Below are 57,671 nucleotides of genomic sequence, written 5' to 3'. Positions count from 1 at the left end.
TGGTAGCAAATCTTGTGTCATGGGGAATTGCTTCGATCAATGGTATGGCAGTTGCAGCGGTCTGCTATGTGGCTGGACAGGTGGTTTGCAAAAATCGTGAAGAAGCGGCAGAAAATGCATAAATGAATAGCGTAAATGAACGGGCAGATTCGGGGGACAGAGTCTGCCCGTTGTTATATTATGGAGCAGGATTACGCATAAGGTTATCAGTCTAAACAATATTATTAAAAAAACTGACCATAAGTCAATAAACAAATTGACTTATGGTCAGTTTTGTTGTATATTGGTTTTGTAAAATAAATGACCGGCAGTCATTAAGAGAGAAAGAATAAAAAGAAAAGAGGAATAAAGTATGGTAAAGGTTGGCAAAAAGATTGTTAAATTCAGAGTACCGATACTGATACTCAGTATTATCCTTTTGATTCCGGCTGTGTGGGGGTATGTGAACACCAGGATCAACTATGATGTGCTGACTTATCTTCCGGAAGACATTGAGACAATGCAGGGACAAGAGATCATGACGAATGATTTTGGGATCGGGGCATTTTCGATGCTGATGGTAGACGGCATGGAAGATAAAGAGATTGTGAAGCTGAAAGAAAAGGTAGAGAAGGTAGACGGAGTAGAGAATGTACTCTGGTATGATTCACTGGCTGATATTTCGGTTCCACAGAGCGTGCTTCCGTCAAAGCTGTATGATGAGTACAACACAGAAGACGGAACAATGATGGCGGTATTTTTCAAAGACGGAACTTCATCCGATGAAACCATGAAGGCAATTACCGAGATCCGTAAGATCACCGGAGAGCAGTGCTTTTTAAGTGGAATGTCTGCGATTGTAGAGGACACCAAAGAGCTTGCCGAAAAGGAAACACCACTTTATGTACTGATCGCAGTCGCACTTTCTGCACTGGTTCTGGCAATTACGATGGAATCGATTTTTGTTCCGGTATTGTTCCTTTTGAGTATCGGAATCGCAATCGTATATAATCTTGGAACGAATGTGTTTTTTGGAGAGATTTCTTATATCACGAAGGCACTGGCAGCGGTACTTCAGCTCGGTGTCACTATGGACTATTCTATTTTCCTGATGCACAGTTATCAGGAGCAGCAGGTGCGCTATAACGGAGATAAAGAGCGGGCGATGGCACACGCGATTTCCCAGACCTTTTCATCCGTAATCGGAAGTTCAGTTACGACAGTTGCCGGATTTATCGCACTTTGCTTTATGAGCTTTACTCTTGGAAAAGATATCGGTATCGTTATGGCAAAAGGTGTTATCTTCGGAGTTCTGGTCTGTGTAACTGTTCTTCCGTCCATGATCCTGTGCTGTGACAAGCTGATCGAGAAGACAAAACACAAACCGCTGCTTCCGGATATTGGAAGGATTTCGGATAAGGTGACAAAGCGTTACGTGATTTATGTAGTAGCATTTGTGATCCTTCTGTTTCCGGCGATTTACGGAAACAATCACACAGGTGTTTACTACAATCTGGATGAATCGCTGCCAAAGGATCTTCCGAGTGTCATTGCGAACACGAAATTAAAAGAAGATTACAATATGAATACCACACATATGATCCTGGTGGACAGCTCGGTTGCAGGTTCTGATGTCAAGAAGATGTCACAGGAGATTGAAAAAGTAGATGGTGTTAAATGGGTACTTGGACTGGATAACCTGATCGGCTCCGGTGTTCCGGCAGATATGCTCCCGGAATCTGTCACCGGTATGCTGAAAAATGACAAGTACCAGCTGCTGATGGTAAATTCTACTTACAAAGTAGCAACGGATAAAGTAAACAAACAGATTGAGCAGATTGATAAGATCATGGATAAATATGATAAGGGTGCAATGCTGGTAGGAGAAGGACCTCTTACAAAAGACCTGATTAACATTACAGACACGGACTTTAAGCGCGTAAGCGCAGTGTCTATTGGAATCGTATTTGTGATTATTCTGCTTCTGTTCAAATCAGTTACTATTCCGGTGATCCTGGTCGGTGTGATCGAATTTGCGATCTTTGTGAATATGGGTATTCCGTTTTACACTGGAACAAAGTTGCCGTTTGTGGCATCAATCGTAATCGGTACGATCCAGCTTGGCGCGACTGTGGATTATGCGATCCTGATGACCACCAGATATCAGAGAGAGAGAAGCCGCGGCGCAGGCAAATTTGACGCGATCACAACAGCACATAAGTTCTCTGCGCAGTCGATCATCGTCAGTGCGCTCAGCTTCTTTGCTGCAACGATCGGTGTCGGACTTTATTCCAATATCGATATGATCAGTTCGCTGTGTATTCTGATGGCGAGAGGTGCACTGATCAGTATGGTGGTTGTTGTGCTGATCCTTCCGTCCTTATTCATGGTATTTGACAAGATTATTGTAAAGACGAGCAAAGGTTTCCGACCGTCAGGCTTGAAATCATAACCACATCATAGTATAATTCTCTTGGATTATTATATGATACAAGGAACGGAGAAAAAGATCCGTGCGTATCAAAAGGGCTGATACAATCCTGCTATCATAAAAGGAATAAGGAGGAATCCACTATGATTAATTGGAACAATTTGGATACACTTACATCATTTAAAGAACTTTCGGAAGTAGAACGTGTCAATCTTGCAGAAGTGATGTCCGGTGAGAACGGAGCAGAACGTGTTAAGGATTACAGCGTTCCGATGACAGAGGATCTTACTTACAATTACGCTGCAAAAGCAGTAGATGATAAAGTACTTGCAGCACTTGCAAAGCTTGCAAAAGAAGCGCAGCTGACAGAAAAGTACGCAGCACTCTACAATGGAGAAGTGATCAACACAGGAGAAAAGAGACTGGTTCTTCATCAGCTCACCCGTGGACAGCTTGGAGATAAAGTAGAAGCTGACGGAGTAGACAAGCGAGAATTTTATGTTAAGCAGCAGCAGAGGATCGCAGATTTTGCCAATAAAGTACATGCCGGCGAGATTACAAATGCAGCAGGTGAGAAATTCACAACAGTCGTACAGATCGGTATCGGTGGAAGTGACCTTGGTCCTCGCGCAATGTATCTTGCACTTGAGAACTGGGCTAAGAAGAACGGCACATTCAAGATGGAAGCCAAATTCATCAGCAATGTTGACCCGGATGATGCAGCAGCAGTACTGAATTCAATTGATGTAGCACATTCTATTTTTGTTCTGGTATCAAAGTCAGGAACAACTCTTGAGACTCTTACCAATGAGTCATTTGTAAAAGATGCCCTGAAGAATGCAGGTCTGGATGCTTCCAAGCATATGATCGCTGTTACAAGCGAGACATCACCACTTGCAAAGAGCGATGATTATCTTGCAGCATTCTTCATGGATGATTATATCGGAGGACGTTACTCATCTACTTCAGCAGTCGGTGGTGCCGTACTTTCGCTGGCATTCGGACCGGAAGTATTTGCACAGTTCCTTGCAGGAGCAGCAAAGGTAGATGAAGTTTCCAAGAATGAAGATTTATTGAAGAATCCGGCAATGCTGGATGCGATGATCGGTGTATACGAGCGTAATGTACTCGGATATCCGGCAACAGCCGTTCTCCCATATTCACAGGCACTGAGCCGTTTCCCGGCACATCTGCAGCAGCTGGATATGGAATCCAATGGTAAATCAGTTAACCGCTTTGGCGAACCGGTAGATTACCCGACAGGTCCGGTGATCTTCGGAGAACCAGGAACAAACGGACAGCATTCCTTCTATCAGCTTCTCCACCAGGGAACCAACATCATACCGCTCCAGTTCATCGGCTTCAAGAACAGCCAGATCGGAACCGATGTTGTGATCCAGGACAGCACAAGCCAGCAGAAGCTCTGCGCAAACGTAGCTGCACAGATCGTAGCATTTGCATGCGGTAAATCAGACGAGAACCGCAACAAGAATTTTGAAGGTGGACGTCCGTCAAGTATTATCATCGGTAAAGAACTGACACCAGAGACACTCGGTGCACTTCTTGCACATTTTGAGAATAAGGTTATGTTCCAGGGATTTGTATGGAATGTGAACAGCTTTGACCAGGAAGGTGTTCAGCTTGGGAAAGTACTTGCCAAACGTGTACTTGCCCATGAGACAGACGGAGCACTGAAAGTATACAGTGATCTTTTAGATATCTAATCAGAATTAATGAAAGAGACCAGAGTCGGTGCGGATTTTAGGATTCGGACCGGCTTTTTGGATACGAAAATATGCAAGAGAAGCTACCAGGATATTCTGTCAGGATTTCCGGCTGAATGATTGTTTTTTAGGAAAAAGACATAAAACCAGGAAAAGAGAAAGACTATGAAATTAGAAAATTACGAGGTGCATCTCCCGAATTATTCCATCGGAGATGCAATTTACGATAAAATCGGACCGGTCTGTGAATCTTATGGGAAAACGGTACTTGTGATCGGCGGAAAAAGGGCACTTGATGCGGCTTTTGATAAGATCAAAGCGGCGGTCGACCAGACGAATCTGGAGATTATTGGAAAAGAACTTTATGGGAAAGACTGTACCTATCAGACGGTAGAAAAGCTTCGCCGGATGTCGGTTTATCAGAAAGCAGATATGGTATTTGGAGTAGGAGGGGGCAAAGCACTGGATACGGTAAAATGTCTGTGTATCACAGATGATAAGCCGGTGTTCAGCTTCCCGACAATCGCATCCAACTGTTCGGCATGTACATCGGTGTCAATCATGTATAACGAGGATGGTACCTTTCTGAAACCGAATTTCTTCGTGCGTCCGGTCATGCATGCATTTATCGATACAGAAATCATAGCAAAAGCACCGAGTCAGTATATGTGGGCAGGAATTGGTGATACCTATGCAAAATACTATGAAGCAACAATCTCATCAAGGGATGAAAGACTGGAACATTTTACCTCACTTGGTGTAGCAGTCAGTCTGATGTGCAGGAATCCGCTTCTGGAATATGGACCGAAGGCATTTGCAGACCATAAAAAGGGACTGTGTACATACGATGTAGAGCAGGTGGTTCTGGCGATCGTTGTGACAACCGGAATTGCATCCATTTTCCTTACAAAAGATTTCACACCGGATTATAACAGTGGACTTGCACATGCAATTTTTTATGCTCTGACGAAGTATCCGGTGATCGAGCAGCGGCATCTGCACGGGGAAGTAGTTGGATTTGGTGTGCTTCTGGCACTTCTTGTAGATGGACAGGAAGAAGAATTTGAGAAAATATATCAGCTGAATCGCGAGATAGGGCTTCCGGTGTCCTTGAAAGAAATTGAGATTACAGAGGATGAATGGAAAGAAAGTATGGGACATATTCCGAAAATGTCGGATGTAGCACATTACCCATATAAGGTAACCCGGGAAATGCTGGAAGATGCAATGCAGAAACTGAAAGAAAGAGTCAGAAAGGATCAGAGCCATGAAGAATAAGAAATCCGCAGCTTCCTCTATGATTCTTGGGGTAGCGTTTGTCTGGTTTACAACACATTTCGGAGGTGGATTTGCCTCGGGTGCGCAGATCTACAGTTATTATGTGCGTTATGGAATCTGGTGTCTTCTGATGCCGGTTCTGGCAATGGGATATAATGCTGTATTTTTCGCGTACTGCCTCCGGTTTGCGAGAAAGCATGAGGTATATGATTACCGGTCTTATAACAATGCGTTTTACGGGAAGTTTGCGCCGGTATTTTCCAATTTGTTTGAAGTACTGTATATTTGTGTGATGTGCGTGGCTCCCGCAGTTGCATTTGCGACAGGCGGAGCGACCTTAAGTACCCTGACCGGACTTCCGTATCTGCTGTGTACGTTGATTATCGGCATATTTATCTTCGTTGTGGCAGTATTTGGAACAGACCTGGTGCGTAAGGTGGCTTCTGTCCTGTCTGTCTGCATTATCGCAGGTCTTCTGATCGTGTATATTCCGAATATCATCGCAGGTGCAGGGCAGATTGCAGATACAGCTTCACGGATGACTGTAAATGGCGGATCCTTTGGGAAAGCACTCTATTCAGCATTTATTTACGGAACATTCCAGCTGGCAAATGTGGCTGTTTTTGTGCAGCATGCCAAGAGCTTTGAAAAGCCGGATGATGCGGTGCAAAGTATGGGAATCGGATGGATCATCAATGCACTTATGATGATCATGGTTGTGCTTGGGATTATGACTGTTTGTACCAAGCCGGAGATGAGCGAGGCGAGCGTCCCGACACTTTTTATGGTGCAGTGCGGTGTTGGAAAAGGATTTATGATGCCGCTGATTTCTGTTTTGATCATTCTTGGAGCGGTATCTACGGCGGTTAATATGGTGGCTGCAATGGTCAAGAGAATCTGTAGTGGTCTTGATAAGATGAAAAAAGAGACAGGAACGGATGAGAAAAGAAAAATCGGTACAAAGGAAATTGTGGCAGCATTTATCTGCTGTGTTGTAGATTTTGGAATCGCACAGTTCGGGCTTCTGACACTGATCCAGAAGGCGTATAGTGTGCTGGCGTATCTGGCGATTCCAGTAATCCTTATTCCATATCTGATCCACATGGCAGTGACCAGATTTGATACGAAGTAATGAGAGAATAAAGGGAAAAGAGGAAAAAAGATGCCAATCGGTGTTATAGTAAATGTAAGTATGGTGATGCCGGTTAGTTATCTTTGGAGTACTTATATTTTACCATTAGTGAGGTGATGGAATGGCAAAGATTACAGTGTGGTCAAAGCAGCATGAAAATGTCTGGAAAGTTCTTCAGGAGACCGGACGATATACGGTAAAGCGAGAGTATATCATAAAGGATCTCAAAGAACATTCGGAGCTGGTTCTGGATACTTATGAATGGCTGGTCAAGAACGGACCGGACTACGGGAATAAACCGGCGGATGTGGAATTTCCGGTATGGGTATCCTTCAGGCAGGATGCAACGATGCTTCCGGAAAAAGGAAGAGTGATCTTGGAACTGGAGATCGAAGAATCCCTGATTACCAGAGTGAATTTCACAAAATGGGGAATGATCCTCAACTATTCCTATATTCCGGCAGACAAGGCGGATGAAAAGCGGCACAAAGAGCTTCTGGAAGCCTATGGAGTCAGCGACACGCAGGCGTATATGTCGCAGTTCTATCCGGAGATCAAACGGGAGATCCGGGAGAGCTGGAAGAGGCTTTTTGATGATGACATCCAGATCGGAAGTGATGGATGTTATGGAAACATCTGGGAGGTGCGAAGAGAATGGGTGAAAAATGTAATACAATAACCTTATATGCATCACAGGCAGACCCGGTAATCGAAGCAATTGAGCGGAATGGCGTGTGCTATTCCAAAGAGGCGTATGTGCGGAAAAAATATCAGGAGAGTGCAAAGATTTTCACAACAGCCTATTCCTGGTTTGTGCGTGAGATGGAGAAATATGTGAAGAAGCCGGATGGTGCGGAGTATCCGTACTGGGCATTCCGTGAAGCCTATAATGTGGATCAGTCGATGGGCGGCAACTTCCTGACACTGGAAGTACCATTGGATGAAGTTCTGCTTTTTGATATGTATGACTGGAATAAGATTCTCTGTCTCAAATATATTGGGGAAGATGAAAAAGATGAGGAGCAGTTCCAGGAGCAGCTGGAGATGTATGGGATCAAAGAGATGGATGCGGTGTTGAGTAATTTTTATCCGTTACAGAAGCAGCAGATCCTGAAAAGCTGGCAACGTCTGACACGGTATCATGAAGAATTGGTACATGGAAATACAGAGCTTGTAAGGGATGTACAAGCAGGACTCTGGAGAATAAAAAAGGAGTGGATCAGATAGATGAAAGTATTGGTATACAGAAAATGCAGCACCTGTCAGAAGGCGCTGAAATGGCTGGAGGCGCATGAGATTGCATTTGAGGAACGGGCAATCGTGGAGGAAAATCCAACCTATGAAGAGCTGAAGGAATGGCATGCGATGAGTGGGGTCCCGCTGAAAAAGTTTTTTAATACAAGTGGGATGCTTTATAAGCAGATGCAGCTGAAAGACAAGCTCCCGACGATGACGGAAGATGAGCAGATAAAGCTGCTGGCGACAGATGGTATGTTGGTGAAAAGACCGTTTGTAGTTGGGGACGGATTTGTACTGACCGGGTTTAAAGAAAAAGAATGGGAAGAAAAATTGTTGAAGTAGTGGGGAAGATGAGTGCTGTAAAAGGTGCTCATCTTTTTATTCTGCCTGTAAAGAATGTGTAAAAAGAATTGAAAGAAGACGGAACACTTACGAAACTGAGTAAGAAATGGTTTGGACAGGATACGGCTCCGGAAGAGGACCGATTTGAAAAAACAATAAACTAAAAAGAAAAATAACGGGTAACTCAATGAAAAGAGGAACCCGTTATTTTTTATTCAGATTTTTTTGATTTTATTAGACCAAGGAGCAGGACGGCCGGAAAAGTAATGGCTGCGAAAATCCCGCTTTTCAGACTGCCGCCGGCGTAGGAAGATACTAGACCTGCAAGCGTCGGACCACCGGAACATCCCAGATCTCCGGCAAGTGCAAGGAGGGCAAACATTGTTGTGCCGCCACGTGGAATAGAGACGGATGCGGTGCTGAAAAGTCCCGGCCACATAATTCCAACGGAGAATCCGCAAAGCGCACATCCCAAAAGGTTCAGCGCAGGAAATGGAAGGATGGAAATACATAAATAGGAAAGGATGCAAAGAATGCAGCTTCCTCTCATGAACAGATCCAGCCGGATCCTGTCTCCGTATTTCCCGTAAAGCAGCCGGGACCCCCCCATACAGGCTGCAAAGGTAAGAGGACCGGCAAGATCGCCGAGTGTTTTGGAAATGTGCAGGCTTGTCTCAGCAAAAGTGGATGCCCATTGGCTGACTGCCTGTTCGCTGGCACCGGCACAGGTCATCATAAGCATTAACATCCAGAAGATTTTAGATGTGCACAATTCTCTGAGAGAAAGTCCCTGTTCACCTTCTTCGTGAAGGGAGTAGATTGGTGCACTTCTGAAGAGGAAAGTGTTAAATATTGGGATGACAGCCCACATAAGTGCGAGGATTTTCCAGTGCGATATTCCGAAAAACCAGAAAAATGCGGTTGATAACAGAACAACGCCCACATGCCCCCAACAGTAAAAGGAATGCAGGAGACTCATTGCTTTTTCTTTGTTATCAGTAGGGCAGGCTTCAATGATCGGGCTTACCAGTACTTCGAGAAGTCCACCGCCGATCGCATAAATGATAACTGCGATTACAAGTCCGGTATAAGGGGAGGAAAAAACTTCCGGAAGAACGGTGAGTAATATCAGTCCTGCCGCAGAAAGAATATGCGCAATTAAAATCGAAATGCGGTATCCGATCCTGTCGATGAAGAATGCGGATAGAAGATCGACAAACAGCTGAATGATAAAGTTGAGTGTGATCAAAAAGGTAATTCGTTCTAGTGAAATATAGTAATTATTTTGGAAAGTGACAAAAAGAAGAGGAACAAAATTATTTACGATAGCCTGAACGATGTAACCAATAAAACAAGCGTAGATGGTCTGCATACAATTTGTGTTTTTTTTCATTTCTTAAAAGCTCCTTTCAAAATAGCACTATATCATATTGGAGGGGTGGATGTCTTGACGAATATCGCATAAATATAGTACAATATCTTCAAAACACAAAAGGTATAATGAAAATGCAAATAACAGAGATAATAACAGATGAAACACTGAGGGAAATACGTGAACACGGAACGCCGGAGTTTCCTTTTGAATATTATCTGGATGATATCGATGAAATTGGTCAGGGTTATGTTGAATGGCACTGGCATAATGAGATTGAATGGGCATGGGTTGAATCTGGAAAAGTAATCTGCAGGATTGGAAATGAAAAGATTATCCTTGAAGCGGGGGAGGGGATTTTTATAAACAGCAGAGTGATCCACCGCTTTGAAACACCGGGTGGTGCGCTTATGCCAAATATCCTGCACGCTCCAGAGCTGCTTGCTGCGCGGGAAAGTGCAATTTATCAAAAATATGTTAGTCCTGTAATTACATATGGTAAAGAATATGTGATTTTGGAAAAAGAAAAAAATAGTGGTATATTAAGTCTGCTGGATGAGATATACAAAGATGCCGGAAAGGAAATGCTTAGAAAAGAACTGATTATACAGAACAAGATCAGCAGATTATGGGATGAATTGTTTGAAGAAGTTCCGAATATTGTACAGAGAGAGTCCCGGAATAAGAATCTCCTTTTACAGTCGCGGCTCAGAGAGATGATGCAGTTTATAGAAAACCATTATAAAGAACGAATTTCTTTGGAAAGGCTGGCAGCGGAAGCGAACATTAGTAAAAGTGAAGCCCTTCGATGCTTTAAGCGTGGAATAGGGACGACTCCGGTGAAATATTTGATCGATTACAGGCTGGAGAGGGCAAAAGAATTATTGTGTAAGACGAATGATACGGTTATTCGGGTTGCCGCAGATGTGGGAATAGATAATACAAGTTATTTTGTAAGAATATTTAAGAAAATGTATGGGATGACACCAGGAGCATTCCGGGAAGAAGAAGGACTGAAAAAGGCTGGAGAAAAATAACATATTAGAAGAAATTCTCCGAATTTAGTTGACTTTTTGATACATCATGATATCATTACTTCGTATGGCTGAAGTGTTCGGGAGGGCGGAACAACTGGCTTTGTAAGAAGAACAAAAGAGAGAGGTTTTGGGAAAAGGAAAATGAATGTGAAATACGATTACGAGAGAATTGTACAGGGGATCCTGGACATTGGGGAAGCTATGATTAGATGTGGAGCGGAGAACTTTCGTCTGCAGGACAGTCTGTACCGTATTTGCAGAAGTTATGGATTTGTAAAGTATGATATTTTTGTTATACCAAGCAATATCCAGATTACGGCAGAGACACCGGAAGGGCAGATTATTACACAGATCCGACTGGTAGAAATAGGGGAATGTGACTTTGACAAACTGGATTATCTGAATAATCTGTGCCGTAAAGTCTGTAAAGAAAAGCCGGATGCAAAAGAAATGAGTAGACAGTTTGAAGAGGTGATGGGAAGACCGGAACAGAAGTGGTACACCCATTATGCGGCCGGTATTTTAGGTGGTACCGGATTCGCGGTATTCTTTGGATGTGATATAAGGGATGCGATCATTGCGGTGATCGTATCAATTGTGATCGTTGCAGCAGGGAACTGGCTGGCCGAACGTGAGAAGAACCTGCTGGCATATAACCTGATCTTATCGTTTATTGCAGAGATGATCATTCTGTTATCTGTTAAATTTGGATTTGCGGATCATGGGGAGCGGATCATGATCGGAATTGTCATGCTCCTGATCAGTGGACTGAGTACGACGAACGGAATCCGTGATCTGCTTCAGAAAGACTTTATCTCCGGAACGATCAATATCATGAATTCCATGCTTGGTGCTTCCGGAATCGCATTTGGTACGGCGATACCGATGATTCTTTTTGGCGGTGTAGAGGCGGAAGGATTTATCCTTACCCCGAATCTGATCGTACAGCTGATTTCCTGTACCGCAGCCTGCGTGGGATTTGCACTGTGGTTTAAGATCCGGGGCATGCAGGTGGTTTACTGTGGAATCGGAGCATTTTTTACATGGCTGATTTATGCACTTGTTTATGAGGCGCGTCCAAGTAACTTCCTTGCAACTACAATTGCGGCGACATTCGTTGCATTCTATGCATTTATTATGTCGCGGATAAATAAAGCACCATCAACAATTTTCCTGACAGCGTCTGTATTCCCTCTGATTCCTGGACCGAATCTGTACTATGTAATGTACGCATGCGTAAGCGGGAATATGCATATGCTCCTGGAACAAACGATCACACTTTTTGCAACCTGCGTTGCAATTGCATTTGGATTTAACTTTGTAGATATTGCATCAAGAACTATCATGCGTGGTATGAAGGTAGAATATCACATTGGAAAAAGTGACAGATAAATAAAAAGTTTCAGCCGCGGATTTCATTCTGCGGCTGAAATTTTAGCCTGTGTGCCGGGAATATGCCTGGATGAGAGCAGATTCCGGATGCACCTGGACAGTCCGAAGGCTTTCGTAAAAAATTATTTAATTTCTTGACTTTATACTTTCGGTATGGTACACTAACCTAGCGAATGGAAGTATAGGTCTTTTTTTTATGCCTATTTTTAACAAAGAAAGTTTCAGGCGTGAAGCTTTCACGACAGCCTCGCAAGCTGTCATGCAACTAAAAATTAGAACATAAAAAGCGAGGTGGAAGTTGTGCGTACAAGAATTACACTGGAATGTACAGAATGCAAGCATCGTAACTACAACATGACAAAGGATAAGAAGTCTCATCCGGAACGCATGGAAACAAAGAAATACTGTAGATTCTGCAAATCACACACATTACACAAAGAGACGAAATAGTCGTTGAAGGGAAGTGAATGTTATGGGCGAATCTAAAGACAAAGCGAAGACAAAAGAGAAGAAAACTCCTTTCTTCAAAGGTCTGAAAGCTGAGTTTAATAAGATTATCTGGCCAGACAAAACCACACTTACCAAACAGACAGCTGCGGTCGTAGTTGTTTCCGTTATCTTAGGAGCGATTATCACGATCTGTGATATCCTGGTAAAATTCGGGGTAGATTTATTAGTTAGATAAGATACTGATAAATGGTAATGCAGGAAAGGTGAGTTTATGGCAGAAGCAAAATGGTATGTTGTGCATACCTATTCAGGGTATGAGAACAAGGTAAAAGCCAACATTGACAAAACGATCGAGAACCGTCATCTGGAAGATGAGATCCTTGAGGTCCGTGTTCCGATGCAGGAAGTTGTCGAATTGAAGAACGGCGTACAGAAAGCGTCTCAGAAAAAGATGTTTCCGGGATATGTTCTGATCCACATGATCATGAACGATGATACCTGGTATGTGGTACGAAACACAAGAGGTGTTACAGGATTTGTAGGTCCTGGATCCAAACCGGTTCCGCTTACAGATGAAGAGATGGCACCACTTGGTATCCAGAAAGAAGACATCGTGGTAGATTTTGAAGAAGGAGATACTGTGACAGTAACAGGCGGAGCCTGGGAAGGAACAGTCGGCATGATTCAGACTATCAATATGGCTAAACAGAGCCTGACGATCAATGTTGATTTATTCGGCCGCGAAACGCCGGTAGAAATCAGTTTCGCAGAAGTCAAAAAAATGTAACTTTATGCGCAGTGCATAATGAACACGTGGGAGGGAAATCCCCGCAAATACCACAAGGAGGTACTTTAAAATGGCAAAAAAAGTTTCAGGTTATATCAAATTACAGATTCCAGCTGGAAAGGCTACTCCGGCTCCACCGGTTGGTCCTGCTCTTGGACAGCACGGTGTAAATATCGTTGAATTTACAAAACAGTTCAACGCAAAGACAGCTGATCAGGGAGATCTGATCATTCCTGTAGTAATTACAGTTTACAGTGACAGAAGTTTCAGCTTCGTTACAAAGACTCCTCCGGCAGCAGTTCTTATTAAGAAAGCCTGCAACCTTAAATCTGGTTCAGGTGTTCCGAACAAGACAAAAGTTGCTAAGATTACAAAAGCTCAGGTAAAGGAAATCGCAGAACTCAAGATGCCAGACCTGAACGCTGCATCCGTAGAATCAGCTATGAGCATGATCGAAGGAACATGCCGCAGCATGGGTGTAACTGTAGTAGAGGACTAATTCAGACTGCATAAGCAGAATGTAAGGAAACTGAAAAAATACGTGGGAGGGAATTCCCGTAATCACCACTAGGAGGTATTTAGAATGAAAAGAGGAAAGAAATACGTAGAAGCTGCAAAGTTAATCGACAGAGCAACTCTCTATGATAGAGATGAAGCAATCGCACTTGTTAAGAAGAGCGCGACAGCTAAATTTGACGAAACAATCGAAGCTCATATCAGAACAGGATGTGACGGACGTCATGCAGATCAGCAGATCCGTGGCGCTGTAGTTCTTCCACACGGAACTGGTAAAAAGGTTCGTATCCTTGTATTTGCTAAGGACGCTAAAGCTGAAGAAGCTAAAGCTGCCGGAGCAGATTACGTAGGTGGAGATGAACTCATTCCGAAGATCCAGAATGAAAACTGGTTCGAATTCGATGTAGTTGTAGCTACACCGGATATGATGGGTGTTGTTGGACGTCTCGGACGTGTACTTGGACCAAAAGGTTTAATGCCAAACCCGAAGGCTGGTACAGTAACAATGGACGTTACAAAAGCTATCAACGAAATCAAAGCTGGTAAGATTGAGTACAGATTGGACAAGACAAATATCATCCATGTACCGGTAGGAAAAGCTTCTTTCACTGAAGAACAGCTTGCTGACAACTTCCAGACGCTTATCGATGCGATTAACAAAGCTAAACCGGCAGCAGTAAAGGGTCAGTATCTTAAGAGTGTGACACTTACTTCTACAATGGGACCTGGTGTAAAAATCAACCCAATGAAGCTTGCTTAATCAGTATTGAATAAATGTAAATAATAGAGACACCGTATGCGGAGTGATCCGTTACGGTGTCTTTTTGTGCAACATGAAATCTAACAAACAGTATTCTGTATACATTGTGCATTTTTTGACGAACAATGCATGAAAACATTGAAAATCGGGGAAAATAATGATAACCTATGCCTGTGAAAAAAATATCAAGCAATTAAAAGGAGGCACTTTGTCATGGTTAATATTCAAAAGGCAGCAATTATCGGATGTGGGTTTGTAGGAGCGTCCTCTGCGTTCAGCTTACTTCAGAAAGGGATCTTTTCCGAACTGGTACTGATCGATGCGAATAAAGAAAAAGCAGAAGGGGAGGCAATGGACATAAGCCACGGTAGACCATATGCGCACCCGATGAAAATATATGCGGGATCTTATGATGATATCAGTGATTGTTCACTAATCATCATTACAGCTGGGGCAAATCAAAAACCGGGAGAGACAAGACTGGATCTGGTACACAAAAATGTAGCAATTTTCAAATCGATTATTCCGGAAATCACAAAACGCGGATTTGAAGGAATCCTGCTTGTTGTAGCAAATCCAGTGGATATTCTGACTTATGCGGCACTTAAGATTTCCGGATATCCGAAGGAAAGAGTATTCGGAAGCGGAACCGTTCTGGATACTGCAAGATTCCGCTATCTGTTAAGTGAACATCTTCAGGTTGCGAGCCGGAGCGTACATGCCAATATCATCGGAGAGCATGGAGACAGTGAGCTTGCTGTATGGAGCGGGGCAAATGTAGCGGGAATTCCAATCAATGATTTCTGTGAACTTCGCGGACATTATCAGCATCAGGAATCTATGGAAAGAATTTATAAGACCGTGCGGGACAGTGCTTATGATATTATCCAGAAAAAGGGTGCAACCTATTATGGTGTGGCAATGGCGGTTGCGAGAATTGCAGAAAGCATTGTTATGAATGAAAATGCGGTTCTTCCTGTCACGAGTCTGATGGAGGGAGAATACGGACTGGAAGGACTCTGTATCAGTGTTCCGACCATAGTTTCGCAGAAAGGTGCAGAAAAAGTTCTTGAGATTCCACTGAGCGATGAAGAAAAAGAAAAATTGCTTTCATCTGCAAAAGAATTGAAGGAAGTTCTGGATGGTTTGGACTTATAATAGAAGAAACTGGATGAAATTGAAAAAATTGAAAAAATACACTTGACTTTCTGGTAAACGTATGCTATATTTACGAAGTAACTGCCGAAGACAGTAGGTGCCGTAAGGCATAAGGGTCAAAACGCCTACCGAGGAAGACAAGATTCATTAGATTTGAATTTGTAAACCTCTGTGCTTTGGCGCGGAGGTTTTTTAGCGCATGATTGCGTGATATGAAAGTCCCCGCTGGGACCGAGACTTTCTGGCAGTTGAAAATACTACAAGGAGGTGCACCATTCGTGGCAAAAGTTGAATTAAAACAACCTATCGTACAGGCAATCGTTGAAGATCTCACAGATGCTCAGTCAGCAGTTATCGTTAACTACTGTGGACTTACAGTAGCTCAGGATACTGAACTTCGTAAACAGCTGAGAGAAGCAGGTGTTATCTACAAAGTTTGCAAGAACACAATGATGAAGAGAGCTTTTGAAGGAACAGATTTCGCACAGCTTGACGAATATCTGGAAGGACCGAACGCTATTGCAATTTCTAAAGAAGATGCAACAGCACCGGCAAGAATCATCTGCAATTTCGCTAAGAAAGCAGAAGCTCTTGAAGTAAAAGCAGGTGTAGTTGAAGGCTCAGTATATGACGCAGCTGGTATTCAGGAACTTTCTAAGATTCCGTCAAGAGAAGTACTGCTGTCCAAATTACTTGGAAGCTTACAGTCACCTATTACAAACCTTGCTCGTGTTCTTAATCAGATCGCAGAACAGGGTGATGCTCCGGCAGAAGCTGAAGCAGAAGCACCGGCAGCAGAGTAAGCTGTACCGGAATCCCATCCGAGTGTGGGAACAGTAAGAGGCGAAAGAGCCAATCATTAAAATCAAATGGAGGAAAATAAAATGGCAAAATTAACAACAGCAGAATTTATTGAAGCTATCAAAGAATTATCTGTACTTGAATTAAATGACTTAGTTAAAGCATGTGAAGAAGAATTTGGTGTATCCGCAGCAGCAGGTGTTGTAGTAGCAGCAGCTGCAGAAGGTGGAGCAGCAGCAGAAGAAAAAGATGAGTTCGACGTAGAACTTGTTTCTGCTGGAGCATCTAAAGTTAAAGTTATCAAAGTTGTTCGTGAAATCACAGGACTTGGACTTAAAGAAGCTAAAGAATTAGTTGACGGAGCACCGAAGGTAGTTAAAGAAGGCGTTTCTAAAGCTGAAGCTGAAGAAATCAAAACAAAACTTGAAGCTGAAGGAGCAGAAGTTAACCTTAAGTAATTTTGGTTATCACACTGTGAATGACAAGAGCGTATCGCGCAGGATTTCCTGCAGTGATACGCTCTTTTGATTTTTTATACTTTTCTGCGGTATGCATACAATGATGATGAGGATTGCGAGAGTGCAAAGCACGTAGCAATCTGGTATCAAAGGGACCGAAAGTAAATTTTGCCACTTACATTATAAAATACAATAAAAATACAATTCTTTGAAAAGTTAGACTTGACAATCGGGAAAAACCTGTGGTAAAGTAAAAAATGCGCTATTGTGGAAACGTATGCCATAAGTGCGCCCTGAATAAGGCGGAAATAACCCGAAAATTTATCATATAAGGAGTGAAACGTCAAATGGAGAAAAACAGAATTCGTCCCATCACAAACGGAAAAAGTATGCGCATGAGCTATTCCCGGCAAAAAGAAGTACTCCAAATGCCTAATTTGATCGAAGTTCAGACCGACTCTTACAAATGGTTCCTGGATGAAGGATTAAAAGAAGTATTTGATGATATTTCTCCGATTACCGATTACAGCGGACATCTGAGCCTGGAATTTGTCGACTTTACATTGTGCACAGATGAAACCAAGTACACAATCGAGGAATGTAAAGAACGCGATGCTACTTATGCTGCACCGCTTAAAGTGAAGGTAAGACTTCACAACAAAGAGACAGATGAGATCAATGAACATGAGATCTTTATGGGTGATTTACCGATTATGACAAGAACCGGTACCTTTGTAATCAATGGTGCGGAACGTGTTATTGTCAGCCAGCTGGTGCGTTCACCTGGTATTTATTATGGAATTGCGCATGATAAACTTGGTAAAGAATTATACTCTTGCACCGTTATCCCGAACAGGGGTGCATGGCTTGAATATGAGACGGACTCCAATGACGTTTTCTATGTCCGTGTGGACAGAACCCGTAAGGTGCCGATCACAGTCCTGATCCGTGCACTTGGTATTGGAACGAATGCTGAGATTATCGATCTTTTTGGTGAAGAGCCAAAGATTCTCGCAAGTTTCACAAAGGATACTTCAGAGAACTATCAGGAAGGTCTTCTCGAATTATATAAGAAGATCCGTCCGGGTGAACCACTTGCTGTAGACAGTGCAGAAAGTCTGATCACCAGCATGTTCTTTGACCCGAGACGTTATGACCTTGCAAAGGTTGGACGTTATAAATTTAATAAGAAGCTTATGCTCAAGAACCGTATCACAGGACATACGCTGGCTGAAGACGTAGTAAGCCCGATGACAGGTGAAGTAATTGCAGAAGCAGGAGCTGTCGTTGACAGAGAACTTGCAGATGCCATCCAGAATGCAGCTGTTCCATATGTGTGGATCGCAAGAGAAGAAAGTGACCGTAATATCAAAGTACTTTCTAATATGATGGTAGATCTCAAAGCTGTATGTGGAATCGATCCGGAAGAAGTTGGCGTAACTGAACTGGTATACTATCCGGTACTTGCTGAACTCCTGGAAGAGACGGCCGGAGATATCGATGAGCTGAAAGAAGCAATTCATAAGAATATTCATGAACTGATTCCGAAGCATATTACAAAAGAAGACATTATGGCGTCTATCAATTACAATATGCATCTTGAATATGGAATCGGTAAAGATGATGATATTGACCACTTGGGTAACAGACGTATCCGTGCGGTTGGAGAACTTCTCCAGAATCAGTACAGAATCGGTCTTTCAAGACTGGAAAGAGTTGTTCGTGAAAGAATGACAACACAGGATCTGGAGGGCATTTCTCCACAGTCACTGATCAATATCAAGCCTGTAACTGCTGCTGTTAAAGAGTTCTTCGGATCATCACAGCTGTCACAGTTCATGGATCAGAATAACCCGCTTGGTGAGCTGACTCACAAGAGACGTCTTTCCGCACTTGGTCCTGGTGGACTTTCCCGTGACCGTGCCGGATTCGAGGTTCGTGACGTTCACTACTCACATTACGGAAGAATGTGTCCGATCGAGACACCTGAAGGACCGAACATCGGTCTGATCAACTCTCTCGCATGTTATGCAAGAATCAATGAGTACGGATTTATAGAAGCACCGTACCGTAAGATTGACAAAACAGATCCGCAGAATCCGGTCGTAACCGAAGAGGTAGTATATATGACTGCGGATGAAGAAGATAATTATCATGTAGCACAGGCGAATGAGCCTCTGGATGAGGAAGGACATTTCATTCATAAGAATGTATCTGGTCGTTTCCGTGATGAGACTCAGGAATACGAGAAAAGAATGTTTGATTACATGGACGTATCTCCGAAGATGGTATTCTCTGTTGCTACAGCACTGATTCCGTTCCTGCAGAACGATGATGCGAACCGTGCGCTGATGGGGTCCAACATGCAGCGTCAGGCCGTACCGCTTCTTACTACAGAAGCACCGGTAGTCGGAACAGGTATGGAAGTAAAATCTGCTGTCGACTCAGGTGTATGTGTCGTTGCAGAAGAAGGTGGTATTGTTGAAAGATCAACATCTACCGAAATCACAATCAAACAGGATGACAAGACAAAAAAGACTTATAAGCTGACCAAATTCCTGCGAAGCAACCAGAGCAACTGCTATAACCAGAGACCGATCGTTGTTAAAGGTGAAAGAGTTGAAAAGGGACAGGTAATCGCAGACGGACCTTCTACCTCCAATGGTGAGATGGCGCTTGGTAAGAACCCGTTGATCGGATTTATGACCTGGGAAGGTTACAACTACGAGGATGCTGTACTTCTTAGTGAACGTCTTGTACAGAATGATGTTTATACATCTGTTCATATCGAAGAATATGAAGCAGAAGCCCGTGATACAAAGCTCGGACCAGAAGAAATCACACGCGATATTCCTGGCGTAGGAGATGATGCACTGAAAGATCTGGATGAGAGAGGTATTATCCGTATCGGTGCTGAGGTTCGTGCAGGAGATATTCTTGTCGGCAAAGTTACTCCGAAGGGAGAGACAGAACTGACAGCAGAGGAAAGACTTCTTCGTGCAATTTTTGGAGAAAAAGCTCGTGAAGTAAGAGATACTTCTCTGAAAGTACCTCATGGTGAATACGGTATCGTTGTAGATGCAAAAGTATTTACAAGAGAAAATGGGGATGAACTTTCACCGGGAGTTAATCAGGCAGTCCGTATCTACATCGCACAGAAGAGAAAGATCTCTGTAGGTGATAAGATGGCCGGACGTCATGGTAACAAGGGTGTTGTTTCCCGTGTACTTCCTGTAGAAGATATGCCGTTCCTTCCGAACGGACGTCCGCTTGACATCGTGCTGAACCCACTGGGTGTACCGTCACGTATGAATATCGGACAGGTACTGGAGATCCACCTTTCTCTGGCTGCCAAAGCACTTGGATTCAACATTGCAACACCAGTATTCGATGGTGCAAACGAGGTTGATATTATGGATACCCTGGATCTGGCGAACGATTATGTTAACCTGTCCTGGGAAGAATTTGAAGCAAGACATAAAGAAGAACTTCTTCCGGAAGTTATGGATTATCTGTATGAGAACAGAGACCACAGAGCACTGTGGAAAGGCGTTCCGCTTTCAAGAGACGGTAAAGTAAGACTGAGAGACGGTCGTACCGGAGAATATTTCGACAGCCCGGTAACAATCGGACACATGCATTATCTGAAACTGCATCACCTGGTTGATGATAAGATCCATGCACGTTCAACCGGTCCTTACTCACTGGTAACACAGCAGCCACTTGGTGGTAAAGCACAGTTCGGTGGACAGCGTTTCGGAGAGATGGAGGTTTGGGCACTAGAAGCTTACGGTGCATCTTATACTCTGCAGGAAATCCTGACAGTTAAATCCGATGATGTGGTTGGCCGTGTGAAGACATACGAAGCAATCATCAAAGGTGAAAATATTCCTGAACCGGGAATTCCGGAATCCTTCAAGGTACTTCTTAAAGAACTTCAGTCACTCGGTCTGGATGTACGTGTCTTGGATGAGAACAATGAAGAAGTTCAGATCATGGAAAGTGTAGATTACGGTGATACAAACCTGAATCACATTATTGAAGGAGACAGACGCTACAATAACGATGAAGATTATGGTAAACACGGATACAGCAAGCAGGAATTCTCAGAAGGAGAACTGGTTGATGTAAATGATGAGCCGGAGGAAGATGACAGCTTCGACGATTTTGATGGCGATATGAACGATGATTTTGATGACGACATGGATTTAGAATAGGAGGATGCCGAGAATGACAGAAACAAAAAAAGAACCAACGTATCAACCGATTTCATTTGATGCGATTAAAATAGGTCTGGCATCTCCGGAAAAGATTCTGGAATGGTCAAGAGGTGAAGTTACAAAACCGGAGACAATCAACTACAGAACACTGAAGCCGGAAAGAGACGGTCTGTTCTGTGAGAAAATCTTTGGACCTAGCAAAGACTGGGAATGCCACTGTGGTAAATACAAAAAGATCCGTTATAAAGGTGTTGTATGCGATCGCTGTGGTGTAGAAGTAACAAAGGCAACTGTGCGACGTGAACGTATGGGTCACATCGCACTTGCGGCACCGGTTTCTCATATCTGGTATTTCAAAGGTATTCCGAGCCGTATGGGACTGATCCTGGATCTTTCACCGAGAACTTTGGAAAAAGTACTGTATTTCGCTTCTTATATCGTACTTGATAAGGGAGAGACAGATCTCTCTTACAAGCAGGTTCTTTCAGAAGCTGAATACCAGGAAGCAAGAGAAAACTGGGGCAATGGCTTCCGCGTAGGAATGGGAGCAGAAGCGATCAAAGAACTTCTTGAAGCGATTGATCTTGAAAAAGATTATGCTGAACTGCAGGCAGGACTTGAGGGTGCTACCGGACAGAAGAGAGCAAGAATCGTTAAGAGACTTGAAGTAGTAGAAGCTTTCCGCGAATCAGGAAATAAACCGGAATGGATGATCATGACTGCAATCCCGGTAATTCCGCCGGATCTGCGTCCGATGGTACAGCTGGATGGTGGACGTTTTGCAACATCTGACCTGAATGATCTGTACAGAAGAATTATCAACAGAAATAACCGTCTGAGAAGACTCCTTGAACTGGGAGCTCCGGACATTATCGTTAGAAACGAAAAGAGAATGCTGCAGGAAGCTGTAGATGCTCTGATCGACAATGGACGTCGTGGACGTCCGGTAACAGGTCCTGGAAACAGAGCACTGAAATCCCTTTCTGATATGCTGAAAGGTAAATCAGGACGTTTCCGTCAGAACCTGCTCGGAAAACGTGTTGACTACTCAGGACGTTCCGTTATCGTTGTAGGACCGGAACTGAAAATCTATCAGTGCGGTCTTCCGAAAGAAATGGCAATCGAGCTGTTCAAGCCGTTTGTTATGAAAGAACTTGTTGAGAGCGGAGCTGCTCACAATATTAAGAATGCTAAGAAAATGGTAGAGCGTCTTCAGCCGGAAGTATGGGATGTGCTTGAAGATGTAATCAAAGAGCATCCGGTTATGCTGAACCGTGCTCCTACACTTCACCGTCTTGGTATCCAGGCATTTGAACCGATTCTGGTAGAAGGTAAAGCAATTAAGCTTCATCCACTGGTATGTACCGCATTCAATGCCGATTTCGATGGTGACCAGATGGCGGTTCATCTTCCGCTTTCTGTAGAAGCTCAGGCTGAGTGCCGTTTCCTTCTGCTTTCACCAAACAACCTTCTGAAACCGTCTGATGGTGGTCCGGTAGCTGTTCCTTCACAGGATATGGTTCTTGGTATCTACTATCTGACACAGGAAAGACCGGGAGCCAAGGGAGAAGGAAAAGTATTCAAGAGTGTGAATGAAGCAATTCTTGCTTATGAAAACGGAGTTGTAACTCTTCACTCAAGAATCAAAGTACGTGTGACAAAGACGATGCCGGATGGAACAAAGAAGACCGGTACAGTAGAGTCTACACTTGGACGTTTCATTTTCAACGAAATCATTCCGCAGGATCTTGGTTTTGTTGATCGTGAAAAAGAAGGAAATGAACTGGTTCTTGAAGTGGATTTCCATGTAGGAAAGAAACAGCTGAAACAGATTCTTGAAAAAGTTATTAACACACATGGTGCGTCAGCTACAGCTGAAGTACTTGACCATGTAAAATCAATGGGATACAAGCTCTCTACAAGAGCAGCTATGACTGTATCTATTTCAGATATGACTGTACCGCCACAGAAACCGGAATTGATCGCAAGAGCACAGGCAACGGTTGATAAGATCACACGTAACTTCAAGCGTGGTCTTATTACAGAAGAAGAACGTTACAAAGAAGTTGTAGAGACCTGGAAAGAAACAGATGATGAGCTTACAGAAGCCCTTCTTACAGGACTTGATAAATACAACAACATCTTCATGATGGCGGATTCCGGAGCCCGTGGATCTGATAAACAGATCAAACAGCTTGCAGGTATGCGTGGACTTATGGCTGATACAACCGGTCATACGATCGAGCTGCCTATCAAGTCAAACTTCCGTGAAGGTCTGGACGTACTGGAATACTTCATGTCTGCGCATGGAGCTCGAAAAGGTATGTCAGATACTGCCCTTCGTACAGCCGATTCAGGATACCTGACAAGACGTCTTGTTGACGTATCACAGGATCTGATCATCCGTGAGGTTGACTGTGTAAGCAAAGATGCTGAAATTCCGGGAATGTATCTGCATGCATTCATGGATGGAAATGAAGAAATCGAAAGTCTTCAGGAACGTATTACAGGAAGATATTCATGCTATACAATTTGTGACAAAGATGGCAATGTGCTTGTAAAAGCAAACCACATGATCACACCAAAACGTGCAGAAAAGATCATGAAATACGGTGTGGATGAAAATGGAAATTCACCACTTAAGAAAGTGAAAGTCCGTACAATCCTGACCTGTAAATCACACATTGGTATCTGTGCGAAATGTTATGGTGCCAATATGGCAACAGGTGAACCTGTACAGGTTGGTGAAGCTGTCGGTATTATTGCAGCTCAGTCAATCGGTGAACCTGGTACACAGCTGACCATGCGTACTTTCCATAGTGGTGGTGTAGCCGGTGGAGATATCACACAGGGTCTTCCTCGTGTCGAAGAACTTTTTGAAGCAAGAAAGCCGAAAGGTCTTGCTATCATCACAGAAATCGCAGGTGTTGCAAACCTGAACGATACAAAGAAGAAGCGTGAAATCATTGTTACCAATCAGCAGACAGGTGAGACAAAGACTTATCTGATTCCTTATGGATCACGTATTAAAGTACAGGATGGAGCTGTTCTGGAAGCCGGTGACGAGCTTACAGAAGGTAGCGTGAACCCGCATGACCTTCTTAAGATCAAAGGTCTTCGTGCTGCACAGGACTACATGCTTCAGGAAGTACAGAGAGTATACCGTCTGCAGGGTGTAGAAATCAACGATAAGCATATCGAAGTTATCGTTCGTCAGATGCTGAAGAAGATTCGCATCGAAGAAAGAGGAGATACTGAATTCCTTCCGGGAACAATGGTAGATGTCCTTGAGTTCAACGATGTAAATGAACAGATGGTAGCAGAAGGTAAAGAGCCTGCAACAGGAGAACAGATCATGCTTGGTATTACTAAGGCATCCCTGGCAACAGATTCCTTCCTGTCAGCTGCATCCTTCCAGGAGACAACCAAGGTTCTGACTGAGGCTGCTATCAAAGGCAAGGTTGACCACCTGATCGGTCTGAAAGAGAACGTCATTATCGGTAAACTGATTCCGGCAGGAACAGGTATGAGAAAATACCGTGATGTTAAGCTTGATACAGGCCTTGGTATGGATATGGACGACGAAATCAGTTTTGATGATTTTGATATGGATGATGATACTGAGTCTGAAGCACCGGCAGAGACAGCAGAAACTGTTGAAAGCGAAGAAAATGCTGACGAAACAGTTACAGTTGAAGAATAGGCTTTATATGCTAAGAGAGGCAGATACGTTGAATGGCGTGTCTGCTTTTCTTGCTTTAAAGACATGAAAAACAAAAATATTTAAAAATTATTTCCAATTCTTTAACACTTTACAAAAATAAAGGGTTGCAAAATATGAAAAAATACAGTAGCATATAAATAATCAGTCGAAAATCAGGGGGTGTGATATGCTGGATTTAGCTCATATTGGTGAACGGATCAGAGAATGCAGAAAAAAGAAAATGATGACAATCCGGGTTTTGGGAGAATATACAGGGCTTTCAGCGGGCTATCTGAGTATGCTGGAACAGAATAAGACATCTCCGAATGTGGACAGCCTTGCGCGAATTTGTGAAGCACTGGATATTGATATCCAGTATGCACTGGAAGGGGAAATGCCGGGAAAGACGATTATACACAGAGAAGAAATGAGTAAGCATCTTTATCCGGAAGAAAATATGACAGTTGAGGTTGCAGACTTTGGTCAGGGAGAATCGATTTTTGAATATATTACGATTGAACCGGGAGAATCTGCGAAAAAAGAAGAATATCGTCATGTCTTTTCGGAAATGTGTATGGTGATAAAAGGAACTCTGAATGTAGAGATGGAAGGAAAAATTTGCAGTTTACATCCGGGAGACAGTATATATATAAAGAGCAGAGAGCGTCATAGTATTTCCAATCCTGGAAAAGAACCTTGTGTGAGTATATGGGTATATCACCGGGATGTACCAAGACTGTTTGGAAGAAATGAAAATAAAAGGTGAAAATTAAATTGTGAAATAAATGAAATAAATAGCATTCCTCTTGACAATCTTAGAGTATGGTTCTATAATAAGAAAAAAAGTTACACATATGAATAAATATTCATTTAAGTGAATTTACAAAATTGAACTGTTAAAACAGGGTTTCTTCGAAATTCACGCAGCTCTGAAGACAGTGTTATTTACTAAAGTGTATAAAGATTAGATTTTTATACATACAATACGGACAATCTAATAATTAAACATAGACGTCATAGCGTGAAACTATGACCTTTGAAAGAAGACAAGGACGTCATGATGCAAATCATGGCGTTCTTTTGTTTACACCACTAGACTGCGGTCTAGTAAAGTATTACATTGTCGCAGAGGGACGGACTCACAAAAGAAAAGTCCTTGACACAAAAACAATAGTTCATGAGAGGAGAAAAAATGGAGCGATTAACAAAACTAAGAGAGTACATGGAAAAGGAAAATCTGGATGGATTTTATGTTGCAAAGCCGGCGAACGTACGCTGCATCAGTGGATATACCGGAGAGGATTCATTCCTTTTCATTACAAAGGCTAATCAATATTTTATTACAGATGCCAGATATACAGAGCAGGCATCCTATGAATGCCCGGAGTATGAAATTGTAAACTGGAGAATCGGGTTCGGCGGAAATATGGGGAAAGCTGTTGCCGGATACGCAGAAAAAGACGGAGTAAAGGCAATCGGATTTGAACAGGATTATCTGACCTTTGAAAAATGGAATGCAATGCAGGCTGAGATTAGTGCAGAGATGGTGCCAACCCTGAATGCGATTGAAGGATTACGCGCCATCAAAACACCAGAGGAAATTAAAAATCTTACGATTTCCTGTGATATTGCATGCAGAGCTTTTGAAAAAATTCTGAAGGATATCCGAGTTGGTATCACAGAAAAGGAAATTGCATCCAGACTTTCCCATTACATGGTAATGGAAGGCGCAGATACAAAGCCTTATGGCGGAATTGTTATTTCAGGAGCAAAGACTTCACTGCTCCATGGTATTCCGGACCAAAACCCGATAGAATATGGTGATTTTGTTTTAATGGATTTTGGATGTCAGTACAAAGGTTATCTTTCCGATATGACAAGAACAGTTGTTGTCGGCAAAGCAGATGCAAAACAGAAAGAAGTTTATGATCTGTGCCGTCGCATGACAGAAGATACAGAAGCATCCGTAAAACCAGGAGTAACAGGAACCTCCTGTTATGAAGCTTCCATGGAAGCAATCAAAGATACTGAATATCTGAAGTATAATTATACAGGTATTGGTCATGGAGTGGGGCTGTTCGTCCATGAACTCCCGTTTATCGGGCTGAACTGTGAGAATATCTTACAGGAGAACAGTGTAATGACAGTAGAACCAGGAATTTATATTCCGGGCTGGGGTGGTGTCCGAATCGAAGATCAGGGCATCATCACAAAAGACGGATATGAGAACCTGATCAGTGCTACACATGAGCTAATAGAATTATAAATGAAAAAGGAGGACAACATTTATGAAAAAGAAATTATTAGCAGCTTTACTTGCTACAGCAATGACAGTAACAATGTTTGCTGGCTGTGGTACACCGGGATCCAAAGATTCCAAGAAAGATGACAGCAGTGCTTCATCAGGAAAGAAGAGAATTACTTACACACTTCGTGAAGACCTTCCTTCTATGGATCCACAGAACAGTAACTCTATCTCATGTGCAACAGCAGAAATCTGCACCTATGCGATGCTGACACGTAACGTGGAAGGCGAAATCAAACCAGATGCAGCTGAAAGCTGGGATATTTCAGATGACGGACTTACTTACACATTCCACCTTCGTGATGGACTGAAATGGTCTGACGGAGAAGATGTAAAAGCAGGCGATTATGTTTATGGTATCCAGAGACTTATGGATCCAGAAATGGCAAGCGATTACGCATTCATCGGATATATCCTCAAAAACGGTGCAGAAGTAAATAGCGGTTCTGTGCCTGTCGATGAACTTGGCGTATCTGCACCAGATGACAAGACAGTTGTTATCGAACTTGCACATCCGGCTACATACTTCCTTAGTATGGCTGCTATGGCAACATTCGGTCCTACAAGAAAAGATTATGTAGAAAAATACGGAAAAGAATATGCAGCTGATCCGGAAAAATCTGTTTATAACGGACCGTTCAAGATGACAGAGTGGAAACATGGCGATGAAATGATCCTTTCTAAGAATGAAAATTACTGGGATGCAGACAGCATCAAGCTTGATGAAATCTGCGTAAAGACAGTTGCAGATGCTAAGACAGCGGTTGCTATGTGGGAACAGGGCGAAGTTGATATCACAGTTGTACCTACTGAAATGACAGATCAGTATACAGAAAATACTGAATTCTACTATACAGGTGCAGATGATTACATCATGCTCAACATGTCAGAAGACAGACCGCTTGCTAACAAGAACCTGAGATTTGCTTTGAACTATGCAATCAACAGAACAGAATACAACAAGCTGGTTAACAATGATGTATATGACGTTGCACAGAGACTTGTACTTCCAAACGTGCAGGCGGCAGATGACCAGACATACGGAGAAGCTTATCCATATACACCATTCCCGGCAGAAAATGATAATGATAAAGCAAAAGAATATCTGGATGCAGCAATGAAAGAAATGGGCGTTTCTAATCCGGCAGACATCAAGATTACTCTTCTTACAACTGATACAGATGGTGCTAAGAAGCAGGCTGAAGTTCTTCAGGAACAGTATCAGAAGAACCTTGGTATTACAGTAGAAATCAACCAGGTAACTTACAAACAGAGACTTCAGATGGAAACTGAAAAAGATTACGATATGGTAGTAACAGGATGGGTTCCGGACTACTCTGACGCATACTCTTATCTGGAACTGTGGATCAGTGATGGTCAGTATAACCACTCTGGATATGCGAACGCTGAATACGACAAGCTTCTTAAAGATTCTCAGACAGAGACAGATGCTAAGACAAGACAGGATATGCTGTTCCAGGCAGAAAAGATCTTCCTTGAAGAAGATTCCGCTCTTGTACCGCTTCAGTTACGTAGAGACCAGTATCTGATCAATCCGAAGATTTCTAACTTCAATGTATACTTTGTCGGATATGACTTCGATCTGGTATATGCAGACATCAGCGAATAATACAGTTGGATGGTAACATACCTTGCGGTCGGCGCGGACTTACTGGTCCGCACCGGCTGCTTATTTGAGGGTTTTGATTATTTTGAGGGGTAGATTTGGTATGTATCAGCCAATAGGAAGTATGTGAAATAATCAAAGCTATCAAATAAAGAAAAATGAAGGGAGACAAAAGAATGGCAAAATATATAGCTAAACGAGTTGCATTAGCCATCGTAACACTTTTGGTACTTACAAGTGTTGTATTCGTCCTGGTTCGTCTGATGCCGGGAGATCCGTTCTCAAGTGACAAGATGACACCGGAGATCAAAGCGAATCTGGAAGCTTACTATGGTTTGGATAAACCGCTTGCAGAGCAGTATATAACTTATATGAAGAATGTGCTTCATGGTGATCTGGGGTATTCTATGAAGTATGAAAGTCAGACAGTTAACCGTATTATTGCTGACTCATTCCCATACTCAGCAGACCTGGGAATCCGTTCACTGTGCTTTGCACTGTTCTTCGGACTGATCCTTGGAATTGTAGCAGCACTGAATCGAGGAAAGAAACTGGACTTCGTCTGTATTTTGATTGCGATCATTGGTACATCGATTCCTGACTTCATCATGGGATCTGTACTTCAGTATTTCTTCGGAATCAAATGGCAGATTCTTCCGGTTGCGCAGTACACAAGCTTTAAGCACACAATTTTACCGTCAATCGCGGTTGGATTCTATACACTGGCATCCATTTCCCGTCTGATGCGTTCCAGTATGCTGGAAGTTGTATCTTCAGATTATACAAAGACAGCACGTGCGAAAGGTTTATCGGATTTCCGAATTACAGTTAAACATCAGATCCGTAATGCGATCACACCGATCATTACCATTATGGGACCGACAGTTGCATCTGTATTAACAGGAACATTCGTAATCGAAGCCCTTTTCGCAATCCCTGGAATGGGAAAACATTATGTAGACAGTATTAACATGGCAGATTATACACTGGTTCTTGGTATGACGATCTTCTACGGAGCATTCCTGATCGTGTCAATCCTGATTGTAGATATCTTATACGGTATTGTAGATCCGAGAATCCGTCTGAGTGGTAAAAAAAGGTAGGTGACGAGAAATGGCAGAAATTACAAAAGAACAGTTTAAAGTTGTAGGAAAAAATACAAAGACAATGGAGTCTATTTCCCGTCCGAATATTGGTTACTGGCAGGATGCATGGAGACGAATCCGCAAGAATAAGATTGCATTCTTCTCATTGTGCCTGATTGGACTTTATGTACTTATGGCGATCTTTGTTCCAATGTTCAGCAAATATGACATTGCAACACAGAGTGTGGCAGAGATGAACCAGAGTTTTTCAAAAGCACATTGGTTTGGAACAGACTCTCTTGGACGTGATCTCTGGGTTCGTGCATGGTCTGGTGCGAGAGTATCTTTGACAATTGGTTTTGCAGCCAGCATCATCAATGCAATCGTTGGATCTATCATGGGTGGTATCTCAGGATTCTACGGTGGCAAGATCGATATGGTTATCCAGCGTGTCGTTGACGTATTATACGGAATCCCAAGTCTGATCGTTACCATTCTTCTTATGGTAGTTGTTGGTAACGGTGTACACTGTTTGATTCTTGCTATGTGTTGCGTCGGATGGATCGGTGGATGTCGTTTCGTTCGTGGTGAAGTATTAAAACTGAGAGAATCTGATTTCGTATCTGCAGCCAAGATCCTTGGTGTGCCGGATATCGTAATCATTGTAAAACATATTTTACCGAATATCATGGGACTTATCATTACAAACCTGACAATGGCTATTCCGGGAGCTATTTTCCAGGAGGCATTCCTGAGCTATATCGGTCTGGGTATCAAACCACCGAACTGCAGCTGGGGTGTACTTGCAAAAGACGGAATCGCACAGCTGAGAATTCATCCGTACCAGGTATTTGTACCGGCATTCCTGATTTGTACAACAATGCTTGCGCTGAATCTTCTTGGTGATGGGCTTCGTGATGCATTTGACCCGAAACTTAGAGGAACCGAGTAGGAAGGAGTATAGAAGATGGAAAATTTATTGGAAGTAAAAAATCTGCAATTCTCTTTCCGTACATACGGTGGAGTTGTAAAAGCTGTTCGTGATGTCAGCTTTGAAGTCCGTCCGGGAGAAATTCTTGGTATAGTTGGAGAATCCGGATGTGGAAAGAGTGTTACCTCTCAGTGTCTGATGAGACTGAATCCAGAACCGCCTGGATTCTTTGAAGGCGGAGAGATTCTTTATAAAGGAAAAGATGTTCTGAAAATGAACAAAAAAGAACTTCGTCAGTTCCGTGGAAAAGAGATCAGTTATATTTTTCAGGATCCTATGACCTCATTGAACCCGACAATGCGTATCGGAAAACAGATTGAAGAAGTATTCGTCGGAAGAAAAGGTATGAGTGCAGCTGAGAAAAAAGCAAAAGCACTTGAAATCCTTAAAATGGTAGGTATCTCTGATGGAGAACGCCGTTACAAACAGTATCCACATGAACTTTCAGGTGGTATGAAACAGCGTGTTATGATCGCGATCGCTCTGGTGGGAAGCCCGAGCATCGTTATTGCCGATGAGCCGACTACTTCTTTGGATGTTACAATTGAAGCGCAGATTCTTGATGTACTGAAAAATCTTCAGAAAACACTTGGGACATCTATTATCCTGATCACACATGACCTTGGTGTTATCGCAAAGCTTTGCGACCGTGTACTGGTTATGTATGGAGGAAAGATCGTAGAACGTGGATCTGTAGATGAGATTTTCTATGATACAGCACATCCTTATACAAAAGGACTTATGCATTCAATTGCCAAACTGGATACAGCAAAAGGCCACAAATTGCAGCCAATCGAAGGAACACCTCCGGATCTGTTTGCACCTCCGAAAGGATGTCCGTTCGCAGCAAGATGTGAATACTGCATGGAAATCTGTAAAGATATGCCGCCACAGACTTATGAGCTTTCAAAAGAACATGAAACCTGTTGCTGGCTGCAGCATGAATATGCACCGGATACAGACATGAGAAGAAAAGTAACTGAGAAAGGAGAGGTGTAAAATGGAAAATACAGAAAAAAAACAGCCTCTCGTACAGGTGAAAAACTTATGTAAATATTTTGAAATCAGCCGTAAAGAAACCTTAAAAGCGGTTGATGATCTTACATTTGATATTTATAAAGGTGAGACAGTCAGCCTGGTAGGTGAGTCCGGCTGTGGTAAATCTACAACAGGACGTACCATGATCAAGTTATACAATCCGACTTCGGGAAATGTATATTATGATGGAAAAGATATTTTCAAATACAATCATGCAGAGCAGAAAGAATTCTGTAAGAAGGTACAGATGATTTTTCAGAACCCGTATTCATCACTGAATCCACGTATGACTGTTAAGGATATCGTTGGAGAAGGTCTGAAACAGCATGGAATGTCAACAAAGGATGCAGATGCAAAAGTAGAGCAGCTGCTTGCTACAGTTGGTCTTAATAAAGATCATATGTCACGTTTCCCACACGAATTCTCAGGTGGACAGAGACAGCGTATCGGTATCGCACGTGCTCTTTCTGTTGATCCGGAATTCATCATCTGTGATGAGCCGATTTCAGCTCTTGATGTGTCTATCCAGGCACAGGTTATCAATATGCTGAAAGAACTGCAGGAAGAAAGAGGACTGACTTACCTGTTTATCGCGCATGACCTTAGTGTCGTAAAATATATTTCTGACCGTGTAGTTGTTATGTACCTCGGAACAATGGTCGAGACTGCTGAGACAGATGAACTTTATGCTCATCCGATGCATCCATATACACAGGCACTGCTTTCTGCAATCCCGGAAGCAGATCCGAATAAAGCAAAAGCGAACCAGCGTATTCCGATCAAGGGTGAGATCCCAAGCCCGATCAATCCGAAGAACTGCTGTCGTTTCGCTGAGAGATGTCAGCATGCGACAGAACGCTGCTTTAAGGAAATGCCGCAGATGAAAGAGATTGCTCCTGGACATAAGGTGGCATGCCATCTTGTAGAAGATAAATAAAAAGTAGTAATATAATAAAGAAGACGAAGGACTTAAGAAGAGTTCTTCGTTTTCTTTTTGTTTTATGAGAAATTCCGATGGAACTTTCTGTGAAAAAACACTATATGCCTTGGCAGATTAAAAAATTTCCAGAAAAATTGTGCAGAATCACAAAATACGGATTGACACGAAAATATTGACAATATAAGGTAAAAACGATATTATATAGAGATGTAATTGTAATTAAAGTGTCATATCGTGTAATAGTTATGTAACAAATGAAAGTGAGTGTATATGGAACAGAGAAAATCAGCAAGGAGAAGATCGTCTGATGGAACTTCTAATAGAAATATGCGAAGTATCAATAACAGCAGAGAAGTAAGCAGACGGGCTAAGGGGAAGAACCGGTATGCTTATGAAGAAGACCGAAGATCTGCCCGATATTATGATGATGAGGAAGATTACTACAGAGAACGACCGAAAAAGAAATCATCTTCGAATGATAAGAAGAAAAGAAGACCGGAAGAAGACTATCAGAATATAAGAAAGATGTCTGACCCGGAGAATAATAAGAATCGTAAAAATAAACGGCGCAGAGGAAGAAAGAAAAATCGGGTAAGCAGAACGATTGGAATTATACTTGCAATTATCCAGTTTATCCTGTCTGTAGTACTTGCAGTGAATGTGATGCTGTTCAATGTACTTACTTCTACTTATTTCCTGGTACTGATCGGAGTGCTGCTGATCCTGCTTGGAATTACCTTGCTGACACAGATAGCGGCAAAAGGAAAAGGAATTGGCGGAAAGATATTCTGTATACTGATCTGCATCATTCTGGGAGTGGGTTCTTTCTATATAGGAAAAGTAAATAATGCATTCCAGAAGATTACCGGAAGCAATAAGAAAACAAGTTCCATGGTAGTTGCGGTAAAGGCGGATGATAATGCAGATACTTTATCAGCAGCAGCCGGATATACATTTGGTGTTCAGTATGCGACTGGTGGAGATCAGACGAAGTCGGCAGTCAAACAGATTGAAAAGGAACTGGGCCAGAACATTACTCTTCAGGAATACAGTAATCTGGGAGAAGAAGCACAGGCATTATATGACGGAGAAGTAGATGCGATTATCTACAACTCAGCTTACAGTAATATTATCAAGGAACAGTATTCAACCTTTACAAAGGATACAAAGGTTATTTATAAGCACAATATTGTTGTTGAAATTGAAAGCGATACATCTGATGAAAGCGTTACAAAGCCATTTGCGGTTTATTTGAGTGGTATTGATACAAATGGTGATATCACAGAACAGGGACGAAGCGATGTCAATATCGTAGCGGTTGTTAATCCGACGAGCCATCAGGTATTACTGATTACAACCCCTAGAGATTATTATGTACCAATCCCGGGAGTATCCGGAGGACAGGACGATAAACTGACACATGCAGGAATCTATGGTGTAGATGTGTCTATGCAGACGCTGGAAGCACTTTATGATACAGATATCGAATTTTTCGGAAGAGTTAATTTTACATCTATGACCAGTGTGGTTGATGCACTTGGCGGACTGGATGTTGAATCAGATCTCGAATTTGATACAGGATGGGAGTCAGGTGCAGAGATTCATGTAAATGAAGGAATGAATCATTTTGACGGTATTAGTGCACTTGCTTTTTGCCGTGAACGTCAGGCACTGCCAGACGGGGACAACGGAAGAGGAGTCCATCAGCAGGCAGTTATCACTGCAATCATTAAAAAGATGATGTCACCGGCAATGCTCCGTGGGGCAAGTGATATTATAGACAGTGTCAGCGATGGTGTGGATACGAACTTTACTTCCAGCCAGATCCAGTCGCTGATCAAGACTCAGCTCAGAACCAATGCAAAATGGAATATTTACTCCGCGGCAGCGGATGGAACCGGGGGAACAGATATCTGCTATTCTTCAGGAGATGAAGAGCTTTATGTAACGTATCCGGATGAAAATTCAGTGGCTGAGATCAGTGAACTGATCAAAAAAGTAAAAGACGGAGAAACAATCGAAGGATCCGTAAGTACAGAATAAAAATGAAGAAAAAGTCAAGGTATGATTTGGAAAATATTTTTCAGAATGCCTTGACTTTTTTTTTGCGATATACTACAATAAACAAGCGTGCGAAAAACGATGCACTGTTTTTCTGCGCATTTTAAACAGAACTTGTTTAAAATCGTAACCAATTATTACTTCATAGGAGGTGAAAGAGATGCCAACATTTAACCAGTTAGTAAGAAAAGGTCGTCAGACAGCTGTAAAGAAATCTACTGCACCGGCTCTCCAGAAAGGATACAATTCTTTGAAGAAAAGAGCTACAGACACATCTGCACCGCAGAAGAGAGGTGTGTGTACAGCAGTTAAGACAGCTACACCGAAGAAACCGAACTCAGCTCTCAGAAAGATCGCCAGAGTACGTCTTTCAAACGGAATCGAAGTAACAAGCTACATCCCAGGAGAAGGTCACAACCTTCAGGAACATAGCGTTGTTCTTATCCGTGGAGGAAGAGTAAAGGACCTTCCGGGTACAAGATACCATATCGTTCGTGGAACACTTGATACAGCAGGTGTTGCAAAGAGACGTCAGGCTCGTTCTAAATACGGAGCAAAGAGACCAAAAGACGCAAAAAAATAAGCACTTGATTTTAGTGTAAAACGAAACTAAATCGTATCACAAACAGAACTATGAGAATAGTTGGTTGCGGGTTTAATTCAGATATCGCCTGCCACGTGGCAGGCATCGGAGATTGTCCCGCCAACGATACACATAGAAAGACACATGTGAGTACCGATGAATTATTCACGCAAAGCAAAGCTTTGCCAATATGTATAAGGAGGGAAGAACCGTGGCACGTAAAGGACATACTCAGAAAAGAGACGTATTAGCGGATCCGTTATACAACAACAAGGTAGTTACAAAGCTTATCAACAACATCATGCTTGACGGTAAGAAAGGTGTAGCTCAGAAAATTGTATACGGAGCATTTGACAAAGTCGCAGAGAAAGCTGAAAAACCAGCTATCGAAGTATTTGAAGAAGCAATGAACAACATCATGCCTGTACTTGAAGTAAAGGCAAGACGTATCGGTGGAGCTACTTATCAGGTACCGATCGAGGTAAGAGCAGACAGAAGACAGGCTCTTGCACTTCGCTGGCTTACACTGTACTCTCGTAACAGAGGCGAGAAGACAATGGAAGAAAGACTTGCAAATGAAATTCTTGATGCGGCTAACAACACTGGCGCATCTGTAAAGAAGAAAGAAGACATGCACAAGATGGCAGAAGCAAACAAAGCATTTGCTCACTATCGTTTCTAATTATAGGAGGAAAAAATCTTGGCTGGAAGAGAATATCCATTAGAGAGAACCAGAAATATCGGTATTATGGCGCATATTGATGCTGGTAAGACCACTCTTACAGAGCGTATCTTATACTATACCGGTGTTAACTATAAGATTGGTGATACTCATGAAGGAACTGCTACCATGGACTGGATGGAACAGGAGCAGGAAAGAGGTATCACGATCACTTCAGCAGCTACAACATGTCATTGGACACTTGAAGATCATACAAAACCGAAAAAAGGTGCTCTTGAGCATCGTATCAATATCATTGATACTCCGGGACACGTTGACTTCACTGTAGAGGTTGAACGTTCACTTCGTGTACTGGATGGTGCTGTAGGTGTATTCTGTGCTAAGGGTGGTGTTGAGCCTCAGTCAGAAAACGTATGGCGTCAGGCAGACACATACAACGTACCAAGAATGGCCTTCATCAATAAGATGGACATCTTAGGTGCAAACTTCTACAACGCTGTAGAACAGATTAAGACAAGATTGGGTAAGAACGCTATCGTTCTTCAGTTACCAATCGGTAAAGAAGATGATTTCAAGGGAATCATCGACCTTATGGAAATGGAAGCTTACATCTACAATGATGACAAGGGTGATGACATCACAGTATGTGAAATCCCGGATGACATGAAAGAAGATGCTGAGCTTTACCATACAGAACTGGTTGAAAAGATCTGTGAATTGGATGACGAACTTATGATGATGTATCTTGAGGACGAAATCCCGACAGTAGATCAGCTCAAAGCAGTTCTTAGAAAAGCTACTTGTGAATGTACAGCAGTACCGGTTTGCTGTGGATCTGCTTACAGAAACAAGGGTGTTCAGAAGCTTCTGGATGCAATCGTTGAATATATGCCGGCTCCGACAGACATCCCGCCAATCCAGGGTGTTGACGAAGATGGTAATGAAGTAGTAAGACATTCTTCAGATGAAGAACCTTTCTCAGCACTTGCATTCAAGATCATGACAGACCCGTTCGTAGGTAAGCTTGCATACTTCCGTGTATATTCAGGAACTATGAATTCAGGTTCTTATGTATTGAACGCTACAAAGAATAAAAAAGAACGTGTTGGACGTATCCTTCAGATGCATGCTAACAAGAGAATGGAATTGGATAAAGTATATTCAGGAGATATCGCAGCAGCGATTGGATTCAAGTTTACAACTACAGGTGATACAATCTGTGATGAACAGCATCCGGTAATCCTTGAATCTATGGAATTCCCAGAACCAGTTATCGAGCTCGCTATCGAGCCTAAGACAAAAGCTTCTCAGGGTAAACTTGGTGAATCTCTTGCAAAACTTGCAGAAGAAGACCCAACATTCCGTGCTCATACTGATCAGGAAACAGGTCAGACAATCATCGCCGGAATGGGAGAACTTCATCTTGAAATCATCGTAGACAGACTTCTTCGTGAATTCAAGGTAGAAGCTAACGTAGGTGCTCCGCAGGTTGCATACAAAGAGTCCTTCACAAAAGCAGTTGATGTTGACAGCAAGTATGCTAAACAGTCAGGTGGACGTGGACAGTACGGACACTGTAAAGTTAAATTCGAACCAATGGATGTCAATGGTGAAGAAACATACAAATTCGATTCTACTGTTGTCGGTGGTGCAATTCCGAAGGAATACATTCCGGCTGTAGGCGAAGGTATTGAAGAAGCCATGAAAGCTGGTATTCTTGGTGGATTCCCTGTAGTAGGTATTCATGCAACCGTATATGATGGTTCTTACCATGAAGTCGATTCTTCAGAAATGGCATTCCACATTGCAGGTTCTCTTGCATTCAAAGATGCTATGAAGAAATCTGACCCGGTACTCCTTGAGCCTATCATGAAAGTTGAAGTTACTATGCCGGAAGAGTACATGGGAGATGTTATCGGTGATATCAACTCTCGTCGTGGACGTATCGAAGGTATGGATGACCTCGGCGGTGGAAAGATCGTTAGAGGATATGTTCCGCTTTCAGAAATGTTCGGATACTCTACAGACCTTCGTTCCAGAACTCAGGGACGTGGAAACTACTCAATGTTCTTCGAAAAATATGAGCCAGTTCCGAAGTCTGTTCAGGAAAAGATTTTATCTAACAAAAACGCATAAAAAATACGAAAAAGGCTTGAAAAACTGTACTTTATGAAATATAATCAGTATTAGCCGAGTTAAAACATCGTAAACTAAAATGCCCTATTGGGTGGTATATTTAAGGAGGATATTCAAAATGGCTAAAGCTAAATTTGAAAGAACAAAACCGCATTGTAATATCGGTACTATCGGTCACGTTGACCACGGTAAAACAACTCTTACAGCTGCTATCACAAAGACACTTGCAGCAAGAGTACCAGGAAACACAGCAGAGAACTTTGAAGATATCGATAAAGCTCCAGAAGAGAGAGAACGTGGTATCACAATTTCTACAGCTCACGTTGAGTACCAGACAGAGAAACGTCACTATGCACACGTTGACTGCCCAGGACATGCTGACTACGTAAAGAACATGATTACAGGTGCTGCTCAGATGGATGGTGCTATCCTTGTTGTAGCTGCTACTGATGGTGTTATGGCTCAGACAAGAGAGCACATCCTGCTTTCTCGTCAGGTAGGTGTACCGTACATCGTTGTATTCATGAACAAATGTGATATGGTTGACGATGACGAACTTCTTGAATTAGTAGAAATGGAAATCCGTGAACTCCTTGACGAGTATGAATTCCCAGGAGATGATACTCCAATCATCCAGGGATCAGCTCTTAAAGCTCTTGAAGATCCGAACGGACCATGGGGAGACAAGATCATGGAACTTATGGATGCAGTTGATTCATACATTCCGGATCCAGAACGTGATACAGACAAACCATTCCTTATGCCTGTAGAAGACGTATTCTCTATCACAGGACGTGGTACAGTTGCTACTGGTAGAGTAGAACGTGGTGTACTTCACGTATCTGATGAAGTAGAAATCGTTGGTATTAAAGAAGAAACACGTAAAGTAGTTGTAACAGGTGTTGAAATGTTCCGTAAACTTCTTGATGAAGCTCAGGCTGGTGACAACATCGGTGCTCTTCTTCGTGGTGTTCAGAGAGACGAAATCGAAAGAGGACAGGTTCTTTGTAAACCAGGTTCAGTAACTTGCCACCACAAGTTTACTGCACAGGTATACGTTCTTACAAAAGATGAAGGTGGACGTCATACTCCATTCTTCAACAACTACAGACCACAGTTCTACTTCCGTACAACAGACGTAACAGGTGTTTGCGAACTTCCAGAAGGAACAGAAATGTGCATGCCTGGTGATAACGTAGAAATGACAATCGAACTGATTCATCCAGTAGCTATGGAACAGGGACTTCGTTTCGCTATCCGTGAAGGTGGACGTACTGTAGGATCAGGACGTGTTGCTACAATCATCGAGTAATCACTGATTAATATATATTGAGTACCGCAAGGTACATTGTGTCCAAACGTAAGATACCCCGGAACCGTAAGGTTTCCGGGGTTTTTCTGTTGAGTAAAAAGTTTAAAATAAGGCTGTAAAGAATAGCGAATATATTAAAAACAGGCAGGTATGGGAAGAAACTGAAAATCTTCGCATATATGCCTGTGATACTGTTATGATACTATTTCTGTTCGTTATTTGAAAATTTCTGTGCTAAAAGTTCATCTCGTTTACGGATTCGTGTTTCAAAATTCAGTTCTTCAATTTCTTTATGGGTGACAGGTTTGGAAGTGTAGTATTCCAACGTCTGTTTCTTCCACATATCAAACATATCTTTACCTGTGAAATAAGATTCCAGGCTTTCTCTGTTCTCCTGCAGATCGGCAAGAAAATTACACATATCTGCATTTAAAGAGTGTTCCGGATCATTTCCATAAAAGCGAAGTCCGGCATACCATTTCTGTGTTTCTGTTTCTATATCACCGGGAAATTTATTATTTATATCCAGTTCATACCGGAGTTCATTGGATTCATTCATCTGCAGCAAAACCCAAATAATATCGCTGAGAGTAGAAATCTGTACTTTATTTTCAGATAATCCAAATAACCAGTCCAAAGAGACATGAAATTTCTGAGCAATAGTCAATAACACATCATTGGAGGGAGTAACCACACCATTTTCATAACTGGATAAAGTTGATTGACGTATACCGATAGCTGCGGAAAAGTTTTTCTGATTCATCTTCAGATCAGTTCGTAGCTCTTTTATTTTTTCTGAAATAGATGATTCCTGCATATTAGCCACCTCCTTAAAAGCTAAGAACAGTATATCACAAATGATAAAAATCAACAATATAGAAAAATATCATTCATACAGATAAAAATTATTGACAATGATTATTTAAAATGATATAGTATCAGTGAAAATGATAATTATAGACAAGGAGGAAATGATATGCAGAGACAGAACTATATGATTACAGCAGAAGAAGTGGCTGAAAGCATGGGAATTTCACTTGGATATGCTTATAAGCTACTTCGTAAATTGAACAAAGAGCTTGCAGATCAGGGATATGTGACCGTTGCAGGCAAAATACCGAGGGCATTCTGGGAAAAGAAATTTTATGGATATTCCCAGATCGTAATGTAAGGGGGTGAGAAAGTATGGCAGCATACAAAGATGAAGAAAGAGGAACCTGGTATGTTTCGTTTTATTACGAGGACTGGACAGGAGCCAAAAAGAGAAAAGTAAAAAGAGGGTTCCGTACCAAGAAAGAAGCGTTAAATTTCGAATCGGAGTATAAAAGAACAGCGAAAGCGGACATGGATATGACAATGGGAGAGTTTGTAGAAGTTTACTTCCGAGACAAGGCTCAGTCATTGAAGGATAGAAGTATTAAGAACAAAAGAGATACGATGAATGCTCAGTTGTTACCGTATTTTAAGGACAGACCAATGAACAGTATTACACCTGCAGAAATTATTCAGTGGCAGAATACGATTATTGAAAAAGGATATTCAGATGATTACCTGAAAACAATACAGAATCAGATGACGGCATTGTTCAATCATGCGAAGAATATCTACAATTTGGCAGACAATCCCTGTGACAAGGTGAAACGCATGGGAAAGACTTCAAAAAAGAAAATGAAATTCTGGACGATTGAAGAATACCGACAGTTTATGACCGGAATAGAACCGGGCAGCAAATATTATGTATTGTTTGAATTATTATTCTGGACAGGAGCAAGAGAGGGCGAAGCACTCAGCATTACACCTGCGGACATTGATTTTGAAAGAAATCTGCTTCATATCAATAAAACTTACTACCGTATGCATGGAAAAGATGTAATTACTTCTCCTAAAACAGAAGAATCTAACCGCACAATTTCCATACCAGAATTTCTCAAAAAAGAGATTCAGGATTATATTGGTAAATTGTATGAATTACCTGAAGATGAACGGATTTTCCCAATGGTTCATGAAGCAGTACAGCATAAGTTAAAACAGGTGGTTCAAAAGACCGGAGTGAAAAAGATAAGAGTACACGACATTCGTCACAGTCATGCGGCATTTCTGATCAATAAAGGTGTACAGCCATTGATGATTAAAGAAAGATTTGGACATACAGACATTCGTATTACATTGAATACTTATGGTCACTTATATCCAGATCAGCAAAAAGTGGTGGCAGATATGCTGGATGATGAAAATATAAAAAGCTCCGGAAGTACGAACAACCGGAGCAATGTGACAAATGAGGACGAATCCGCAAATGTCAACCCTAGACAAGTTGATTATAGCAGGGATTCTTCCAGAGAACAACAGACAATTGATGAGAACAGTTTGGAAAATGGAGGAACTTATGCAACAGAAAAATGACAATAAAGCAGAATTGAAAATGATAAAGATGTCAGATGTCCAGTCCCAGACAGTGGACTGGCTCTGGTATCCGTTTATTCCTTATGGGAAATTAACGATTATTCAGGGAGATCCAGGCGATGGAAAAACTACGTTGGTGCTAAATATTGCAGCAAGATTGTCTAAAGGAGAAGGATTGGACAACGATATGAAGGTAACAGAACCAGTAAATATTATTTATCAGACAGCAGAAGATGGACTGGCAGATACGGTAAAACCCAGATTAGAACTGGCAGAAGCGGTCTGTGAAAGAATCATGGTTATAGATGAAACAGAAAAATCACTTTCCATGATTGATGAAAGACTGGAAGCTGCCATCAAACAGACAGGTGCCAAGGTGCTTATTTTAGATCCGATCCAGGCATATCTTGGTGGAACAATGGATATGAACCGGGCAAATGAAGCAAGGGACATGACGAAGAAATTGAGCTTACTGGCAGAAAAATACAAATGTGCAATCTTATTGATTGGACACATGAATAAAGCTGGTGGAAACAAAGCTGCATATAGAGGAATGGGTTCGATTGACTTTTTTGCAGTAGCCAGAAGCGTATTGCTGGTAGGAAGAATAGAGGGAGAACCGGATTTAAGAGCAGTGGTTCAAATTAAAAATAATCTGGCAGCATTTGGACATTCCAAAGCATTTCGCCTGACAGAAACAGGATTTGAGTGGGTAGGTGACTATGAAATCACAGCAGATGAAGTGCTTGGAGGAATTGCACCCAAGATAAACAAGCTGGAACAAGCCAAGAAGATGTTGAGAGAACTGGCAGAAATATCAAATTCCGTACAAAGCAGCGAAATTTTTGATATGGCAGAAGAATTGAATATTTCCAAAAGAACATTGGAAAATGCAAAAAAAGAACTCGGAATTAAGGCAAGACGAATTGGTAATTCATGGTATTGGGATTTGGATAAAGTTAAACCGGAATAAATAAAGGATGCAACATTGCAGAGTTTATAGAAAATGCGGAATTAAAATGTAAGGTTGCAATCTGTAAAGACATTGCAGTGTTGCGTCCTTATCTGAAAAGTAAGAAGGTGAGAAAATGAAAAACGTTATGGTTCCAGAGGAGTTGTTTGGAAAACTTTTAAAATATCATTTACTGGATCAGAAACAGGAAGAGGATGATATAAAAAAAGGATTGGAAAAAAAGCTGGATACAATGATAAATCGAGAATTATACAGCAAGTACAAAACAGCAGCAACAGAGGAAGAAAGAGAAAAGTACCGGCAGGAATATCTGGAAAAAAAGGGAATACCGGAAAGCTTTCGATGGTAAAACTTCTTGTTGATTACTCTATAACAGGAGCGTGTCACGCACCTGTAAATATCAGACAAGGGAAAGTCTGTAATGTGCAGACGAGAGGTTATAGATTACCCGATTATTTATAGACAAATTATAGGTTGCGAAAGGGAGCCCTAAAGCAGAGCGTGCTTACAGCAGGACAATAGAAAGGAGCATACAGCAATGAGAGAAGGAAGATTAGGTTATAACAGCAGTAACGACAGATATGGTTTATTGTCATCAGATTTATGGATTGATACAGGATTTCATTGTGGAGAATGCCTGGAAGTACTAATTGATGATCAGTGGGTGCAGACCAGAATGGAGATGAATCCGGCAAGGGAATGGTATCTGGTAGGAACACCGTACTGTGGTGATCTGGAATATATCCGGGCGAGAATACCGGAATAGGATATGCGGATACATACCGCAGGAGAAATAGCCCCCGGCAGGGCGCAAGGTTACTTTTGATGGACGGTACGGCTGTCGAAAGTGCTTTTGCGTTACTTTTGACAAAAGTAACAAAACCGCCGTATCCGGCGAAGATTTCTTATAATTGCCATGGCTGGCGTAAATAAAGATTATATGCAATATCTGGCACTGCTTTTAGAAGGGGAGGTGAAGGAATATGACAATAAAAAGGACAATAAGCGGCATGATTGGAGCTGGTTCCCTAGCTCATAACAGACGGGATTTTATAGCTGAAAATGTAGATCCGGACAGAGTACACCTGAATATCCGTTACCAGAATGAAAATCTGAAAGAAGTATATAAAGAGTTGTTTGATGATTCTGTAGAACGGTATAATGTGGGAAAAAGAAAGGATCGGCAGATTATAAATTACTATGAAAAAATCCGTCAGGGAAAGCAGGAAAAGCTGTTCCACGAAGTGATTTTCCAGATTGGAAATCGTGAAGATATGGCTGTCGGAACAGTAGAAGGAGATCTGGCTGTAAAAGTGCTGGATGAATATGTAAAGGACTTCCAGAAACGGAATCCAGCGCTACGGGTATTTGGGTGTTATCTACATCAGGATGAGTCTACTCCACATTTACATATTGATTTTATTCCTTATGTGACTGATTGGAAAGGAAAAGGAATGGACACCAGAGTTTCGTTGAAACAGGCATTAAAAAGTCTTGGATTTCAAGGTGGAAATAAGCATGATACAGAGTTGAACCAGTGGATGAACCATGAAAAAAAGGTCCTGGCAGAGATTGCAAAACAGCATGGCATTGAATGGGAACAGAAAGGTACTCATGAGGAACATTTGGATGTTTATAACTTCAAGAAGAAAGAGCGAAAAAAGGAAGTACAGGAGCTGGAGCAGGAGAAAGAGTATCTAACTGCAGAAAACGAAGAACTGACAGCACAAATTGCGGAATTCAGAGCAGATATCCAGATTTTAAAAGACGATAAGGAACAGGCAATCAGGGAGAAACAAGAAGCAGAACAAAGGGCAGAGGACGCAGAAAAAGAAGTAAAAAGTCTGGAAGAGCGTCGAGATGTGCTGCAGCCGATTATGGATAATGCCAGTAAAGAAATAAAAGAATATGGAATGATTAAGACGTTTTTACCGGAGGCAGGAACATTTGAACGTGCAGTACCTTACAGAGAAAATAAAATCAAGCCATTGTTTATCAAGATGAAGAATCAGATTGCTGCATTAGCTGGAAAGGTTGTAGAACTTAACAAAACGATAGAAAGCTGGAAAAACAAATATCAAAAATCTACGGAGAAATGTGATGATATCCAAACGCAGTTAGATGATGTGCGTAAAGAAAATGGGGAATTATTAAATGATAATCAACGTTTACAAGAGATTTCGGACAGATATGACAGAGTGGTGCGTATTTTGGGATCAGAAACTGTAGAGGATGTGGTGCAGCAGGATATTAAAGAACAGAGGACACTGGAAGAAAAACGGCGAATGGAGCAAATGCCAAAGGGAAGCGTTCTGAAACAGTTGGAATGGGCGACTCAAAAGAGTCAGATTGAAAACCAACAACGTAAGAAAAATAGAACAAAATACAAAGGATTGGAGATTTAGACTATGAAAAAACAATTTTATGATGAAAAAAATGGAATGAGCTATACATTGCATGGAGATTACTATTTGCCGGATCTGGTTTTAAGAGAAGAAGAGCCGACATATGGAAAATATGGAATGTTACGAAAGCAGTTCTTAAAAGAACACAGATCAGCAAGGTATCAGTATTTGTTATTGATTGGAAAGCTGAATGAACATCTGAATCAGACTGATCAGGAAGCTAGAGAACAGGTGGAAACGCTTATGGAACAGATGACAGAAAAACAGGGTGTAACTGAAGAATTAAAGGCACAGGATCAGATGGAGTGGGTCAGGCTGATGAATAATATAAAAGCTAGTGCAGAAGAAATTGTATTGAAAAACATGATATATGTGTGATTGCGAGGGGGATAAAATCGCTTTTTTACATTTTTGTATATTAGAATAGAACTTTAGAAAGCACTATGGTAAAATAAAGTGAAGGTAAATTGAAACTTATCAAAACAAAGATAAAAACGCAACGTGCATCTTTGATGTGCCAGAGCCGGTAGGTAGCCCGGCCGTCCTATATAAATAGGGTAAGTAACCTGCCCCTCCGGGTTGTCCATTCTTTGTTCAATAAATTTTAGGAGGGATTTTTATGGACAGAGTAAATGGAAGATTGACGGTATATTTTGAAGAACCATTTTGGGTAGGCATATTTGAGCATATTGAAGATGGTAAATTATCTGTGGCAAAGGTAACATTTGGCGTAGAACCAAAAGATTATGAAGTGCAGGAATATATTCAAAAATACTATTTCGGTTTGAAATTCAGTCCGGCTGTTGAAGCTATTGTAAAGGATATAAAAAGAAATCCGAAACGGATGCAGCGTTCAGCAAAAAAGCAGATGCTGGAAACTGGCATTGGCACAAAATCGCAACAGGCGTTGAAATTACAACAGGAACAGAACAAACAGGAGCGTAAAGAAAAAAACGAAAGAAAAAAGAGGCGGAAGAACAGCGAATGTTTGAACTAAAACAGCGAAAGAAAAGAGAAAAGCATAAGGGACATTAAAAGTCCTTTGGGCTTTTTCTCAAATTCGGGATTTGGAGGTATAAACAATGAGGAAATGTGAAAAGTGTGGAGCAAGTATGAAATTAGATTTAAGACTTAAAGTTAATGGCGGTGGCTATGGGATGGTTGTTCGTGTAGATGAAAAACAAAAGGCGACAACTATAGATGATGTTAGAGTTGCAGTCTGCCCAGAATGTGGTTATACAGAAATGTATTTAGAGAATTTAACGAAATTGAAATCTTAAAAGACAACTTTCAGATTTTTAGAATTAAGAAAAACGGAATTTAGGGAGGGGTCTATAATTGAAATTAGCAGATTTAGCAACAGGTTCTGATTGGATAGTGTGGATTGTCTTTGTAATATTTGCTGTACTTTCTATAGTTTTACTTTCTGGACACGGAAGCTGGTTTATTTCTGGATATAATACAGCTTCAAAAGAAGAAAAGAAAAAATATGATGAAAAGAAGTTATGCAGGACAATGGGAGTTGGAATGTCTATTATAGCAATTCTTGTATTAATTATGGGCTTGCTTGAAAATATTTTGCCTGCATTTTTTGTATATATTGCATTGGGAATCATTGTAGTTGATGTCGTGGTTATTATCATTTTAGAAAACACACTATGCAAAAAGTAATAATTTCTGGTTTGAGGAATTGACTGAAAGGAAGGCATTATATGTTCTATATTTATATTATTTTTGACTTTGCAATGGCAGTGATTATGCTTTTATTTGGAATATGGTTTTATAGGTCAAAAGGACAAGCATCCAAATTCTTGTCTGGTTATAATATGAAATCAGCAGAAGAACGAAAAAAATATGATGAAAATGCTATGTGTAAGGCATATGGGAAGAGAATGATGTTTATGTCAATTCCTTTTATTGCTGGAATGATTATAGATATTTGGCATATAGGAATCGGTTGTTTAATTGCATGGGTGATATGGTTTGTTATGTTTATTCTGCTACTTATGGATAGACATAAAAGAGAAGGTTAATTTATAGAGGAATAGAATGCTTTTGGGGTGAAAATACCGTTTATTTGTTTTAGACATACGATGTCCGGTTGAAAATTAGCGGATTCTCGTTTTATGTCGTGGTAATTTTGATACATATTGGTAAGCTGTAAGTGGAAGAGAGGTAGAGACATGGACACAAAAAAGATTGGAGCTTTTTTAAAGCAATGTCGTAAAGAAAAGAATCTTACGCAAGAGCAGCTTGCCGAGAAGTTTGAGGTATCTGCAAGAACAGTTTCCAGATGGGAAACAGGAATAAATATGCCAGATCTCAGTATACTTGTTCAACTTGCTGAATATTACGATGTTGAGATGAGAGAGCTCCTGGATGGAGAAAGGAGCCAGACTATGAATAAAGAGATGAAAGAAACACTGGACAAAGTTGTGGTGTATGAAGGATGGGTGAAACAAAAAGCATTAAAGGCTGGAAATCTTGCATTTGCATCAATGTTTGTGATTAGCGTGTTAGCGATTATTATTCAGATGTTATTAACTGTGGATATTCGCTTGGTTTTAGGAGAGACAGCAACTGCTTTGGTAGGAGGAATCCTGTACGCCTCTATTATGGTGTATAATGGAATATGGGATAAATGTTTGCCAAAAAGTGCTACTATATGGCGAGATTTTCTCACCAGTGTGATATGTACAGGAATTTTTACAGTCATCTATGGCATATGTTTATTTAGAATGGGAGCTACAGAAACACAGGTAACACAATTAGCATTGGGATTTCTGATTGGTATTACTATTGTGGCATTTATTGTTCTTAGGCTCTTGGCATTTATTAATCGAAAAAGAAACCAGAATTCGTCAAATATTCAGGAGAAAAAGGAAACTTCCATATCTAAGGCAGAATGGACAAAAATTTATAATGCACAGAATATAGTAGAGACAGAACAACTTGTAGAAATGTTAAAGCAAAATGGAATAGCAGCTTTTTCGCAGGAAGCAGGTGCGAATGTTGCAATGCATGGGGCACCAGGATTTGGAATATATGGTGTGGATATATTCGTGAAAACCGATGATGCAGAGAAGGCAGTACAGTTGATCAAGGAGATTAATAACCAAGAATGAAGAAATTTTTTGACATTTTCACACATGCGTGCTAATATGATTATAGAAAAAGAGTGCTACCGATAGACGGTTAGTCCACATACTTAATTGATTAAAAATAACCGTTCAGTTTGCGAGGCTGGGGCGGTTATTTTTGTGTCTTGTTATTATCTTTGCCGAATGTGTATCCGGCACAAAAGCAGGTGATGCCGAAGCTCACGACTGCAATAAAGTCCACAATACTCATTGGCTTAGCCCTCCTTTCCAGTGGATTCTCTTTCGAGTTTCTATGTAATCAGAGGGTCACAGTCCCTCTGCTGAAGGACTAACCGCCTACCGTTATGATAGCACCCATGTTTCGATTATAACAGTCAAGGTGGGAATCTGCAACCGGAAAGTTGACAGCTCATGAAAATCTGGCTGTGATACCGTTTTGATACTAAAAAATGAAGAGAACAGAAATATAGCGTAGAAATCCTATAACACAGGACAATAAAGACACGAAAATCACAGAAAATAATGAGATTTTAAGAACCTCACAAACGTGAAGGTGGACGTACTGTAGGATCAGGACGTGTTGCTACAATCATCGAGTAATACAATCTGAATATAGATTTGTTATCGTAAGATAACGTTGTGTCCAAACGTAAGATACCCCGGAACCGCAAGGTTTCCGGGGTTTTTCTGTACTCTAAGAAAAGAATTATTTGTAAATTTATCAGGTTAGTAATAGTGAAACATTTATCAGCAAGATGAAATACAGATAAATTTATAATTGAAAAATAAGACCAGCGGTGCCAAAACGGTGCCAAAAAGAAACTCCTGCGAATGTTTGCTATTCACAGGAGTAATTTTTTTACCAGCCTTTGATCTGTTTGATCTGTTCAGCACGTTCTGGATCACGATGATATTGTAATTTCAGACGGATAGTTTCCACAACTTCCTGTCTGGATTCATCATCAAGCTGATAGAACGATGTAAGCAGATTATCTACATCAGGCATACTGTTCTTACCGAAAAGGTACATCAGCGGATACATAGAATTTTTTAAGTAAGTCTTTACACGACTTGCGTCTAATGCTCCGTTCAAACCGTCTGGAAGTGTAGGATAAATCTCTTCTTCCTTAATTGTGCCAGAAAATGGACTGGCAGAACATATCTCATTCACATCAATTTGCAATTCATTCGCAAGTCTTAATGCAAAATCAAATCGAATATTGGAATCTTTTTGAATAATTGAATATAAGGTTGTAGCACTGATTCCGGTTGCCTTTGCAATTTTGCGGACATTTGTGCCTTTTTCATCAAGATATTTCTTTAAATTTTTACCGTCACCCATAGAATCCTCCTTTTTCATATATTAGAAAATTACGAAAAACATAAATCTATAAAATATCATAACACAGACGTGGAATAAAATAAAGAAAAAATAGTGTACGAAGTTCGTAAAAATATGTTTACGAAATATTGACAACGATAGAAATACATGATATTATCAATTTACGAAAATCGTACAGATATAGAAATACAGTAAACGTATTCTATATCTGGAGAGGAAAGGAGGAGGCAATATGGCAAGTTACAATTATATGATGAGTGCTGATGAAGTGGCACAGGAATTAAACTGCTCAAAATCTCATGCCTATAAACTGGTGAAAGCTATGAATAAAGAATTATCTGCACAGGGATATATTACGATGGCTGGAAGAATACCAAAGGCGTTTTGGGCAAAAAAGATGTATGGCTATGAAATAGCAGGAAATTAGGGAGGATCAATATGGCTTACAGAGAAAAAGACACAAAAAAATGGACAGCCCAGTGGTTTGAGACAAATGTCATGGGTGAGAAGAAAAAACGCAGAAAGCGTGGATTTGAAACAAAGCGAGAAGCATTGGAGTTTGAACGAAGCAAAAAGTTGAGCAATGAGCGAAGTATGGATATGAAGCTGAGCGATTTTATTGAGATTTATTTTTCAGACAAACAAAATGATCTGAAAGATCGAACAATCAAAAATAAAAGATATATGATGCAACAGCATATCGTTCCATACTTCGGAAATCAGATGATGAGTGAAATCAAGGCTTCACAGATTATTCAGTGGCAGAATGAAATTCAGAAAAAAGGCTATTCAGATTCTTATCTGAGAATGATTCAGAATCAGTTGACCAGTCTGTTTACACATGCAGCTAAAATCTATGACTTGCCGGTTAATCCATGCAAGAAAGTGAAACGAATGGGAAATTCAGATTCAAGAAGTTTGAACTTCTGGACACTGGACGAGTACAAACAGTTTATACAGACAATGGAGCCGGGAACAAGATATTATCTTATGTTTGAGATGCTGTTCTGGACTGGATGCAGGATCGGGGAGCTGCTTGCGATTACAAAAGCTGATATCAATTTTGAAAAGAATCAGCTTAGTATCAATAAGACTTATTACCGGACAGGAATGCAGGATATTATCACAGAACCGAAAACAAAACAGTCCTTTCGGACAATCGAAATTCCGGAATTTCTGAAAGAGGAAATTAAGGAATTTGTAGATGGTCATTACGGAATGCCGGATACAGAAAGATTATTTCCGGTTGTTCAGGAAGCGGTACAGCATAAGATGAAACGGCAGATTGAGCTGGCAGGAGTGAAGAAAATTCGAGTGCATGATATCAGGCACAGCCATGTGGCTTATCTTATTGAGAAAGGTGTGGAACCGTTATTGATTCGGGACAGATTAGGTCATAAAGATATTCGTATCACATTGAACACTTATGGACATCTTTATCCAAATCAGCAGAGAAAGATTGCAAATCTTCTGGATAATGAAAATGGAAATGCTGTTACCGGATTGGGAGAAGAAAGAGATGAATGTTGAAAAGGCAAAAGAAAAAGCCCAGATAAATAATCTGAGCAAGTTCTCTGATAATCAGATTCACTGATATACCATCTTGGCAGATTCAGTATATCACGAATCGGGAAATACGACAATTCCCGAATATCTGTTCATCAGAGACTTGCCCGGAAGGGCAGGAGATGATGGAATGAATATGAATGAAAAAAATAAAATTGAGAATTGTAGAATAGAACCAAAACTGAAACTGATCAATATGGATTCAGTAGAGGTGGAACAGGTAGAATGGCTGCTTTATCCGTTTATTCCTTATGGAAAAGTGACCATTATACAGGGAGATCCAGGAGAAGGCAAGACAACGATGGTACTTCAGATTATTGCAAAACTGACCAGAGGAGAGCCGATTCTTCCTGTTACTGATACAACGAAAACAAAAGAAAAACGAAGTGATGAAGTCGATAGTGAGAATGAAGATTTAGATGCTGAAGATAATATGCAGGAACAGTCTTCTGTGTCACCTGTAAATGTAATCTATCAGACAGCAGAAGATGGACTTGGAGATACTATCAAACCCAGATTACTTGCTGCAGGTGCAGATTGTTCAAAGGTGCTGGTGATTGATGACAGTGACCAGCCACTGACAATGGCAGATGTCAGATTGGAAGAAGCAATCGTGCAGACAAAAGCAAAAATGGTTGTTCTTGATCCGATACAGGGCTTTCTGGGAGCGGACGTAGATATGCACAGGGCAAATGAGATCAGACCACTGATGAAGCGTATCGCAGTGCTGTCAGAAAAATATCACTGTGCAGTCATTTTAATCGGTCATATGAACAAAAACAGCAACGGAAAATCTTCTTATCGAGGACTTGGCTCCATTGATTTTCAGGCTGCTGCAAGAAGTGTTCTGATTGTCGGGCGAGTGAAAGATGAACCGGAAGTAAGAGTGGTATGTCATACGAAGAGTTCTCTTGCACCGGAAGGAACGTCCATTGCATTCAGACTGGATAAGAATAATGGGTTTGAATGGATTGGAGAATATGATATCAGTGCCGATGAACTTCTTAATGGAGACGGAAGAGGACAGAAAAGCCGGAAAGCAAAAGAATTTCTCCTTGAGATACTGGCAAATGGAGGAATGACACAGAAGAAAATTGCCGAAGAAGCAGAAGCCAGAGGAATTAAAAGTAAAACTCTATGGAACGCCAAACGGGAACTTGAAATTGATTCCGTAAAGCGTGGAAAGCAATGGTATTGGATGTTGCCAGAATAAAAATGGAAGATGGCAAGATTACCATTTCTTAAGAAGAGGGAATCTTGCTACCTTGAAAGGAGAACAGATGCAAAATAAAAGTGTACAGATTCCATACGAGTTATTCTTTCAGCTCTTGCAATATTTTTTGATGGATAACTACGATGGTGAAGAAAAAATCCGGTTGGGGTTGGAGAAGAAACTGGATGCAATAGTGAATCGTGAAGTGTACAGCAAATCCAAAACAGCACCAACAGAAGAAGAAAGGGAAAAGTTCCGGCAGGAATATCTGGACAGACGGGGAATACCGGAGAACTTTCGATGGTAAAGGTTCTTTCTGAACACTTTATTACAGGAGCGTGTCACGCACCTGTAGATAGCAGACAAGGAGAATGTTGGTAAGGTGTAGTCGGGAGTTGACTGGCGTAGAAGAGAATTTTCAAAAGGGAGCCCTGATTCAGGGCGCCCCTGCGGAAACGGTAGATGAAAGGAGATTGGCACAATGAGAGAAGGAAGATTAGGATATAACAGTTATAACAAAAGATATGGATTATTATCATCAGATCTATGGATTGATACAGGATTTCACTGTGGAGAATGCCTGGAAGTGTTGCTTGATGATGAATGGGTTCAGACTAGAATGGAAATGAATCCTGCAAGAGAATGGTATCTTGTAGGAACACCGTATTGTGGTGATCTGGAATATATCCGGGCAAGGATACCGGGATAATTCAGCCATACAAGTAACGCAGGAGTGAACCGACCAACGGGAGGAATAGCCCCCGGCAGGGCGCAAGGGTACTTTTGATGGACGGTACGGCTGTCGAAAGTGCTTTTGCGTTACTTTTGACAAAAGTAACAAAACCGCCGTATCCGGCGAAAGTTTCTTAATATCGCTATTACTGGCGTGAATAAAAATTATGTGCCATATCTAGCACTTGATTAGAAAAGAGGTGAGAAACATTATGATAAAACGAACAATTAGCGGTATGATTGGGAAAGGTTCTCTGGCTCATAACAGGAGAGAGTTTTTCGCAGAGAATGTAGACCCAGACAGAGTACAATTAAATATTTGTTACCAGAATGAAAATCTGAAAGAAGTTTACAAAGAGTTATTTGATGATGCTGTGGAGAGATACAATACCGGGAAAAGAAAAGACCGGAAGATTACAAATTACTATGAAAAAATCCGGCAGGGAAAACAGGAAAAGTTGTTCCATGAAGTGATTTTCCAGATTGGAAACCGAGAAGATATGGCTGTTGGAACAGAAGCAGGAAATCTGGCTGTAAACGTACTGGATGAGTATGTAAAAGATTTCCAGAAACGGAATCCGACACTTCGGGTATTTAGTTGCTATTTGCATCAGGATGAGGCTACTCCACATCTCCATATTGACTTTATTCCTTATGTGACGGGCTGGAAAGGAAAAGGAATGGATACCAGAGTTTCGCTGAAACAGGCATTAAAAGGTCTTGGATTTCAAGGTGGAAATAAGCATGATACGGAACTGAATCAGTGGATAAATCATGAAAAAGAAGTTCTGGCAGAGACTGCAAAGCAGTATGGAATTGAATGGGAACAGAAAGGTACTCATGAGGAACATCTGGATGTCTATAACTTCAAGAAAAAAGAACGGAAAAAGGAAGTACAGGAATTGGAGCAGGAGAAAGAGCATCTAACTGCTGAAAAAGAAGAATTAACAGCACAAATTGCAGAATCCAGAGCAGATATCCAGAATTTAAAAGACGATAAGGAACAGGCAATCAAGGCGAAGCAAGAAGCAGAACAAAAGGCAGGGAGCGCAGAAAAAGAACTAAAAAGCCTGGAAGATCGCAGAGAACAGCTACAACCGATTATGGATAGTGTGAGCAAAGAAATCAAAGAATATGGAACGGTTAAAATGTTACTGCCGGAGGCGGGCACGCTAGAACGGGCAGTAACCTATCGAGATAAAAAAATTAAACCATTGTTTCTTCAAATAAAGAATAAGGTTGCTGTAATGGCGGCTCAGGTTAAAGAACTCACGAAAGAGGTGGAAGGTTGGAAGAGAAAATATCAAAAGGTGAAACAAAAATATAATGCTATTCAGAGAGAACTGGATGATATACGTAAAGATAATCAGAAATTGTCAGAAGAAAAAGATATATTACAAGGTGTTTCTGATAGGTATGATCGTGTTGTGCGTGTTCTTGGAATAGAAACTGTAGATACAGCAGTACAGCAGGATATTCAAAACGAGAAAGTCCTGGAAGAAAAGCGACGGATGGAACAAATGCCGAAGGGAAATATTCATGAAAGATTGGCATGGGGAATGAAAAAAAGCGAGATGGAGAATCAGCAGCGTAAGAAAACTAAATCAAAAAACAGAGAAATGGAGAGATAAGATTATGGAAACACACATTTATGATGAAAAGAACGGATTAAGCTATACTTTGCATGGAGATTATTATTTGCCGGATTTGGTATTGAATGAAGAAGAACCGATATATGGGAAATATGGAATGCTGAGGAAACAGTTTCTGAAGGAACACAGATTAGCAAAATATCAATATTTGTTGTTGACTGGAAAGCTGACGGAACACCTGAATCAGATTGATCAGGAGAGCAGAGAGCAGGTGGAAATGCTTATGGAACAGATGGCAGAAAAACAGGGCGTAACTGAAGAATTAAAGGTACAGAATCGGACGAAGTGGGTTAGACTGATGAATAATATAAAAGCTAGTGCAGAAGAAATGGTGTTGAGAGAAATACTTTATATATAAGTATTGTTTGTAAAGGACTGAACAGGAAAAGCATAATACTATCCGGCTTATTAAGATTTATTTCACATCTCTTGATTTTTATTACGGTTACTGATATAGTTATTACAGTAACCGTAATAAGGAGGGAATGCTATGAGGGATAATGTGAAAAGTGGTGCACTCACAGAAGTGACATTCTATATTTTGCTTTCACTCTATTCACCTAAACACGGATATGCTGTCATGCAGTTCATTGAAGAAAAAACAGGTGGGCGGCTTTCATTGGGAGCAGGCACTTTATATGGTGCATTAAATTCAATGCTGGAAAAGGGATGGATTGAGCTTTTCGGAGATAGTGAAGGTAGAAAAAAAGAGTATCTTATCACTGTAAAAGGAAAGGAGATAGCTGAAAAAGAACTTATCAGACTTCGTGAACTTGTAGGTATTGCAAGCTGAATTGTAGGAGGTACACTATGAGCAAAAAGTGTTATCGTTTTTTTGGTGGGCTATTAACGGTACAGAAAAACTGGCTGAATAAGATGGCTGAAAAAGGTTATCGCCTTATTCGAACGGGAAAATTACTCTATGAATTTGAAAAATGTAAGCCAGGTCAAGTTCAATATTGCGTGGAGTTTATAGGACAAAAATCAAAAGCTAATGCTGAAGATTACCATGATTTCTTGGAAGAAATGGGATATTCCGTATTCTATAAAAATATCAATCTTAATTATTCTGTTGGTAAAGTTCGCTGGCGTCCGTGGGCTGAAATTGGCGGTCGTGTTGCAACAAACACTACAACATTTAACAGGGAATTGCTGATTGTAGAAAAAGAAAATGATGGAAAACCTTTTGACCTTCATACGTCCTATGAAGATAGGGCAAATTATTACAGTAATTTGCGAAATCCATGGCTGTTATTAATGCTTATGCTCGCGGCATTTGCTACTGTAAATCGGTCTGTTATTTTAGGCATAGTTGCTGTGATTTTTCTAATCCCTGTCATTATATACCAGTTGCAAATTATGAAAAATAGGCATGAAGCGAAGATGAAGGAGTGGTGATTCAGGATAACAAGGTTGGTTTAGTTGATGCAATGTAATACACTGTCGTTTGAGGGTTAGTAGCCCGTTCATAAACTTGTGGGCAGTTTGTTGCTGATGATATAAATATTAGAGAAAATTAATTGAAAGTTAAAAAAAGAAAGTAATAAGTAAACAAAGGCTCAATTGTAAACATGTATTGGGAACGCTATAATGGAAATAAGGACAGGAGGTGTGAACAATGCGTATTGGTGAGCAGATAAAAAATTATCGAAAAACTGCGGGATTAACACAAGAACAGGTGGCAAATTATCTGGGTGTTTCTACTCCAGCGGTAAATAAATGGGAAAAGGGAAATACATATCCCGATATCTCATTACTTCCAGCTTTGGCACGACTATTGAAAATTGATATGAATGAATTGTTTTCGTTTCATGAAGAATTGACAGAAAAAGAGATTGGACAATTTGTGAATGAACTTTCGGAAGTTTCATTGGACAGCTTTACAGAGGCTTTCGAGATGGCATCTCGTAAAATACAGGAGTATCCTCATTGCGACTTATTAATATATACGATCGCAACCGTTCTGAACGGATCTTTGACTTTGTCAGATCTTAATGACGAAGAACGAATGGAATATAATACAGCTATTATTGAGTGGCTGGAACGAACAGCAGACAGTCAGGATGAAAGAGTGAGAAATTCAAGCGTTTTTATACTTGCAACAAAATATGTCCAAATGGAGAAATATGAAGAAGCAAATGCCCTTTTGAAAAAAATTCCTGATACTGTAATTGATGCAACGATTATGAAAACAAGTGTATTAGCACATCAGGAAGGAACAGACACTGCTGCGTTATTCCTGGAAGGGAAACTGCTACAGGCAGTTGTCAATATTCAAAGCTACTTGTATAAGTTAATTGAAATGGAAGAAGAAACAGAAAATCATGATAAAGCAGAGAGAATTGCTGAGATTACAGATCACATGATATCGTTGTTTGGACTATGGAATTACGGCAACACAGTGCCATATCTGCTGATTGCTGGATATCGAAAAGATGTAGAAAAATGTGTTCAGTTAATTAAGCAATTATTAAGTGAATCACAGAAGCCTTGGAATATGACACAATCCCCTTTGTATTACAGGTATGAAGATACTGCACAGGGAAAAGCCTTTTCGGGAGTTGGAAAAAATTTTGTTCGTGAATTGTATTCGGAAATTGAAAATAAGAAAGAGTATGAATTCTTGAGAGGGAATAAGGAACTCGAATTAATTTTTGAGGAACACTTGAAATAGGTTGTAAAAATGTATGGAAATAGATATAGTTGAGAAAGAAGAAAATTTTTGACATTTCCACAGACGCGTGC

At 41.1% G+C, this 57,671-nt stretch carries 56 protein-coding genes, 1 pseudogene and 1 other annotated feature (1 of these 58 running past the window's edge); of the genes and pseudogenes, 54 read left to right on the top strand and 3 right to left on the bottom strand.

The window, feature by feature from the left end:
- The 8 genes from codB to PGQ33_RS05395 form a co-directional block, all read left to right on the top strand.
- Window positions 1-122, top strand: partial view of a cytosine permease gene (codB, locus tag PGQ33_RS05430; RefSeq protein WP_195548864.1) — the final stretch only. The gene continues 1,150 nt to the left of window position 1, outside the view; the window shows 122 of its 1,272 coding nt (coding positions 1,151-1,272); its start codon lies off the left edge, out of view; its stop codon occupies window positions 120-122.
- A 230-nt stretch (window positions 123-352) separates the two neighbouring features.
- Window positions 353-2,431 carry an efflux RND transporter permease subunit gene (locus PGQ33_RS05425; RefSeq protein WP_270205392.1) on the top strand — a complete coding sequence of 693 codons (2,079 nt, stop codon included), beginning with the start codon at window positions 353-355 and terminating at the stop codon, window positions 2,429-2,431.
- A 122-nt stretch (window positions 2,432-2,553) separates the two neighbouring features.
- Window positions 2,554-4,134 (top strand): glucose-6-phosphate isomerase, encoded by a 1,581-nt coding sequence (locus PGQ33_RS05420; protein WP_008373449.1) that lies wholly within the window; start codon window positions 2,554-2,556, stop codon window positions 4,132-4,134.
- A 165-nt stretch (window positions 4,135-4,299) separates the two neighbouring features.
- Window positions 4,300-5,412 (top strand): iron-containing alcohol dehydrogenase family protein, encoded by a 1,113-nt coding sequence (locus PGQ33_RS05415; protein WP_055247576.1) that lies wholly within the window; start codon window positions 4,300-4,302, stop codon window positions 5,410-5,412.
- Window positions 5,402-6,544, top strand: coding sequence for a YkvI family membrane protein (locus PGQ33_RS05410; RefSeq protein ID WP_270205391.1), 1,143 nt, complete (start codon window positions 5,402-5,404; stop codon window positions 6,542-6,544). The genes PGQ33_RS05415 and PGQ33_RS05410 overlap by 11 nt, the downstream gene beginning before the upstream one ends.
- 121 nt (window positions 6,545-6,665) lie before the next feature.
- Window positions 6,666-7,223 carry a DUF3841 domain-containing protein gene (locus PGQ33_RS05405; RefSeq protein WP_008373458.1) on the top strand — a complete coding sequence of 186 codons (558 nt, stop codon included), beginning with the start codon at window positions 6,666-6,668 and terminating at the stop codon, window positions 7,221-7,223.
- Window positions 7,199-7,771, top strand: a complete 573-nt coding sequence (locus tag PGQ33_RS05400) for a DUF3841 domain-containing protein (protein ID WP_055296491.1) — start codon at window positions 7,199-7,201, stop codon at window positions 7,769-7,771. Before PGQ33_RS05405 ends, PGQ33_RS05400 begins: the two co-directional genes overlap by 25 nt.
- Window positions 7,772-8,125, top strand: a complete 354-nt coding sequence (locus tag PGQ33_RS05395; protein WP_055247510.1) for an arsenate reductase family protein — start codon at window positions 7,772-7,774, stop codon at window positions 8,123-8,125.
- 211 nt (window positions 8,126-8,336) lie between these two features.
- On the opposite strand, the gene PGQ33_RS05390 is transcribed toward PGQ33_RS05395, so the two are convergent.
- The gene (locus PGQ33_RS05390; protein WP_270205390.1) at window positions 8,337-9,518 is read right to left on the bottom strand and encodes an MFS transporter; all 1,182 of its coding nucleotides are present in this window, start codon (window positions 9,516-9,518) and stop codon (window positions 8,337-8,339) included.
- A gap of 107 nt (window positions 9,519-9,625) precedes the next feature.
- On the opposite strand from PGQ33_RS05390, the gene PGQ33_RS05385 reads away from it, so the two are divergent.
- The 24 genes from PGQ33_RS05385 to tuf all read left to right on the top strand — a co-directional run bounded on the left by PGQ33_RS05385 (window position 9,626) and on the right by tuf (window position 39,539).
- Window positions 9,626-10,534, top strand: a complete 909-nt coding sequence (locus tag PGQ33_RS05385; RefSeq protein ID WP_270205389.1) for an AraC family transcriptional regulator — start codon at window positions 9,626-9,628, stop codon at window positions 10,532-10,534.
- Between the two features lie 141 nt (window positions 10,535-10,675).
- The gene (locus PGQ33_RS05380) at window positions 10,676-11,926 is read left to right on the top strand and encodes a threonine/serine ThrE exporter family protein (protein ID WP_270205388.1); all 1,251 of its coding nucleotides are present in this window, start codon (window positions 10,676-10,678) and stop codon (window positions 11,924-11,926) included.
- Between the two features lie 300 nt (window positions 11,927-12,226).
- Complete coding sequence (rpmG, locus tag PGQ33_RS05375; RefSeq protein WP_081445272.1) at window positions 12,227-12,376, top strand: 50S ribosomal protein L33; 150 nt, start codon at window positions 12,227-12,229, stop codon at window positions 12,374-12,376.
- 22 nt (window positions 12,377-12,398) lie between these two features.
- Window positions 12,399-12,611: a preprotein translocase subunit SecE gene (secE, locus tag PGQ33_RS05370; RefSeq protein WP_008373480.1), complete on the top strand. Its 213-nt coding sequence runs from the start codon at window positions 12,399-12,401 to the stop codon at window positions 12,609-12,611.
- A 36-nt stretch (window positions 12,612-12,647) separates the two neighbouring features.
- On the top strand, window positions 12,648-13,163 hold the full coding sequence (nusG, locus tag PGQ33_RS05365) for a transcription termination/antitermination protein NusG (RefSeq protein WP_008373482.1): 516 nt from the start codon (window positions 12,648-12,650) through the stop codon (window positions 13,161-13,163).
- 70 nt (window positions 13,164-13,233) lie between these two features.
- On the top strand, window positions 13,234-13,662 hold the full coding sequence (gene rplK, locus PGQ33_RS05360; RefSeq protein WP_055247516.1) for a 50S ribosomal protein L11: 429 nt from the start codon (window positions 13,234-13,236) through the stop codon (window positions 13,660-13,662).
- 84 nt (window positions 13,663-13,746) lie between these two features.
- A complete protein-coding gene (gene rplA, locus PGQ33_RS05355) occupies window positions 13,747-14,439 on the top strand; it encodes a 50S ribosomal protein L1 (protein ID WP_008373486.1) in 693 nt (230 codons plus the stop codon).
- Window positions 14,440-14,652: 213 nt separating this feature from the next.
- A complete protein-coding gene (locus PGQ33_RS05350) occupies window positions 14,653-15,597 on the top strand; it encodes an L-lactate dehydrogenase (protein WP_008373488.1) in 945 nt (314 codons plus the stop codon).
- Between the two features lie 66 nt (window positions 15,598-15,663).
- Window positions 15,664-15,800: a sequence feature (ribosomal protein L10 leader region), on the top strand.
- A gap of 75 nt (window positions 15,801-15,875) precedes the next feature.
- A complete protein-coding gene (gene rplJ, locus PGQ33_RS05345; RefSeq protein WP_022220338.1) occupies window positions 15,876-16,400 on the top strand; it encodes a 50S ribosomal protein L10 in 525 nt (174 codons plus the stop codon).
- 81 nt (window positions 16,401-16,481) lie between these two features.
- Window positions 16,482-16,856 carry a 50S ribosomal protein L7/L12 gene (gene rplL, locus PGQ33_RS05340; protein ID WP_022220337.1) on the top strand — a complete coding sequence of 125 codons (375 nt, stop codon included), beginning with the start codon at window positions 16,482-16,484 and terminating at the stop codon, window positions 16,854-16,856.
- A gap of 347 nt (window positions 16,857-17,203) precedes the next feature.
- Window positions 17,204-21,073 (top strand): DNA-directed RNA polymerase subunit beta, encoded by a 3,870-nt coding sequence (gene rpoB / locus PGQ33_RS05335; protein ID WP_117557414.1) that lies wholly within the window; start codon window positions 17,204-17,206, stop codon window positions 21,071-21,073.
- A gap of 13 nt (window positions 21,074-21,086) precedes the next feature.
- A complete protein-coding gene (gene rpoC / locus PGQ33_RS05330; protein WP_195502227.1) occupies window positions 21,087-24,779 on the top strand; it encodes a DNA-directed RNA polymerase subunit beta' in 3,693 nt (1,230 codons plus the stop codon).
- Window positions 24,780-24,966: 187 nt separating this feature from the next.
- Window positions 24,967-25,545, top strand: a complete 579-nt coding sequence (locus PGQ33_RS05325; RefSeq protein ID WP_117557418.1) for a helix-turn-helix domain-containing protein — start codon at window positions 24,967-24,969, stop codon at window positions 25,543-25,545.
- A gap of 426 nt (window positions 25,546-25,971) precedes the next feature.
- Window positions 25,972-27,045 carry a M24 family metallopeptidase gene (locus tag PGQ33_RS05320; protein WP_270205387.1) on the top strand — a complete coding sequence of 358 codons (1,074 nt, stop codon included), beginning with the start codon at window positions 25,972-25,974 and terminating at the stop codon, window positions 27,043-27,045.
- A gap of 22 nt (window positions 27,046-27,067) precedes the next feature.
- Entirely contained in the window at window positions 27,068-28,714 is a 1,647-nt protein-coding gene (locus PGQ33_RS05315; RefSeq protein WP_055247523.1) for a peptide ABC transporter substrate-binding protein, read from the top strand.
- Between the two features lie 173 nt (window positions 28,715-28,887).
- Window positions 28,888-29,814 carry an ABC transporter permease gene (locus tag PGQ33_RS05310; RefSeq protein ID WP_022219960.1) on the top strand — a complete coding sequence of 309 codons (927 nt, stop codon included), beginning with the start codon at window positions 28,888-28,890 and terminating at the stop codon, window positions 29,812-29,814.
- A 10-nt stretch (window positions 29,815-29,824) separates the two neighbouring features.
- Window positions 29,825-30,748: an ABC transporter permease gene (locus PGQ33_RS05305; protein WP_008373509.1), complete on the top strand. Its 924-nt coding sequence runs from the start codon at window positions 29,825-29,827 to the stop codon at window positions 30,746-30,748.
- Window positions 30,749-30,763: 15 nt separating this feature from the next.
- Entirely contained in the window at window positions 30,764-31,786 is a 1,023-nt protein-coding gene (locus PGQ33_RS05300) for an ABC transporter ATP-binding protein (protein WP_055155422.1), read from the top strand.
- Between the two features lies 1 nt (window position 31,787).
- A complete protein-coding gene (locus PGQ33_RS05295) occupies window positions 31,788-32,762 on the top strand; it encodes an ABC transporter ATP-binding protein (protein ID WP_008373513.1) in 975 nt (324 codons plus the stop codon).
- 273 nt (window positions 32,763-33,035) lie between these two features.
- On the top strand, window positions 33,036-34,808 hold the full coding sequence (locus tag PGQ33_RS05290; protein WP_270205386.1) for an LCP family protein: 1,773 nt from the start codon (window positions 33,036-33,038) through the stop codon (window positions 34,806-34,808).
- Window positions 34,809-34,986: 178 nt separating this feature from the next.
- Window positions 34,987-35,409: a 30S ribosomal protein S12 gene (rpsL, locus tag PGQ33_RS05285; RefSeq protein WP_008373516.1), complete on the top strand. Its 423-nt coding sequence runs from the start codon at window positions 34,987-34,989 to the stop codon at window positions 35,407-35,409.
- A gap of 211 nt (window positions 35,410-35,620) precedes the next feature.
- Window positions 35,621-36,091, top strand: a complete 471-nt coding sequence (rpsG, locus tag PGQ33_RS05280; protein WP_207642082.1) for a 30S ribosomal protein S7 — start codon at window positions 35,621-35,623, stop codon at window positions 36,089-36,091.
- An 18-nt stretch (window positions 36,092-36,109) separates the two neighbouring features.
- A complete protein-coding gene (fusA, locus tag PGQ33_RS05275) occupies window positions 36,110-38,227 on the top strand; it encodes an elongation factor G (RefSeq protein WP_044999122.1) in 2,118 nt (705 codons plus the stop codon).
- 118 nt (window positions 38,228-38,345) lie between these two features.
- A complete protein-coding gene (tuf, locus tag PGQ33_RS05270; protein WP_044999124.1) occupies window positions 38,346-39,539 on the top strand; it encodes an elongation factor Tu in 1,194 nt (397 codons plus the stop codon).
- A 202-nt stretch (window positions 39,540-39,741) separates the two neighbouring features.
- Here tuf and PGQ33_RS05265 read toward each other — a convergent pair whose 3' ends face one another.
- Window positions 39,742-40,413 (bottom strand): helix-turn-helix domain-containing protein, encoded by a 672-nt coding sequence (locus PGQ33_RS05265; protein ID WP_243002483.1) that lies wholly within the window; start codon window positions 40,411-40,413, stop codon window positions 39,742-39,744.
- A 102-nt stretch (window positions 40,414-40,515) separates the two neighbouring features.
- Between PGQ33_RS05265 and PGQ33_RS05260 the strand changes: the two genes are divergently transcribed.
- The 12 genes and pseudogenes from PGQ33_RS05260 (at window position 40,516) to PGQ33_RS05205 (ending at window position 48,445) form a co-directional block, all read left to right on the top strand.
- The gene (locus PGQ33_RS05260; RefSeq protein ID WP_105310383.1) at window positions 40,516-40,710 is read left to right on the top strand and encodes a DNA-binding protein; all 195 of its coding nucleotides are present in this window, start codon (window positions 40,516-40,518) and stop codon (window positions 40,708-40,710) included.
- Between the two features lie 14 nt (window positions 40,711-40,724).
- Window positions 40,725-41,942 carry a site-specific integrase gene (locus PGQ33_RS05255; RefSeq protein ID WP_118254368.1) on the top strand — a complete coding sequence of 406 codons (1,218 nt, stop codon included), beginning with the start codon at window positions 40,725-40,727 and terminating at the stop codon, window positions 41,940-41,942.
- Window positions 41,926-42,915 carry an AAA family ATPase gene (locus tag PGQ33_RS05250; protein ID WP_330417700.1) on the top strand — a complete coding sequence of 330 codons (990 nt, stop codon included), beginning with the start codon at window positions 41,926-41,928 and terminating at the stop codon, window positions 42,913-42,915. The genes PGQ33_RS05255 and PGQ33_RS05250 overlap by 17 nt, the downstream gene beginning before the upstream one ends.
- 115 nt (window positions 42,916-43,030) lie before the next feature.
- The gene (locus PGQ33_RS05245) at window positions 43,031-43,264 is read left to right on the top strand and encodes a complexin-2 (protein WP_118330533.1); all 234 of its coding nucleotides are present in this window, start codon (window positions 43,031-43,033) and stop codon (window positions 43,262-43,264) included.
- A 189-nt stretch (window positions 43,265-43,453) separates the two neighbouring features.
- Window positions 43,454-43,681 (top strand): DUF5348 domain-containing protein, encoded by a 228-nt coding sequence (locus PGQ33_RS05240; RefSeq protein ID WP_105310380.1) that lies wholly within the window; start codon window positions 43,454-43,456, stop codon window positions 43,679-43,681.
- Window positions 43,682-43,898: 217 nt separating this feature from the next.
- Window positions 43,899-45,320: a plasmid recombination protein gene (locus PGQ33_RS05235; RefSeq protein ID WP_118254362.1), complete on the top strand. Its 1,422-nt coding sequence runs from the start codon at window positions 43,899-43,901 to the stop codon at window positions 45,318-45,320.
- Window positions 45,321-45,323: 3 nt separating this feature from the next.
- A complete protein-coding gene (locus tag PGQ33_RS05230) occupies window positions 45,324-45,698 on the top strand; it encodes a TnpV protein (protein WP_117598191.1) in 375 nt (124 codons plus the stop codon).
- A gap of 241 nt (window positions 45,699-45,939) precedes the next feature.
- A pseudogene (locus PGQ33_RS05225) lies at window positions 45,940-46,355 on the top strand (YjdF family protein).
- 47 nt (window positions 46,356-46,402) lie between these two features.
- Window positions 46,403-46,600: a zinc ribbon domain-containing protein gene (locus PGQ33_RS05220; protein WP_270205385.1), complete on the top strand. Its 198-nt coding sequence runs from the start codon at window positions 46,403-46,405 to the stop codon at window positions 46,598-46,600.
- Window positions 46,601-46,658: 58 nt separating this feature from the next.
- Entirely contained in the window at window positions 46,659-46,991 is a 333-nt protein-coding gene (locus PGQ33_RS05215; RefSeq protein WP_117598193.1) for a DUF3784 domain-containing protein, read from the top strand.
- Between the two features lie 41 nt (window positions 46,992-47,032).
- Window positions 47,033-47,353 carry a DUF3784 domain-containing protein gene (locus PGQ33_RS05210; RefSeq protein ID WP_008373564.1) on the top strand — a complete coding sequence of 107 codons (321 nt, stop codon included), beginning with the start codon at window positions 47,033-47,035 and terminating at the stop codon, window positions 47,351-47,353.
- Window positions 47,354-47,503: 150 nt separating this feature from the next.
- A complete protein-coding gene (locus PGQ33_RS05205) occupies window positions 47,504-48,445 on the top strand; it encodes a helix-turn-helix domain-containing protein (RefSeq protein ID WP_117603652.1) in 942 nt (313 codons plus the stop codon).
- Window positions 48,446-49,280: 835 nt separating this feature from the next.
- Here the strand turns inward: PGQ33_RS05205 and PGQ33_RS05200 are convergent.
- Window positions 49,281-49,763 carry a helix-turn-helix domain-containing protein gene (locus PGQ33_RS05200; RefSeq protein WP_008790928.1) on the bottom strand — a complete coding sequence of 161 codons (483 nt, stop codon included), beginning with the start codon at window positions 49,761-49,763 and terminating at the stop codon, window positions 49,281-49,283.
- A gap of 232 nt (window positions 49,764-49,995) precedes the next feature.
- On the opposite strand from PGQ33_RS05200, the gene PGQ33_RS05195 reads away from it, so the two are divergent.
- From PGQ33_RS05195 to PGQ33_RS05150, 10 genes are all read left to right on the top strand, one after another.
- Entirely contained in the window at window positions 49,996-50,190 is a 195-nt protein-coding gene (locus tag PGQ33_RS05195) for a hypothetical protein (protein ID WP_004850599.1), read from the top strand.
- A gap of 11 nt (window positions 50,191-50,201) precedes the next feature.
- Complete coding sequence (locus PGQ33_RS05190) at window positions 50,202-51,293, top strand: site-specific integrase (protein ID WP_004850597.1); 1,092 nt, start codon at window positions 50,202-50,204, stop codon at window positions 51,291-51,293.
- Between the two features lie 166 nt (window positions 51,294-51,459).
- Window positions 51,460-52,542, top strand: a complete 1,083-nt coding sequence (locus PGQ33_RS05185; RefSeq protein WP_055247529.1) for an AAA family ATPase — start codon at window positions 51,460-51,462, stop codon at window positions 52,540-52,542.
- A gap of 67 nt (window positions 52,543-52,609) precedes the next feature.
- Window positions 52,610-52,849 (top strand): complexin-2, encoded by a 240-nt coding sequence (locus tag PGQ33_RS05180; protein WP_118049204.1) that lies wholly within the window; start codon window positions 52,610-52,612, stop codon window positions 52,847-52,849.
- Between the two features lie 174 nt (window positions 52,850-53,023).
- Window positions 53,024-53,251 carry a DUF5348 domain-containing protein gene (locus tag PGQ33_RS05175; protein ID WP_055258605.1) on the top strand — a complete coding sequence of 76 codons (228 nt, stop codon included), beginning with the start codon at window positions 53,024-53,026 and terminating at the stop codon, window positions 53,249-53,251.
- A gap of 235 nt (window positions 53,252-53,486) precedes the next feature.
- Window positions 53,487-54,905, top strand: a complete 1,419-nt coding sequence (locus tag PGQ33_RS05170) for a plasmid recombination protein (protein ID WP_270205384.1) — start codon at window positions 53,487-53,489, stop codon at window positions 54,903-54,905.
- Window positions 54,906-54,909: 4 nt separating this feature from the next.
- On the top strand, window positions 54,910-55,284 hold the full coding sequence (locus PGQ33_RS05165) for a TnpV protein (protein WP_004850581.1): 375 nt from the start codon (window positions 54,910-54,912) through the stop codon (window positions 55,282-55,284).
- Between the two features lie 132 nt (window positions 55,285-55,416).
- On the top strand, window positions 55,417-55,719 hold the full coding sequence (locus tag PGQ33_RS05160) for a PadR family transcriptional regulator (RefSeq protein WP_270205383.1): 303 nt from the start codon (window positions 55,417-55,419) through the stop codon (window positions 55,717-55,719).
- 17 nt (window positions 55,720-55,736) lie between these two features.
- A complete protein-coding gene (locus PGQ33_RS05155) occupies window positions 55,737-56,324 on the top strand; it encodes a DUF2812 domain-containing protein (RefSeq protein WP_055296469.1) in 588 nt (195 codons plus the stop codon).
- A 220-nt stretch (window positions 56,325-56,544) separates the two neighbouring features.
- The gene (locus PGQ33_RS05150; RefSeq protein WP_117598187.1) at window positions 56,545-57,600 is read left to right on the top strand and encodes a helix-turn-helix domain-containing protein; all 1,056 of its coding nucleotides are present in this window, start codon (window positions 56,545-56,547) and stop codon (window positions 57,598-57,600) included.
- The last annotated feature ends 71 nt before the right edge of the window (window positions 57,601-57,671 follow it).

The sequence above is a fragment of the Coprococcus sp. AM100_B19A genome, assembly GCF_027662015.1.
GTDB classification, from domain to species: Bacteria; Bacillota; Clostridia; order Lachnospirales; family Lachnospiraceae; genus Allocoprococcus; species Allocoprococcus comes.
Note: the sequence above shows the minus strand (reverse complement) of the source record. Positions and strands in the feature narration are given on the sequence as shown.

What these genes read in the sequence shown, in the direction of transcription:
- PGQ33_RS05425 (WP_270205392.1), top strand. Translation starts at nt 353, where the DNA reads ATGGTAAAGGTTGGCAAAAAGATTGTTAAATTCAGAGTACCGATACTG.
- PGQ33_RS05420 (WP_008373449.1), top strand. Translation starts at nt 2,554, where the DNA reads ATGATTAATTGGAACAATTTGGATACACTTACATCATTTAAAGAACTT.
- PGQ33_RS05415 (WP_055247576.1), top strand. Translation starts at nt 4,300, where the DNA reads ATGAAATTAGAAAATTACGAGGTGCATCTCCCGAATTATTCCATCGGA.
- PGQ33_RS05410 (WP_270205391.1), top strand. Translation starts at nt 5,402, where the DNA reads ATGAAGAATAAGAAATCCGCAGCTTCCTCTATGATTCTTGGGGTAGCG.
- PGQ33_RS05405 (WP_008373458.1), top strand. Translation starts at nt 6,666, where the DNA reads ATGGCAAAGATTACAGTGTGGTCAAAGCAGCATGAAAATGTCTGGAAA.
- PGQ33_RS05400 (WP_055296491.1), top strand. Translation starts at nt 7,199, where the DNA reads ATGGGTGAAAAATGTAATACAATAACCTTATATGCATCACAGGCAGAC.
- PGQ33_RS05395 (WP_055247510.1), top strand. Translation starts at nt 7,772, where the DNA reads ATGAAAGTATTGGTATACAGAAAATGCAGCACCTGTCAGAAGGCGCTG.
- PGQ33_RS05390 (WP_270205390.1), bottom strand. Translation starts at nt 9,518, where the DNA reads ATGAAAAAAAACACAAATTGTATGCAGACCATCTACGCTTGTTTTATT.
- PGQ33_RS05385 (WP_270205389.1), top strand. Translation starts at nt 9,626, where the DNA reads ATGAAAATGCAAATAACAGAGATAATAACAGATGAAACACTGAGGGAA.
- PGQ33_RS05380 (WP_270205388.1), top strand. Translation starts at nt 10,676, where the DNA reads ATGAATGTGAAATACGATTACGAGAGAATTGTACAGGGGATCCTGGAC.
- secE (WP_008373480.1), top strand. Translation starts at nt 12,399, where the DNA reads ATGGGCGAATCTAAAGACAAAGCGAAGACAAAAGAGAAGAAAACTCCT.
- nusG (WP_008373482.1), top strand. Translation starts at nt 12,648, where the DNA reads ATGGCAGAAGCAAAATGGTATGTTGTGCATACCTATTCAGGGTATGAG.
- rplK (WP_055247516.1), top strand. Translation starts at nt 13,234, where the DNA reads ATGGCAAAAAAAGTTTCAGGTTATATCAAATTACAGATTCCAGCTGGA.
- rplA (WP_008373486.1), top strand. Translation starts at nt 13,747, where the DNA reads ATGAAAAGAGGAAAGAAATACGTAGAAGCTGCAAAGTTAATCGACAGA.
- PGQ33_RS05350 (WP_008373488.1), top strand. Translation starts at nt 14,653, where the DNA reads ATGGTTAATATTCAAAAGGCAGCAATTATCGGATGTGGGTTTGTAGGA.
- rplL (WP_022220337.1), top strand. Translation starts at nt 16,482, where the DNA reads ATGGCAAAATTAACAACAGCAGAATTTATTGAAGCTATCAAAGAATTA.
- rpoB (WP_117557414.1), top strand. Translation starts at nt 17,204, where the DNA reads ATGGAGAAAAACAGAATTCGTCCCATCACAAACGGAAAAAGTATGCGC.
- rpoC (WP_195502227.1), top strand. Translation starts at nt 21,087, where the DNA reads ATGACAGAAACAAAAAAAGAACCAACGTATCAACCGATTTCATTTGAT.
- PGQ33_RS05325 (WP_117557418.1), top strand. Translation starts at nt 24,967, where the DNA reads ATGCTGGATTTAGCTCATATTGGTGAACGGATCAGAGAATGCAGAAAA.
- PGQ33_RS05320 (WP_270205387.1), top strand. Translation starts at nt 25,972, where the DNA reads ATGGAGCGATTAACAAAACTAAGAGAGTACATGGAAAAGGAAAATCTG.
- PGQ33_RS05315 (WP_055247523.1), top strand. Translation starts at nt 27,068, where the DNA reads ATGAAAAAGAAATTATTAGCAGCTTTACTTGCTACAGCAATGACAGTA.
- PGQ33_RS05310 (WP_022219960.1), top strand. Translation starts at nt 28,888, where the DNA reads ATGGCAAAATATATAGCTAAACGAGTTGCATTAGCCATCGTAACACTT.
- PGQ33_RS05305 (WP_008373509.1), top strand. Translation starts at nt 29,825, where the DNA reads ATGGCAGAAATTACAAAAGAACAGTTTAAAGTTGTAGGAAAAAATACA.
- PGQ33_RS05300 (WP_055155422.1), top strand. Translation starts at nt 30,764, where the DNA reads ATGGAAAATTTATTGGAAGTAAAAAATCTGCAATTCTCTTTCCGTACA.
- PGQ33_RS05295 (WP_008373513.1), top strand. Translation starts at nt 31,788, where the DNA reads ATGGAAAATACAGAAAAAAAACAGCCTCTCGTACAGGTGAAAAACTTA.
- PGQ33_RS05290 (WP_270205386.1), top strand. Translation starts at nt 33,036, where the DNA reads ATGGAACAGAGAAAATCAGCAAGGAGAAGATCGTCTGATGGAACTTCT.
- rpsL (WP_008373516.1), top strand. Translation starts at nt 34,987, where the DNA reads ATGCCAACATTTAACCAGTTAGTAAGAAAAGGTCGTCAGACAGCTGTA.
- tuf (WP_044999124.1), top strand. Translation starts at nt 38,346, where the DNA reads ATGGCTAAAGCTAAATTTGAAAGAACAAAACCGCATTGTAATATCGGT.
- PGQ33_RS05260 (WP_105310383.1), top strand. Translation starts at nt 40,516, where the DNA reads ATGCAGAGACAGAACTATATGATTACAGCAGAAGAAGTGGCTGAAAGC.
- PGQ33_RS05255 (WP_118254368.1), top strand. Translation starts at nt 40,725, where the DNA reads ATGGCAGCATACAAAGATGAAGAAAGAGGAACCTGGTATGTTTCGTTT.
- PGQ33_RS05250 (WP_330417700.1), top strand. Translation starts at nt 41,926, where the DNA reads ATGCAACAGAAAAATGACAATAAAGCAGAATTGAAAATGATAAAGATG.
- PGQ33_RS05245 (WP_118330533.1), top strand. Translation starts at nt 43,031, where the DNA reads ATGAAAAACGTTATGGTTCCAGAGGAGTTGTTTGGAAAACTTTTAAAA.
- PGQ33_RS05240 (WP_105310380.1), top strand. Translation starts at nt 43,454, where the DNA reads ATGAGAGAAGGAAGATTAGGTTATAACAGCAGTAACGACAGATATGGT.
- PGQ33_RS05235 (WP_118254362.1), top strand. Translation starts at nt 43,899, where the DNA reads ATGACAATAAAAAGGACAATAAGCGGCATGATTGGAGCTGGTTCCCTA.
- PGQ33_RS05230 (WP_117598191.1), top strand. Translation starts at nt 45,324, where the DNA reads ATGAAAAAACAATTTTATGATGAAAAAAATGGAATGAGCTATACATTG.
- PGQ33_RS05220 (WP_270205385.1), top strand. Translation starts at nt 46,403, where the DNA reads ATGAGGAAATGTGAAAAGTGTGGAGCAAGTATGAAATTAGATTTAAGA.
- PGQ33_RS05210 (WP_008373564.1), top strand. Translation starts at nt 47,033, where the DNA reads ATGTTCTATATTTATATTATTTTTGACTTTGCAATGGCAGTGATTATG.
- PGQ33_RS05205 (WP_117603652.1), top strand. Translation starts at nt 47,504, where the DNA reads ATGGACACAAAAAAGATTGGAGCTTTTTTAAAGCAATGTCGTAAAGAA.
- PGQ33_RS05200 (WP_008790928.1), bottom strand. Translation starts at nt 49,763, where the DNA reads ATGGGTGACGGTAAAAATTTAAAGAAATATCTTGATGAAAAAGGCACA.
- PGQ33_RS05195 (WP_004850599.1), top strand. Translation starts at nt 49,996, where the DNA reads ATGGCAAGTTACAATTATATGATGAGTGCTGATGAAGTGGCACAGGAA.
- PGQ33_RS05190 (WP_004850597.1), top strand. Translation starts at nt 50,202, where the DNA reads ATGGCTTACAGAGAAAAAGACACAAAAAAATGGACAGCCCAGTGGTTT.
- PGQ33_RS05185 (WP_055247529.1), top strand. Translation starts at nt 51,460, where the DNA reads ATGAATATGAATGAAAAAAATAAAATTGAGAATTGTAGAATAGAACCA.
- PGQ33_RS05180 (WP_118049204.1), top strand. Translation starts at nt 52,610, where the DNA reads ATGCAAAATAAAAGTGTACAGATTCCATACGAGTTATTCTTTCAGCTC.
- PGQ33_RS05175 (WP_055258605.1), top strand. Translation starts at nt 53,024, where the DNA reads ATGAGAGAAGGAAGATTAGGATATAACAGTTATAACAAAAGATATGGA.
- PGQ33_RS05170 (WP_270205384.1), top strand. Translation starts at nt 53,487, where the DNA reads ATGATAAAACGAACAATTAGCGGTATGATTGGGAAAGGTTCTCTGGCT.
- PGQ33_RS05165 (WP_004850581.1), top strand. Translation starts at nt 54,910, where the DNA reads ATGGAAACACACATTTATGATGAAAAGAACGGATTAAGCTATACTTTG.
- PGQ33_RS05160 (WP_270205383.1), top strand. Translation starts at nt 55,417, where the DNA reads ATGAGGGATAATGTGAAAAGTGGTGCACTCACAGAAGTGACATTCTAT.
- PGQ33_RS05155 (WP_055296469.1), top strand. Translation starts at nt 55,737, where the DNA reads ATGAGCAAAAAGTGTTATCGTTTTTTTGGTGGGCTATTAACGGTACAG.
- PGQ33_RS05150 (WP_117598187.1), top strand. Translation starts at nt 56,545, where the DNA reads ATGCGTATTGGTGAGCAGATAAAAAATTATCGAAAAACTGCGGGATTA.